This is a genomic window from Clostridia bacterium, from assembly GCA_024685775.1.
Taxonomy (GTDB): domain Bacteria; phylum Bacillota; class Clostridia; order Christensenellales; family CAG-1252; genus CAG-1252.
On record JAIKVL010000033.1, the window covers coordinates 1 to 57,671 of the forward strand.

A 57,671-nucleotide genomic window follows, 5' to 3' on the forward strand; every position below is an offset into this window, starting at 1 on the left:
GGTGTTGGTTCCGCCGGAAACCGCCGTCTTGGAATAGCCGACGATACCGCCGACGCAACCTGCGGAGCCCTTGACCGCGCCCGAGTTCGTCGGGTTCGCGGTGTAAGTCAGCGTTCCTTTCGTAAAGCCGACGATACCGCCTACGCAGGACGCGGTAATATAACCGCTCGTCGAGGTAGACGTCGTCGCGCCGTCCGAAACTCTGAGATAGATGGTGATCGAGCTTCCGGTAACCGCAGAAGCGTTCGAAGGCGCGCTAATCGAAGTCGTTCCTTCGTTCGCGCCGACGATACCGCCGACGAGATACGTTCCGCCGATCGCTCCGGTCGCGACCGTAACGTTTGCGTTAATCGTAAAGGTGGCGCCGGATTTAACCCATCCGCCAATACCGCCCGTACCCGCGCCGCCCGTGACCGCGCCCGAGTTCGTCGTCGTTCCCGAAACGCCGGTAAGATTAACGATCCACGCATTCGACGAGATACCGCCGATAATACCGCCCGTTTGGTTGGCACCCGTGATCGCGCCTGTGTTTTTCGTCGATGTGATATTTAAGGTAACAATCGCATTATTCGAACGGCTGTTATCCCCCGTTCCGCCGAGAATACCGCCCGTATACGCGCGTTTATTATCGGAATCGCCGATCGTGCCGCTGTTCGTGCAGCCCGTGATCGCGTGCGTCTTATTCGCGCTCGCATTAACCCAAGCCGAGCCCGCGATACCGCCCACGTAGCCGCTGCTACCCGTGCAATAGACCTTGCCCGAGTTCGTGCAATTCGAAATGGTGATCGCCGCGGATTGATACATCAAACCGATGATACCGCCCGCGCACCCTGCGGCTTTGACCGTCCCGCTGTTGGAACAGTTTGTAAAGGTAAAGGTTCCGCCGCCGCTTAACGTTAAGCCGACGATACCGCCCGTGTACTGCTGCGCCGAGGTGACGTTTCCGGTGTTCGTCGCGGAATAGGAAGCCGAACCGATGATATTACACGCGCCGCCTGCGATACCGCCCGCCCAGCCGTTGCCGCCGCTTTCATCGACGTTACCGCCGTTAACGACGTTCGCGCCCTGCGCGATGGCGCCCACGTTTCTGCCCGCGATACCGCCCGTCTCCTGCGCGCCGTAAACCGCGCCGGTGTTCGCGACCGCGCCGCTGTTTGCGATGCCGCCCTGCGCCCAGCCGGAAATACCGCCCGCATAACTCCTGCGGCTGTCGGACGCGCCGACTTGCCCGTTATTGCGGATCGTGTTGATCGAGTTCGCGTTGTAACCCGTGATACCGCCGACGTACTGCGCGGCGGCTTTGACCGTCCCGCTGTTCGCCGCGGTGCTGTTCGTCGCGCCGCCGTTTCCGGTGACTGTGCCCGCCGCATAGCCCGCGATACCGCCCGCGAAGCCGCCCGTCGAGGCGCTGCCGTTGACGGTTAAGCTGCCGGAACCCGTCGAAGTGACGGAGCCGCTGTTCGTTCCCGTCCCGAGGGTGATCGTGCTTGCCGCGTAGCCCGCGATACCGCCGACCGCATAGGTTCCCTGAACCGCCTTCGTGTTGGAAGGAGTCCCGCCGATCGTCCCGGAAGCGCGCCCCGCGACGCCGCCTACGAAGCCGCTCGATCCCGTTACCGTTCCGGTGTTGGCAAGGGTGCCGCTGAGGTTGCCGACCGCATAGCCGACGATACCGCCGGTATAAGAAGCCGCGATCGAATTAAAGGTGATCGTTCCCGCGGAGCTGACCGCGCCGCTGCTCGAACCGCCCGTAACGGTGCTCGACGCATATCCGACGACGCCGCCGACCGCCGCGCTTCCCGCGACCGAATTAGAGTTCGCGCCGCCCGAGACCGAAGCCGCCGCCCTGCCCGCGATACCGCCGACGTACAGAGAAGAGCCCGCCGTGATCGCGCCCGCGTTTGCGACGGTGTTATTGACTTGCCCGATCGCGTAGCCGACGACGCCGCCCGTGAAGGGGATATTCGCCGCGTTTCCGGCATAGCCGACCGCGCCGCTGTTTTTGATGTTGGAGATCGCGCCGCCGCAGAGACCCACGATGCCGCCTACGAAGCCGCCCTTGATCTCGGTCGAGCTGATCGAGAGGGTCTGACCGCTCGTCGCTTTGACCGCGCCGGTGTTATGCTCCGCTTGCGAAGCCGAGCCGCTCAAAGTTCCCGCGCAATAGCCCGCGATGCCGCCGACCATAGCGCCGACGTACTTGATATTACCGATCGTAATTTCCGCGTCGGAGCCCGAGGCGCAGACGCTCGCCGCGTTCGTCATCCCGGAGCCAAGCGAAATATTCCCGGCGCAATATCCGACGATACCGCCGACCGAGACCTTACCCAAGACGCAATAATTCGCTCCGGAAGAATTGTAAACCGTCGTGTTCGCGTTCTTACAGCCGGAGACGTCCACCGTGGAATATCCGATACAGCCGCCGACTTGATAGGAAGAGCCTTTGACCGCGCCGCCGTTCGCGTTCGTTCCCGCGACGGAAGCCGTGGTCTTTCCGACAAGCCCGCCGACGTTATACGTTCCCGCGATCTTGCCGCTGTTCGTAACCGTGCCGCTGATCGGAGTGGACGAGAGACCCGCGATACCGCCGACTTGATAAGAAGAGCCGGTGACCGCGCCGCTGTTCGTAATCGTTCCTTTAAGCGCAGTCGCTTCCGTATTTCCCACGATACCGCCTACGTTATACGTTCCTTCGACCGTTCCGCCGTTCGTGCAGTCCCAAATCGTGCGACCCGTCCCGATATAACCGAAGACGCCGCCGACGTTATTTCCGGATCCTTTGACGTTACCCGTGTTGTAATACTTACCGGAATCATGCGTGCGGCTGCTTAAATAACCGATACAACCGCCGACGTAATTCGTCCCCTCGACGGTTCCGCTGTTGCGTTTTTCCGTGCTGGTTCCGTTCATCGGGGAATCCTGCGCGTGACCGACGAGACCGCCGACGTACTGCCCGGAGGATTTGACCGATCCGTAGTTTCTCAAAACGCCGTTGACGTGGCACCAACCGGTAGACGAACCGCCCGCGATGCCGCCCGTGCGCTCGCCCGTCGTGTTATTCGTTACGGGGCCGAAGTTCGTGACTCCGCCGAGCTCCGCTTCCTTTGTGTCCCATCTGCCGACGATACCGCCGACGTAAGTCACGGTGTAGGAACCGCTCGCGACGATGGTTACTTTTCCTTTATCCGTAACCGCGGCGGTCGGCTGCGTTCCCGTGCCGTCCCAACCGTTAAAGCAATCGTTGACGTACGCCGCGTAATCATAACTGTCGCTCGGAGATTGCCCAACGCAAAGCCCCGTAATACCGCCGACGTAGGAGATATTTGCGGAAGGCGTTACCGAAATATTGCCCGAATTATAGCAGTAGTGAAGTTTTATGCCGCTGCTGTCGCCCGCGATGCCGCCGACGTAACTGCCCGTCGCGGTGACGCTTCCTTTATTAACGATATGATAGTCGGACGAACCCGCATATCCGGTGTATTTATTGATTTTACCCGCCACGCCGCCTACGTAAGTCGTTCCGGTGACCGCGCCGCTGTTCGTAATGGCGCCGTCCGTGGCGATCGCGCTGCCCGCATAGCCCACGATACCGCCCGTGTACTGCGCGCCGTAGACCGTGCCGGAGTTCGTTCCGCGGATGCCTCCGCCGGTATATCCCGCGATGCCGCCCGTGTAATTTCTCTTGTTATTCGAAGCGCCGACCGCACCGGTGTTAGAGACGTTGATCATCGTGATCCCGCCGTAAGAATACCCGACGATCCCGCCGACGTAATTGCCGCCGCCCTTGACCGCGCCGCCGCTATTCGAAATCGAAGTCGCACTGTTCCAATTCATCGGCTTCGTGCAAATTCCGACGACGCCGCCCGCAAACGTGCCTTGCGTCAAATCGCTTCTCGAAGTGGTTTGGTAGAAGACCGAACTACCGTCCGCATCCACGTAGACCGTGCCGCTCGCCGTAACCGAAGCGTAATTCGTCATCGTGTGGGGGAATTTCTCGTGAACGGAGATCCCGACGATACCGCCGACGATCGCCGTTCCGCTGACCGCGCCGTAATTTCTTCCGTTGCATTGGTGCTGTCCGAGCTTAGTGCCCGAAATGCCGCCCACGCAAAAGACGCCGCTGACCGTTCCGAAGTTATAACAGGCGGCGTCGGAGTTGACGCACTCGGTCGTTTCGATATGCCCGTAGATGCCGCCGACGAAATTGCCGGTGCCGGTGACTGCGCCCGACGAGGTCTGCGCCGTGGGTTGCGTCCCCGAACCGTTCCAACCGTTGTACAGATTACAGCTGCCTCTCGCCGTTCTGTTTTGAACGTCGCCGAAAATCCCGCCGACGTTATTCTCGCCGCTGACCGAGCCGGTATTATAGAAATTCCGAGGCCCATAGGTCGACTGATTCGTATTCGGACCGACGACGCTCCAAGATATGCCGCAAATGCCGCCGACTCCACCTGCGCCGGAGATCGCGCCGGAATTTTTGAAAGTAACCGTGATCTGAGGATCGCTTCCGATCGCGCTGCCGGTCGAGGCGATCGCCGCATTCGCTTCGCCGACGATGCCGCCCGTATATATCCCACCCGTAACTTTTGCGGTATTCGTGAAGGACGCGTTATTGACCGAACCGATGACGCCTTCCGTCTTGCCGACGATGCCGCCCGTGCAGTATCTGGAACTGACTCCGTTTGCGACCTCGCCTTCGTTTTTGAGCGTCCCGTTCAGCTTGGCGTTCGTCCAACCGACGATGCCGCCGACGAGGTTGCCCGAACCGGTGACCTTGCCTTTATTCGTAACCGTTCCGATCGTGCAGGAAGAATTATCGAAATTGCCCACGATACCGCCCGTCCAGCAATTGTCGCCGCTCTTCGAGGTGGAAGTAACCGTGGCTTCGTTCGTTATACTCGAAAGGGTATAGGCGGATGCGCTCTCGCGCGCTTCGCCGATACAACCGCCGACGAAATAAGGCGCTTTGACGGATCCTTTGATCGTGTTCGTTCCCGAGCAGGAGATCGAAGCTATGACGACCTTGCCGAAGAAACCGCCCGCATGAGAGTTCGTCGATTCGACCGCCGTGTTGACGGTGTTGGTCCCTTGAAGGGTAATCGTCGCGCCCGAAGTGTTGGCATGACCGATCAAGCCGCCCGTATAGGTAATGCCTTTGATAAAGCTCGAAACCGTTACGCTGTTCGTCCCTTTGAAAGTAACTTTCGCGCCCTTGGCTTCGCCGATGATCCCGCCGACGTTCGTCGTGGAGGGAGTGCTTGCTCCGATGCTTCCGCCGTTACATGTGAAAGATTCGATCGTTACGGTAGCGGAATTGCCTTCCGATCCGGCGAATCCGATCGCGCCGCCGAGCCCGTACCCGCCGCCGGATAAGCCCATGCCGCTGTACGTACAACTTTTGATGGAGACCGTGCAACCGCCGTTGACGTATGCCAAAATACCGCCCGTGTCGTACGCAGTGGAACCGACGCCGAACCCCGTTACGGAGCAGCTCGTGATATTGATCGTGCTGCCCGTTTGGGAATACGCCATAATGCCGCCGGTCTTATTCCCGGTGGAACTGACAATACCGCTGTTCGTGCAGCTCGTGATCGTTATGGTCTTATTTGCCGTTGTGTGATAGGCAAGAATCCCCGCGACGAGCTCGTTCCCGACAACCCCGTTTTCGTTCGAGCAGTTGGTGACTGTTTGATTCGATTCGTCCACGTCCGCCACGATGCCGGCAACGGTTTTCGTTCCCGTTATATAGCCGCCGTTTCTGCAATGGTCGATCGTCCCGCCTTTGGTCATTCCGCAAATACCGCCGACGCCCTCCGTGCCCGAAGTGCAGGTGACGGAGCCGGTGTTTTCCGCGTAATAAAGGGAAAGGGCATACCCACCCTGCACGCCGCCGACGATGCCGCCAACGTTATATTGACCGGAAGAGCCCGTTCCGGTGACAGAGCCGGTATTTTGAATGGAATAAGAGCCCTTGCCGGATTTCCCGATCAACGTACTGTAGAATCTGCCGACGATACCGCCGACGTTACAAGTCCCGGTGACGTTTCCTTCGTTCTTGATCGTGTTGCCGTTTTCACCGATCGCGCCATCCGCTCTGCCCGCGATGCCACCTACGAGCTGATTGTAGGTGGAAACCGCTCCTTTATTGATAGCCGACGCGCTTGCGCCGACCTTTCCCGTAGCATAGCCGACAATCCCGCCGAATAGAGTAGAGGAAGTCGCCTCCGCAGAAACGTTTCCTTCGTTGGTCAGCGCGCCGCTGAGGTTTCCGTTCGCCCTACCGATGATTCCGCCGGCGTAGTTCCCCTTTCCGAGGACTGTCGCATAGTTTTTCAAAGGCGCGTCCGAGCTCGGGTTTACGGGGCAAGAAGATTCGCCGATGCATCCGCCGACGTAAGAGAGACCTTGGACCAAGCTGTTGTTGGCGGTAGTTCCGTTCGTCATCCTAAGATCTTTGACGTTCGACGCTTTGATATAACCGACGATTCCGCCGACCCAATCGTGATACGTATCGGAAAAAACGTTCCCTTGATTCGTCATAACGACGCCGGTCGTGCGGTTCGAGATCTCGTTATTGCCTACGACCCAACAACCGTAAAACCCGCCGGTGAACGCACCGCTCGTACCGGATCCTCCGAAAGTGGGCGTGGTCGTGGTAAGATCGACCGCACAAATGCCCGTCGAAATGACGGATCCGTAGTTATAGGCGGAATAGCACTGCGTGGTTTGATTGCAAAACGCCGCGATGCCGCCGACGAGACCCGTCCCCGTTATGGTGCCGTAATTACAGGTGTTAGAGAACGTCCAGTAACCTCTTCTGACGCTCGAAATACCCGCGACGCAATAGCGCCCTGTAACGCTTCCGAAGTTATAAGACCAACCGCCCGCGAAGAAGACGCTTTCCGCGGACATATGCCCGACGAGCCCCGCGACGTTATCTCCCGTCGCGGTAACGCTTCCACTCGAAGTCGCAGACGAGGGTCGAGTGCCGGAGCCGTCCCAACCGTTATAGAAGAGCGTTCCCGAGCGACAAGTCGTGCTGCGCGTCTCGCCTACGATCCCACCGACTTTGTTGCGACCCTGGACGGCGCCCGTGTTATAGAAATTTCTCGAACCGGTACCCCCCGTGTTCGTATCGCCGATCGTGCTCGTGACGACGCCGAACAGTCCGCCGACGTAATCCACGCCCACGATGCTCGCGGAGTTCTTGAAATTTACGTTCAACTCGCCGTTATCCGTGTAGGCGACTCTGGCATTCATATATCCGACGAGACCGCCGACGCAGTTCGAGGTCCCGGTGACGGCGGCTTCGTTTGAGTACGTCTTTGAATCCTGCCCGAAATTCGATTTACAATAGCCGATAAGTCCGCCGACGTAATCCTTTCCGTAGACGGTGCCGGTTGCGTGCGTCACGCCGCCCGAGAGAGATCCCGACACGAGGTATCCGATAATCCCGCCCACATATTGACATTTATAGTAAGTACGAGTGCTACCCGGACTGCTTCCGACGTACGCTTGGCTACGGATATTCGTAACGGTACCACTGTCGGTAACCGTCCCGACGACGCCGCCGGTACAATCGTTCGAATCCGATTCCGCAGCAAAAACACTTGCGGAAACGAGATTCGTACCCGTTCCGCTACCCGTGATCGTTCCGCCTTGCTGAAGCCCGACGAGACCGCCGACGTGCGCGCCGTCGACGCTCCGACTCGTTCCGTGTGAAGTTGCTTTAATGTTTCCGCTTGTAACTTTTGAGCCGCCGGATATATTATGACTGTTCCATCCGCAAAGCCCGCCTACGCAATACGTCCCAAGGACGTTTGAAGCAACGGAGCAGTTGCTGATCGTCCCGTTACCGTCGGCGTCACCGATGAGACCGCCGACCCAAGCCCCATCCGATTTGACTTCCATACCCGACCCACTTACGGTACAATTCGTAAGATTACTCGTTGCGCTCGGATTAGTGGCTCCGATAAGTCCGCCTACGCCGCCTTTGTATCCATAAATCAAAAACCGATCGTTTGAGCAATTCGTCATTGTCAAGCTGGCGCCCGAGGCAACGTAACCGACGATTCCGCCCACATGACCGCCGTAAGAAGTTAGTCTTTTCTTGGCGGATTTAACAGATACATTTCTCAGCGTAACAGATCCCAAAACGTGCCCAATGACACCGCCGACCTTTGCGCTGTCGTTATCATTATTTAAACCTCTATCGTCGGAATACTGAATTGTCAAGTTGTTGATCGTCGCAGTGTTCAACCGACGGAAAAAGCCCCACTCGCTTCGATTCGTCTTAGCAAAACTATTGATCGTGATCGTGTGGGAACCGCCCTCAAAGACCGCGCCGTTATTAAGCTCCCAAATGCCCCACCATCTATTAAGCGTCAAATCATTTTGCAATTCATAATAAGCTCCGCGGAAGCGCACGTATAAACCGGTGCCATTCGCGTTATAATCCATTTCCACACCGCCGACAACGGAATTCGCTTGCGCTTGGTTGTAAATGCGATATCTTGACGTACCGCTTCCGAGACCGACCGGCATCGGACAGCCTTTCGGAATGGGAATCCCGTTTTTGGGGAAATACCAATACGTAGTGCTGTACGGGCTGGAAACGGTGGCAGTGGTGAGACCGTTGGTGGAAAGAATCGTCGGAGGATTGTAATAAAGGTAAGAAGTGTTATCGCATATGGAAAGCTTTGTATTCTCCGTCGAGACAATACAAGTCCCGTTGTGACTGGAATAGGCGGGGCCTTCCCCCGGCTCAATGAGATACTGAACGGTTGTGTTTCCGACTTTGCAGCTCCCCGTCTTGCAGAACAGATTGGTGTTGCTATCCATATAGTCGGTCTTTCCCGCAAGAGTGGAAATGTCGTAGCCGCTGACGCCGCTCGTACACGTGATGTTACCCGCGAAATAACATTCGTCGATACACATCCAATTGGAATTCTGTCCTCCGATCATCTGCCCGCAAATGCCGCCGATATAATCGCAGCTCGAACCGCCCGTTATCTTCATTGCGCTGCCGCAGCGCTGGATCGCCACCCTGCCATAGTGCGTGATATCGGTATGACCGCAAATGCCGCCCGCGTTTTTCAGGACTTTTCCCGAGGCGTTTATTTCCCCCGTGCTGTAACACTGCGTGATCGACGTATAATCGGTTTTGTTACTGTTTGAGTCGTTTATTCCCGACCACCCGACGACGCCGCCGATTCCGTCCTTTGTGTAATCGTTATCGACGGTGATCTTCATATGCGAATAGACGTTGGTCACAAAAACGTGATCTTTCATCCAACCGACCAAACCGCCGACGAATCTGTTGGAGGATTCGTTTACCTTAATCTCTCCGAAAATCGAAAGTCCTCCGATTCCCGAGCAGTAGGCATTGCCATCACCAAGTTCTGAGAGATAACCGAAAAGCCCGACCGATTCCAAAGCAAGGTTATCGATATACATTCCGGTGATCGAATAACCGCCGCCGCTGAATCTGCCCTTGAACGGATGGCTTGACGATCCGATCGGAACATCCCAATAGTGATCTTCGAGATCGAGGTTATTGGCGAGTTGAAAGCACCCGCTCGTAAAAGACGTATTGCCTATGTCTTTTCCGGCATTGATGCGATACGCCATACTCGCGAGTTGCTCCTCGGATCTAATGAGCCAAGGATCCGAATACGTTCCGCTACCGCCGCCATACTTAAACTTCCCGGAATCGACGCCGTCGCCGGACGCTCTATGCCCACTCCAATTCTCCGAAATCGCCGCTTTCGCCGTTTCGACGGTCGGACTGACGAGCTTTACGTTATCGTACAAGCCGAGGAGCACGATCGCAAAGACCGCGATCAAAAGAATCGGGACGAGGATCGCTTTGAAAAGAGAAGGCTTTTTCGCTCTATCCGCCGCGCTTACGCTTTCGCCGCGCTTCGCAGAAGATTCGCATTGCGACGGAGCCGCACCGCGAGCCTGCCGAAGGATTTTACTTGATTTCATAGTTTCGTCATTCTGCGCGAAGCGAAGAATCTCATCCGCTTTCATAGTTTCGTCATTCTGCGCGGAGCGAAGAATCTCATCCGCTTTCATAGCTTCGTCATGTTGCACCGAAGGTCCGCGTAGAGGCGAAGCTTCATAGCGAGCCTGTCGAAACATCTCATCCGCTTTCGAAAGAGAAGAGGCGCCGCGACGCTCACGATCGAGCCCCACGCGCTTTACTGCGTATTCGCCGTTTTTATTCGGTTTCGCGCATTTCATAGTCAAACTCCTTTTTTCTTTGCCGCCCGCAAGCGGCGCGTTGGTTACCGTTTTTCTTTCGCCCGTTATCGGCGGGCTGCTCTTTTACTAATTCGTCATCCTGAGCTGCGAGAGTATCGAGCGCGCCGAAGGATCTTATCCGCATTACACTTTCGTCATCCTGAGCTGCGAGAGTATCGAGCGCGCCGAAGGATCTTATCCATTTCTCGTCGCTTCTTGCCGCTTCTTGCCGCTTCGCCTTAGGGGATTCCTCGACGACGGCGCTTTTGCGCCTACTCGGAATGACGTGCCTTTTTTCATTCGTCATGTCGAGCAAAGTCGAGACATCTCATCCGCGAAACCCTGCTTTCTCAACCCGCCTTGCGGCGGTAAACAGGTAATCGGCGATTTCTCCGCTCCGCTTCGCTTCGGTCGAAATGACAATGTTGCTTTCCTGCGCAGTTTCTTTATTTGTCATCCTGCACCGAAGGTCCGCGTAGAGGCAAAGCCTCATAGCGAGCCTGTCGAAGGATCTCATCCGCGAAGCCTGTTTCTCGAAGCCTCTCACACGCGAGCGTGTGCGGGCGCATCGCCTGCAAACGCGAAAGCCGCTACAAGAGAGAACGGAAAATTCCGAGTCCTTGCGCGGTCGCTGCTTTTCATATACCGATTTCGAGGCGGGGACGCCGCCCGCATTGAGAGCCGCCGCTCTTTTTATTTTATAAAAAGGGAGCCGCATTTCTCGCCGCATTTATATAATAATATATAGCGCGCCCGATTTCAATACCCCTCGCGAAATTTCTCCGATTTTTTGCCGATTTGTAAGCATCGCTTTGCAAAAATAGCGGGGTTTGTAATAGTTTTTTAACGAAATTTTCAGAAATATTAAGAAAATTTAATCATTGAGAGGAACCGAAACACCCCCCGCGGGAAGCCGAACCCCCTTAAACCAAACGCCGAATCAAAGCGAGTAATCGGCGATTTCTCGACAAGCTCGAAATGACATTGGAACTTTGCCTGCGCAGACACTTTCTGTTCCGTCATCCCGAGGAATTCGAGGGATCGCCTTGCATTCTCCCCCCGCAAAGCCATGCTTTTTCAACCCGCCTTGCGGCGGTAAGCAGTAATCGGCGATTTCTCCGCTCCGCTTCGCTTCGGTCGAAATGACAAGATAGGCTTAGTCCGTGCTGTCATTTTCTTTTTTGTCATCCTGAGCCGCCGTCAGGCGCGCCGAAGGATCGCCTTGTACCGCCACCCGCAAAGTCCTGCTTCTCCGTCCGCCCTTCGGCGGTAAGCAGTAATCGGCGATTTCTCGACAAGCTCGAAATGACATTGGAACTTTGCCTGCGCAGACACTTTCTGTTCCGTCTTCCCGAGGAATTCGAAGGATCGCCCTGTACCGTTACCCGCAAAGCCGCGCCTTCAAAAATTGCAAGCATTATTCGCACATTACAAGAATTAGTCTTCTTCCGTAAACGTTTCGGATAAATCCTTCCAAAACGGATTATTTTCATTGATAAGAGCGACTTTTTTCTCGCGACGCCAGCCTTTCAGTTGCTTCTCCCTCGAAATGGCGGCATACGCATCGCCGCAGGATTCCGCATACACGAGTTTATGAACGGCGTAACGCTTGGTAAACCCCTCGATCGCGCCGCTTTTATGCTCCGCAATACGACGAATCAGATCATTCGTCACCCCGATATAAAGCGTTCGATTGTTTTCACTTGCCAAGATATAGACGTAATAATTCATTTTCTTCCCCACCCGCCCTGCGGCGGTAAACAGTAATCGGCGATTTCTCCGCTCCGCTTCGCTTCGGTCGAAATGACATGTAGCTTTCCTGCGCAGTTTCTTTATTTGTCATCCTGAGCCGCGAGAACATCGAGCGTGCCGAAGGATCGCCTTGTACTTTCGACCCGCAAAACCCTGCTTCTCATCCCGCTCTTTGAGCGGTAAACAGGTAATCGGCGATTTCTCGACAAGTTCGAAATGACATTAAAACTATGCCTGCGCAGACAAATTCTATTCCGTCATCCCGAGGAATTCGAGGGATCGCCTTGTACATCGACCCGCAAAGCCATGCTTCTCCGTCCGCCCTATGAGCGGTAAGCAGGTAATCGGCGATTTCTCCGCTCCGCTTCGCTTCGGTCGAAATGACAAGATAGGCTTAGTCCGTGCTGTGACTTCCTCTTTTGTCATCCTGAGCCACGAAAGTATCGAGCGTGTCGAAGGATCGCCTTGTACTCTCACCCGCGAAGCTCTGCCTCTCCGTCCGTGCTACGGGCGCTATTTGATCTTATGCGATTTTATGCAATGGTATAGGAGAAATACGTAATCAACCCATCAAACGACACCGACGCGTAGAACGTCCCCTTTTCGGAGGAGTCGTAGCCGCCGATCATATCGTAGGTCAAAAAGACGGGCGTCGAAGAGCCGTCGGAATAGTTTGCGTAAAGGACGTAGCCGGAAATATCGAGCCCTTCGCCGACCGCGAAGGTCGTCTTGCCGCCCGATGTATCCACCCAAATTCCGCTCAAAGTGATTTCCTGCATACGGACGACGACCCAGCCGAAATCGCTGAATCCTAGGTAAGAAACGCGGATAACGTAGCTATCCGGAACGTTTGGATCGAAGGCAGGGTCATCGAAAGAGTACGTTGCACCGAGAGGGATTAACGCCGCAAGCGTCTTTTCCTCCTGCCGCTTTCCGCCCTCGTAATCGAGGACGACGACGCATTTTTCGGGATCGAACGCTTCGCCGACGTCATACTCCTGCATTTTGATCGAAAGCCCCGTTATGCCGAGGACGGTGTCGTCCGCGACGTTTACGTTATATTCGAGCGACTTGCCTTTATAGCGGATCGTGATGCGCTGCGAGCCCACGACGCCCGGAGAAAAACCTTCGATCGAGACGGCGGCATTCGATAAAAGGACGCTGCCCGTCCGCGCGCCGTAACCGAATTCGAGCGTCAGCCGCGCGCCCGAGGGGATGACGAGCGCAGGCGAGGTCTTATAGGTCTTATCTTCCCATCCGGTCAAGCCCGTTATTGCCGTCAAAACGTCGGAATCATCGGGCGAAACGACGGTTACGGACTGCGTCGCCGAAAAGCCTTGATAGGTCAAAGTCAGATCCTGCAATCCGGGCGTGTTCGGGTCGTAACCCGAGACGTATTCCGCAGTCAACGGGACGCTTTTATGCGAATAACCGTAGCCGTATTCGACCATCAGCGTGTAGTCGCCGAAAGTGAGGGCGTCACCGAGGTAAAGCCGCCCGTCCGCCGCGCCGCGCCAAAGCGTCGAAAGCCCCGTGATCCGCTTCGAATCCTCGTTTGAGACGACGCGAACGGTCGCGGATTCGGAGATCCCCATATAGGAGATCGTGAATTCGACTTGCTCACCGGGCGAATCGAACGGTCCTTTGGTAACGACCATTTCTTCCGTCAGCGCCACGCGCACCGAACCCGTGTAATATCGGTACTTAACGCTTAAAAATGCCTCTTCGAGATCGGGCTTTTCGCCGACTTTATAGACGCGCTTCGGCAAAATCAGCTCCATATTTTCGATCGCGTACTGCTCGCCTTTCAGATACGCTTCTGCGTTGAAAACGAAGGTTTTTCCGCGATAAGATAGTTCCAAAGTCGTCTGGTAATTTTCCGCTCGCTCTTCGAGCCAAGAAGTCTTGATCTCGACGTATTCGTTATAAATCGAGACGTTTTCCGTCGTCAGATCGGTGTAGGTGACGAGGATGGTCCCGTTTCCCATAACGTTCTCTTTGGTCAGCGGCGCGCCCTGCTCCGCATAGAGTTTTCCCGCCGCTTCAAGGGATTTTATGACCTTCATTACCGTGTAACGGTAAACGCAGGAAATCGAGCCTCGGAAAGTCACCGTCGCTTCATATTCCCCGCTCTTCGCGCTGTCGAATCCCGAGATCATATCGGGCGTAATCGGGAAGGATCGGAAGGGCTTATCTTTATATGACAAGTCCAATATTCCACCTGTGGAAATAGCTTCGTTCGGCTCGTATTCCGTCTTCATACTGCCGACCCGTACCGAACATTCGGTTTCTTCCAACGAGACGACGAGGACGGTCGCGGGGATCGAACGATTTTTATAAGTGACCGTAACGTCCTTTTCGCCCCGCTCCTGTGTGTCGAACGGCGAAAGCATATAAGGCTTTACTTCGACGCGCGTTTTCTTCCCGGATCGCCGCGTAACGACGAGGAAAAGCCCGCCGTCATACTCTTCTCCCGCGAGGAGGACGGCGCCGCCTTCGGCGGTCACGCTCTTGATCGGGAGCGTCAAGCCGAGCGAAAGCCCCAGCGCCAAAACGACGAGAAAAGCGCAGATTATCGCGATCGCGACGATCTTTTGCTTCGCCGTCCAAGCGGCGAAGAACTCTTTGATTTTTATCAGCTTTTCCCGTATTTTCATTTCAGTCCGTTTTACTCTTTTGCTCCGATTTCTCAGCATTTTTCGTTAGTTTTCGCGCGCGCCGCGCGCCTTTTCCCGCTTCACATCAGGGGATCCTTCACTGCGTTCAGGATGACGCATTATTACCCAATTCGTCATGTTGAGCGAAGTCGAAACATCTCATTATTTCTTGCCGCTTCGCATTAGGGGATTCCTCGACGACGGCGCTTTTGCGCCTGCTCGGAATGACGCGCTTTTTTTCGTTCGTCATCCTGAGCCGCGAGAACATCGAGCGTGTCGAAGGATCTCATCCGCTTCCTCCATTTCGTCATCCTGAGCCGCCGTTAGGCGTGTCGAAGGATCTCATCCTATTCCCGTCCGCCCTGCGGCGGTAAACAGGTAATCGGCGATTTCTCCGCTCCGCTTCGCTTCGGTCGAAATGACATTGTAGTCGGAGTCTGCGCCGTCACTTTCTTTTTTTGTCATCCTGAGCCGCGAGAGTATCGAGCGAGCCGAAGGATCGCCTTGCACCGCTACCCGCGAAGCCCTGCTTAAACCTTTCCGCTTTCCTTCCGTAAGCGCCGCTATACGCGCTCGCGTACGGAATACGCGTACACCGCGCTCTTTCCCCCATACGCGATCGTTATCGCGTAATCGCCCGAATTTTCCGTCGAAAACTCGGGAGCCATATCCGCCGTTACGTTGACATGAGCCGACTCGCCCGACGCATACGACACCGAAAGGACGACGCCCGAAAGCGCGCTTCCCTTTTCGAACTCGGTCACCGAAGAACCGTCGATCTCGATCCGATCGACGACCGCTTCGCCGCCCGCTGCCGCAAAGGAAACGAGCGCATGGCAGGTTTTGCCCTTATAGGTGATCTCGACGCGTTCGACGCCGACTCTATCCACGGAGAACGGCGAAATTTCGACGCCCGCGGACGAAAGAGGAATATAGACGCGCCTGAGTCCGTAGCCGTATTCAAGCGTCAGAGGAGCCTTGGTAAGATCGGGATAGACGCCGACCGAAGAGCGGATCTCCTCGGCGTAGATCGCCGTGATCTCGGTTTTTTCGGAGACCGGATGCACCGCCACCGCAAAGGACTTTTCAAAGCCCTGATAGCGGAAAAGGACGGAGCTTTGCCCTTCTTCCGCAAAAGGCCCGCCGGAAAGCATCGAGGCTTCGAGCGGCAGGGTCTGCTCGGAATAACCGTAACCGAGCGTCAAAAGGACGCTTGCTCCCGCGATCGCTTCCGCGGTCAAAGAATCGCCCGCGAAAAGGACGGGATTGAAATCCAAAAGCAACGCATCCGTCGGTTTGTCTTTATCTTCCGCGGCGATCACGCGGATCGTTGCGGAGCAGGAAACGCCCTCGTAGGCGATCGTAATCGTCGTCTCGCCCGGCGCGGAAGAATCGAAGCCCGAGATCGCGGCGCTCGAAAGCGGAATCTCGCTCTCCAAGCGATAATTCCCGCCGTAATAGGCGATCAGCCCCGCTTGCGGGAATTCGGGCGAGCTCCCCGTCAAGACGATCGAGGGGAGATTATAGACGGCGATCGACGTTACGCGCGCGGCGTATGCGGCGGAAAGGACGTTTACGGTCGATTCGACGGTCTTCCCGAGCAGGCTGACCGTGATCGGGCGCGTCTCGTAATCTCCCGTTACGGGAGAAGAAGCGTCGAACGCGATCATCGACGATTCGAGCGGGACCGAAGCGGGTTCGAGGTATTTATAGCGGACGAAGACCATCATCCCCTCGACATCCGGTTCTTCTCCCGCAAGAATGGGCTTGAACGCGCCGCTGAGCTCGATCTCTTCGACGGCGTTTCGCTCTTCGGGATCATAGACCGTTACGGTAAAGAAGCATTCTTCTTCGCGGAAGACGACCTTTTGCCGCGTTTCGCCCACGGCGGACGTAATATACGTCAAGGTCAGCCTCGGATCGTTCAGCGGGATATTCTCCGTTTCACCGTCCTCATACGAGATCGCGAGGAAGCCGAATCCATCGAACGCGGAATCCTTCGGGACGGCTTCGGTAAACCCAACCGCCGTCGCTTGCGTTATGCTTCGCAGGACGACGTAAGAATAAGCGACGGTCTGACCCTGCGCGGTGATCTCCGCTTCGAACCGCCCGGCTTTCGAAGAATCGAACCCGACGACCTCCGCCGCGGTAACGGGGATATCCGCCGTCGTCCCGTCGTCATACGAGACCCGAATGACGCCGCCTTCGGGGAAGGCGCTCCGCTTTTCGATCTCGCGCGGAAGCAAATTCTCGACGAGGACCGCCGAGACCGATTTTTTGCCGACCGAATAATAGTAATCGCAAGAATAGGAAGAAAGCGAGACGCGGGCGCGGAAACTTCCGCCGAGAGCCGTCGAGAAATCGGAGACCATTTCCGCCGTAAGCGCGCGGAGAACGGTCCTGCCGCTCGCGTATTGGAATTTAACGTTCACGCCGCTCGTAAAAAGCGGTTCGCCGACGGAGTACTCCGACTTCGCGCCCACAAGCGAGACCGACGCGACGGAATCTTCTTTTACCGTCAGCTCGAAAGAATCGGACTCTCCCGCGTAGGTCACGCTGACGACCTGCGCCCCGAGCCGCATGGGATCGAAGCCGCCGAGCATCGAAGCCGTGATCGGGACGCCCGTTCGGGCGGCGCCGTTTATCATCGTCGCGCTGAGCGTCGCGCCTTCGGGGAAAGGTTGCCCCTTATAGACGACGCGCGGCAACGTTTCCTCATCCAAGGAGATCGCGGTCGCGACGAGCGGCCAAATGCGAAGACGCACTTTCGTTTTTTTCCCGGCGAAGGTGATCGTGATCATACAATCGCCTTGCTCGGAACTGTCGAACCCGGAAATCATATCCGCCGTAATCGGAGTTACGCCGAAATAATCGGTTTGGTACCCGACTTTCAAAGTCCCCGTCGGATCCAACTCGTCGCCGACGAAATACTCGGTCTTGAAATCATCCATAACGGAGAGATACAAAGGTCCGTCCGAAGAGCTTTTTTTACACGCGGAAAAAAGCACGCTCGAAATCAAAGCGAGCGCCGCGATCAAAAAAACAAACGTCGAAATTTTTATACTCTTCCGCATACGGTTTCCTTCGCTCAGCAAGCGCGCCAAGCACTATAAGACATTATAAAGAATAAGGTGGGGTTTTGTCAAGGCTCGGCGAAAGCCAAAAGCTACCAAACCGAATAGGTTCTCTTAATCAAAGTTGAGAAAGCATTAAAAATCGGAAAAGACGGGATAAAAGCGGCGAGCTTCGGGGTTTTCGCAAAAACGGAAAAAAGAGACGGATCAAGCCGCCTCCCGAAGGATCATTCGCCGAACCGCTTCGCAAGGCTTGCGGGATAGCGCTCGGGATAAAAATCGAAACGCGAGAGTCCTCTCTCCGCGCGTTTCCTCTCGACGGACGGAATGCGGGAAAGAAAGCTCGGGATCGTTATGACGAAAAGGAAGAGCGGGCCCCACGCCAAGGACGCGAGATAATGCCCGTAAGCCGCGCCGCGCGCCGCTTCGGGAGCGGAAACGCGATTCGAGATAAAGGCGAATTCGCCGAGGCGCAAGGTAAAATCGAAGGGATGATACAAGACGATCATACCGCGATATTCGGAAAAGGTCGAAAACGGGAAAAGGAGGACGGCGAAAAGAAGCCCGAGAGCCGTCGAAGGCAAGCACCAAACGACGCTCAGCAAAAGAAGCCCGAGTCCTTTGAAAAACCTCTGCGCTTTTCTCATTTTTCCTCCCCCGAGCGCTCGCGGGACTCCCCGCGCCGCGTTCCGTTTTATTCTATCACACCCCGCCCGATTATTCAAGCGAAAACGCGTCCCGTTTCTCTCGGAAAGATCGACGCGGGCTTGACGAATCCCACGAATTATTGTATGCTGAATCCATGAAAAAAATCGACCGAAAAAAAGTCCTGCTCTCCCTTGAAAGCCCTTTGGGAGAACCGCCCGCGAACGTTTGGGCGCGCTGCGGGAATTTCCCCGTCGAAATCGTCGCGAAGACGGGATCGACGAACGACGACTTGAAAGAAGCCGCGCGAAACGGCTCTGCGTGCCGCGCGCTGATCGCGGAAAAGCAGACGGCGGGAAAAGGCAGGCAGGAAAGAAGCTTTTTCAGCGAAGGCGGCGTCTATCTGAGCGCGATCCTTCCCCCGCTCGGCGAAGCCGCGCCTTTCGTCACGCATATCGCGGCGGTGGCGGTCGCGGAAGCTCTTCGCGCTTTGACGGGGAAAAACGCCGAGATAAAATGGGTAAACGACGTCTACATAGACGGGAAAAAAGTCTGCGGGATCTTATGCGAGAGCGTCGTTACGGAAAAAGGCAGAGCGTACGTCGCGGGGATCGGCGTCAACACGTCGGAGCCCAAAGGCGGGTTCCCCTCGGAGATCGCGGAAACGGCGGGCGCCGTTCCTTGCGACCGAAGCGCGCTCGCGGGCGAAATCCTGAAACGCCTTTTTTATCAACTTGTCTGTTTTGATCGGAAAAATCTGCAAAAATCCTACACGGAACTCTGCTTTTTACAGGGGAAAGAAGTCGTCGTCGTGCAAAACGAAAGCGAAAGACCCGCGACTGTCCTCGGACTGACGGAAGATCTCGGATTGACCGTCCGCTATTCGGACGGATCAAAAGAGGATCTCCGTTCGGGCGAAGTCCGCTTACGCCTCCGGCGCGCTGACCGTGATCTTTAATTTCGCATACGGAGGGAGCGCGGATTCCGCGATTTCGATCTCGATCTCGTAAATCCTTTCGCCGAAATCCAGCCGCGCATTCGCGTACTTCATTCCGGCGCTTTCTTCATAAAAGGTAACGTCCGCAGCGTTGAGCGCAATATAAGCGGAAACCAGATCGCTTTCCGTCATGTGCGTGATCGAGAAGCGATACGTCGTCGAATACGCCCCGACCGTCTCTTTCAAATCTTCGGGAAATCCCCCGAAATATCCGAGTAATTCTTCGAGAAAATCATTTTTCCCTTCAAAGGAAACGTAATGCGGGCAGTTTTGCAAATGACCGTTGCCGCTTTTCTTTTCGATCCCGCAGACTTCGCACCGCTCCGCGTTTTCCGAAGAAGGTCTCGCGACGACCGTTTCGTCTTCTTTCTTCGGCGCCTCGCCGTTCGGGTCGATCGGCTCTTTCCCCGCGCCTTCGTTCGCATTTTCGTTTGTCTTGTTTTCGTCCGAAAAACCAGGCGTTTCCGCATTTTCCGCGTTTGGATCGGTCGGAGGTTCGGAGGGCGCGTCTTCTTCTTTCGATCCCGTCTCGTTTTTCTCTTCCGTAGGGGTCGGTTGCGCTTCTTCGGGTGTTTCGGACGTTTCGGCGGGCGATTCTTCTTTCCCGATCGACTCCGATCCGTCGCCGCCGACCGCTCTTTCTTCCGACTCCAAAACGGAAGGTATCTCGCCGCGAAGAGAATTCCGCGCGACCTCACCGCAAGCGGCAAGCCCGAGAAGCAAAAATACAGCCGCTAGAACGGCGATCGCGAAACGGATTTTTCCTTTCATAACGATCTTATTCTACCGTTTTTCGACAAATTTCGCAACATCGCAAGCGATATTGATAAAAAAAAAGGATAGGGAATCTTTGAGACTCCCTATCCCGCTTTTCTTTTCGATTACAGCGCGCGGATGCTTTCGACCGGAGATTTCTTCGCCGCGAAGAAGACGGGAAGGAATGTCGCGAGAACGGAAATGAAGATCGAGACTCCGAAGATCAAAGCGACGTTGATCGGTCCGAAATTCAAAAGCTGCATCGAGACCGCATCGACCAGCGACCGATTCAGGAAGAAGCAGACGATAAACGATCCGACCGACGCGAGAATAAAGCAAATAAACGCGATGATGAACGCTTCCGCGTAGAAAATCTTGAAGACGTCCGATCCTCTTGCGCCGACCGCGCGCAGGATCCCGATATCTTTGCGCTTCGCGGAGATCGAAACCGCAATGAAGTTCAAAAGGAACAGCGCGGCGATCGCACCGACGACCAATCCGACGATCAGGAAAATTTTCTGCAACATTTTGATCATGGAAAGGAACATTTCGAGTTGCTCGTAGACTCTGCTCTCGACGCCGTACTTCACGTTGTCGCCCCCTTTCAGCGCAGAAGTGATCTGCGCTTGCGAATTATCCGTCGGAGAGAAAATCAGATTGTACTTCGCATCGTCCGGGCGAACGTAATCGGTTTTATACGACATACTCCAATGATAGCCGCCGTCTTGATTCATCGTGGCGTGCGCTTCCATCCAAGACTCGGAAATCGCATAATAAGCGCCGAGGTTTGCGACCGAAGAATCAAAGTAACCCGCGATTTCAAGCGTTCCCGAGGCGTTATACTTGTCGCGGAACCAAAGCGTTCGTACGAAAGAATCTACGTCGCACGCAAAAACTTTATCGATCTCATCGACGCTTTTCCCTTTTCCCGCGAGGAACGCGTCGACGGCCGCTTTGTACTCTCTGAATTCATCTTCTCCGCAACTCCGGTTTTTGAGGGAATCGATAACGTTCCACACGATATCGTTATCAAAGATGGATTCGTTAACGTTCCAATAGTATTCAACGATCAAGCCGTATACTGTTTGGAGATAATCCGTCTTGAAATCCGAAGAAACGACGGCTTCGATCGCAGCCCAATCCGCGGCGGTCGGCTCGATCGCGTTTTCCGACATATTCACATAATATTGAATTTTTTCGTAGGCAGCCGAGAAATTTTCCGTAGAATACCCGTTATTCCGAAGAATGGACGCGGCGTCGTACAAATATTTTCTGTACATAAGCTTTTGAAACCAAGTTTGAACGTATCCGACGTACGGCGCGGGATCGGTCGAATTCCAAAAAGCGTTCGTCAAATCGTCGTTGAAAAGCGCGCGCGCCTCCGGATCGAAAAGCGCATTATCTCGGCAGCGATTGAAATAGTTTGCGAGCGCGTTTTTCAACATCTCGCGATACGTTGAAAAATTCAGATATATTTTTCCGTCTTCGAAAGAGGGCTCCGCGATCACGGTTCCGTTCGGCGCATAAAAAACGATTTCGCTTTTATGATTGTTGCAAAAACGATCGGTAAAGATCGTTTCGCCTGCCCACTGTTCGAGGTCTTGATCGTTTCTTTCATTCGAAAATCGGATGCTTTTGAAATAGCGCCCGTCGAGGTTTCTCATATTACTGTTTTTCGGCATCCGATCCTTATAGGCGTCGTAAAAAGAAGCGCCGACGAAAATCACGGTATTGAAACTGTTTCTCAAATAATCTTCAAAAGAACGTTTCAAATTTTCTCGGTTTTCCTCGCTGATGGAATTCGGCGAGGTTTTCAAAACGTCGAACTTGAACGGAATCGATTCGACTGAGACGATGCCTTTGATCGTAAACTTGGAATCTTCGCCTCGGAAAACATCCCTGCCGCCCGACAAGCGGATGGTTTTCCCGATCAGATCGGAGACGGAATTCACGTTCGCGCCTTCGGTTTCCGCAAAGAGTTCGGCGAGATACTCGGGAAGCGCGATCTCGTTTTTCGCCGAAGGATATTCCCCGATCAGGCGATACCCGACGGAAGAAAGATACTCCGCGCCGCAATCGGAAAAACCGAGAGCCGTCGTAACGGAATAAAACGACCGATGGTCCGAACCGACGGAAACGGGAATATAGCTATCTCCCGAAACGAGATCCAAAGTATAGCCGGAACGCTCGTAATACGAGTAGTCCGAAAAGTCGAAAACGCCCGCGAATTTGAGCCCGTCTTTGCTCTTCGATCCGACTTCGGACGCGCCGAATAACGTCGTAACGTAGTCCGTGTCGCGATCCATGACTTCTTCATTCCCGGAAGAATCCATGCGAATTTGTTCACACATCACCTTATAGGATTTGCTCAGCGTGAGCATAGGATAATTCGCTTCTTTCAGCGCTTTGGAAATCGAATAGTTCGAATCGTACAGCATAAAGGTGGAAGCGACACCGAACATGACGAACGCCGCGACCGATAAAAGGATCGTAAAGATCAAGCGGATCGGCTTGCTTTTGAGACCGCTCGCGCCCATCTTGATCGCGTGCCCCATCGGCAGGCGCGACTTGATAAACTTCGTCTCTTTTCCGTTATACGCTTTCGTTTCTACGGCGTCGGTCTGCTTAAAGGATTCTTTCGAGCCGTCGTCATTGATCTTGCAGGCGCGCTTTACGTCTTTGAGCTCGCGCTCCCCTGCCGCGATGATCGCTTCGCCGCCTTTCTTTTTCAAAACTTCCGCGATCTTTTTAATATCCGCATCCGTGATCGCCGCGCCGTCCTTGACACGGATCGTGTCGTCCATAACGACGACGTTCTCGTCGGAATTTTCGGGTTCGATATAGGTTTTGCTGACGTCCGAAAGGATCTTTCCGTCTTTCAGTTCGATGATCCTGTCGCCGTAAAACTCCGCGAACTCCCGATCGTGAGAAACGACGATGACGAGTTTGGTTTCGGACAGCTTCTTCAAAGTGTCCAAGACCTGCTTTCCCGTGTTGGAATCGAGCGCGCCCGTCGGTTCGTCCGCCATAATGATCTCGGGCTGTTTGATAAGAGCGCGCGCGATCGCGACCCTCTGCTTCTGACCGCCGGACAAGGTGTTCGGTTTTCTCTTCCCGTACCCCTTCAAATCCACCTGCTCCAAAAGATCGGCGACCGCCTTTTTATCGTTCGGTTTGTTTTGAAGTTGCAGAGCGAGCGCGATATTCTGCTCGATCGTAAACTCGTTCAAAATGTTGTACTCTTGGAAGACGAATCCGATAAAGGTATTCCGATAGCTGTCGAAATCCGCTCCGGAGAATTCCTTACTGCTTCGCCCTTTCACGAGGATCTCGCCGCCGTCCGGCTTATCCAAGCCGCCCGCGACGTTCAAAAGCGTCGATTTACCCGAACCGCTCTTACCGAGCAAAAAGACCATTCCTTTTTCGGGGAACGTTACGGAAACGTCGTCGAGCGCGCGCACTTCGACGCCGCCCTTTCCTGCGTAGACTTTGGTCAGGTTTTTAACCTCTAACATATTTATTCTCCCTTTTTGTAATACTTTAATTATATATGATTCTATTCCTTATATCAATAGGAAAAATAAAAAAAAGGGAAGAACCCTTCCCCTTTTCGTTACTTTCTGCGTTTTCTCTGCGCTTCTTCCAGGCGCTTTTTGCTCGCGATATACTCCTCGACGGCTTTTCTTTTGATCTCGTCCTCTCTCTGCTTGATGAGTTCTTCGGGAGTGAGCTGCTCTTTCTTCAATTCCGCGTCGTCCTTCATCTTGCAAGCGCGCACGAAATTGATGATTTGGATGACGAGCAAGCAAAAGAGCGGGACGAAGACGATCAATCCGAAGCCGAGCTTACTGCGGAACGCATTGTAGACGAAGGTCATGACGACGGACGTCCGAACGTACTTCCCGATGACGTCGGTATACTCGATCGGTTTATCCGCGATCCCGTAATTCGCGTCGCCGCAGGTCGTCAGTTTCCCGTCCTCGACGCCTTCGCTTATGATCCTATGCGTAACGATCTTGCCCGAGAGCTCGCCTTTCCCGACGAAGGTAACGATATCTCCCTTTTTGAGTTCGTTTTCGGAACCCACTTTTTTAACGATAATGACGTCGCCGACGTCCAAAGTCGGGCGCATGGATCCCGAAATAACGGTATAGACCCCGTAACCGAAGAGATTCGGACGCTTCGCCGTCTTCACCTGAATGAGCGTAAAGATCACGAACCCGAGCAAAAGAAGCAGAAACACCGTTACGACGGTGCTTACGATCTTTTGGGCGACGGACGGCTTTTTTCCGTTCGTTTCTTGTTTTTTAACGCTTTCTTTTTCTTTCATAGTCGCGTAAAGAGACGGCGAACCGTCTCTTCTCAATGCTTATTTCTTTTTATCTTTCTTTTTGTCTTTCTCTTTTTTATCCCCGATCACGTCGTGAACGTTCTGCGGCGTTATGGAAAGAGGCGTGTAAGAACGCGGGATAAACGTGCGGGCGCGGCCGCCGTCCGAGGGATTCGGAGTGACTTCCGAGATCTTCGGCTCTTCTCTCTCGATCGAGTTTTCTTCAAACGAACGCGCATCTTCGGAAGGCGACGTCGGCGCAAACGGTTTCGGCGCCAAAATATCCTTCGCGGACGGCGTGTAGGGGTTGGGCGCGGCGGGCTTCTTCGATTTGGGCGAGGTCGGAGCGAAGCTGGTGGCGCCTTGCGCCTTGTTCTCCTCTTCGAGTCTCTTCAACTTCTCTTTGAATTCCGCCTTCTCTTGCGCTTTCTTCGCCTTTTCCTCTTCCTTCTTCGCTCTCGCTTCTTCTTTCTTTCTGAGCTTGAAGGCTTTTCTCTCCTCTTTCGAAGTCGCGACGTTCTCGCGATCTTCCTCGGGGGTCAGCTTCATCGCGGACACGTCCTTGTTGATGAGCTTCTCGTCCACGTTCAATTCGTCGATAAAGCTCCAATCGTCCTCCGCGGTCGGGAGCTCTTCTTCCTCTTCTTCTTGGGGCGCTTCTTCGGGTTCGGGCTCGGGCTCTTCCTCGGGAACGAAGTCGAAGACGACCTCTTCCGCGTTCTGACCGAGCTCCGTATAGCCGATATCGCCGACTTCGGGCGTAGGCGCGACCGCCTCTTCCTTCTCTTTTTCAAGCTCTTCCGGCGTAAGTTTATCGTTCAGAATCTCGTTGATCTGTTCCTTTCCGTAGGTCAGGACGTTGACGTCTTCCGCCTCCATCGCGTCGGCGCGCTCTTCTTCGGTCGCGGTCACGCTGTCGAAGTTAATGAGCTGCGCAAGCTCTTCCATATCGATAATCGCCTGCTTTTGCTGGGCTTCCATATCGGCGTAGTGCGTGCTGATGAGCTCCTGCATCGTGTGCTCTTGCTCGCGGCGCATTTCCTCGATCCTGCGGATCTCTTTTTTACGAAGCAATAACAGCGCTTCGCCTTCGATCGGAGCGATATAGGTCATCGTCTTTTCGCGTTCGAGCTGCTCGGCGAGAAGTTGCTTTTCGGTCGCCATACGCTCTTCTTCCGAGCGTTGGATCGCAAGCAGTCTTTCCTTTTCCGCGGCGAGGCGCTTCTCCATTTCCGCTTCTTCTTTGCAGAGGCGCAAACGCATGAGTCTTTCTTCCGCGCGAACGATGCGATCGTGCATCTCTTTCTTTTCGCGTTTGATGCGCTCTTGTTCTTCCTTCTGCGCGAGCTTCATCGCCTTTTCCGCTTCTTTCTCCGCGCGGATACGCTCTCTTTCTTCGGCTTTGCGGCGTTTTTCTGCGTCCTTCGCGTCCTTCTCCGCCTGCCTGAGCGCTTCGAGTTTAAGCTCGGCTTCCTCTTTGAGCTGTTGCTTCAACAAGGCTTTTTGCCGCGCGCTGTCTTCCTTGGCGGTGTTGATCTTATACTGGCGAATGACGCGATCCAAAGCCGCGTTCATCTTGCGAACGTCGTCCATTGGGACTTCGCGCTCGCCCGGAACCGTCGTGTACAAACGGCGGATCTCGTGAAGATCCATATGGAGCTGCGGGAAATCGTCCGGGACGAAATCGTCGATATTCTTGGTCAGGTATTCGTTCTCGACGTTCTTTTCTTTTTCGAGATCTTTCTCTTCCACGAGCCCGCCTTCGGCTTTCGCCGCCATCGACTCGATGATAAGAGTGTTCAAATAAATAAGGTCGCGATACTTTTCGGAAACGGAAGGCGAAAGATCGCGCGTCTCCGTAACCGTTTCGACTTCGAAACCGATCTTGTTATACGATTCGATGAACTGCCAAAGGACCAGAGCTTTTTTGAAGTTCGGGTCTTTCAAGATGACGTTCGTACGGGTGATCGGCGGGCGGACCAGCGCGCAACTGACCATTTCCTTCGCGAACGGGCTCGCAAGGAAGCTCGAAACGATGCTGTTGATCCTTTCCACGCGTTGAACCAACGTTCGGTTGTCGTCCGCGCCCATTAAGTTTTCCACCGGCATATTCGCGGTGGTGGACATTGTGTAGCTGATCGAATTATCATTTTTCAGTCCGAAATCGGAAGTAACGTTGACGACGATCTGGTCGCTGTTCGCGTTCGCCTGCTTGATCAAATTAAAGCGGCGGGTAATGAAATCCTTCGTCTTCAAAAGGAGGGTATAGATAAAACGGTTCTCGTAAATCTCGTACGACTCTTCTTTCGACGTGTTCAGGATTTTACTCGGAATGACCATTCCGTCTTTGGTAACGGAAGAAATGTAGTTCGTGTGCTGCGCAAGGTGCTTGACGGACTCGACGGAAATACTCCTCGCGAGAGAGATATCGACGATATCTTCTTCGACGACGATGAACTTACGCGGGTTACGAACGATCGTGTCGAGCGCGACGATACAATCTTCGAGGGTGTCGATCCAACTCTCGTCGAAGATCTGCTTTTGGAAGCGCTGCGACACTTGAAAACTATTCTTACCCTGCGCGATATAATCCGAATAATCGGAATAAAAGTCCTCCTGTTTGAGGAGCGTACTCAGGTAATATAGATATTCTTCGTACCTTTTCTTGTCTGCCATTCCCTATCTTTCCCTTACCGTTAGAAGAGTTTCTTCAACCTTTCGAGGTATTCCTTACATTCGGTCATGTTTTCCTCTCCGAAGTGATCGGAAAGGTATTGGATATAGTCGTCAACCTCGTCGCGGATGTAGGCAAGGTTCAAGGATTCGAATTTACGAAGGATCTTGTTACAGAGGACGTAGTCCAAGCCGTCGATCTCCGTTCCGCCGCAAGCGACGTACACGGGGACGAATTCTCTTAATTGCTTAACGATACGGTTACCGAACGCCAAGCGGAAATGCTCGATAACGTAATCATCCATCTCTTCGAATTTTCTCAGGTTCTCTTCGCTGACCTTATGCTCTTCCTGCGCTTTTGCAAACAGGGATTCGAGATACTTATAAGACAGCGGCATCATATTCGTCAAAGGCGCGTCGAAAGGCTTCGCCTTGCTGTTGATGTTGATCGGCATACCACGGTCGTAAACCTTATCGGAGATCGCGAACGTCGAGTCATCGTTGTTCGCCGTTCCGACGAACCACATGTTTTCCGGCAAACGGAAACGACCTTTTTCAACGTGCTTCGGGTCGGAAGGCCAACCGCTCGGAACGAGGTCGACGATCCATTGATCACGCGACGGCATTTCGAGAATGGACAACATTTCCGCGAAGTAGTACTCGACACGCGCGATGTTCATTTCGTCGAGGACGGTCAGATACATATCTTCGTTATAGGTCGCGTCGTACATCGCTTTCAGCGTTTCCGTTTCGTTGAACCTCTTGGTAAATTCGTTGAAGTATCCGAAGATTTCGGTTCTATCACGCCAAGACGGCTGAACGGAAGCGATCGTCGTCGGGTTGTCGATAAAGTGACCGATACATTCGGGAAGTGAGGTTTTACCGGTACCGGATATACCTTGCAGGATGATGAGCCTCGTCGTTGCAAGACTTGCGAAGAACAATCGAATGATCTTGGGTTCGTAATAAAGCTTACGCCACGGTCTGTCGGGGTTATTCGCCGCGTAATTTCGGAAGGTGTCGCAAAGCTCCGAAAGCGTAAAATCCTTTCGGAATTCGGTATGACGCTGCGAGCCTTCTTCCGCGTATTGGTTATCGACTTCCGTCAGCTTGTAGAAACGGCTCTCGCCTTCCTTTTTCGCGCTGGACGTGTCTTCGCCTTCGTTTCCTTCCAAAACGTCGTAGCCTTGATAGCCGATCTTCAAACCGAGGATGCGGTCTTTTTCTTTCGTCAATTTAACGATCTGACCTTTTAAGTTTCCGATCTCGTCCACGAGGTCTTGATTCAAAACCCTCGAACCGAAGAGTCTTTTGAAGAAACGGACGAGGAAGTAAGCGCCGACGACGACGATCGCAAGAAGAGCGAGAACGACGAGGATAATGATCACCCAAGCGCCGATCCATTGCCCGGTACTCATCTGCTTCATCGCTTGGAATTTTTCTACGACCGCAATATAGCTGTCTATCGCGAACAATTGACGGAACGCGCCGAAGAAACCGCCGTACCAATTAAAACCGGAAATACCGTGCGGTTGCGTATAGAAAAAGCCAAGAAATCCAAAGAAGAATACTTGCAAAAATTCTTTTATAAAATCAGTAAACATAGGCTTTACCCTTCCTTTCCCATTTTCGCTCGGGCGCGACGAACGCGCCTTCGCTCTTTCGTTTCACGCGCCGAAACTTACGCTTTTGTCTCTTCTCCTTTTTGATCGGAAGCGCCGCCATCTCCCGCAGCGGGGCTGAGCCCCTGACTCTTCAAATACTCTTCGATCGCCTTGCGCTTGATCGCTTCTTCGTCGATCGATGCGAGAGCCGCCTGCTTCGCGCTTTCCGCCGCCGCCGCTTTCGCCTTCTTCATCTTGTTTTCGACGACGATCTGCGCGACCAAATAAATATTATAGATCAGCAACAATCCGAGAGGAATGATGATGACGTAGATGAAATGGTATCCGTCGCGGATCCAAGTCAACGCCGAACCGAGTCCGTTGATATGGAACGCATAAACGGCGAGGATATCGCCCGCGAGCTTATCCGCTTCGTCCGGGAGCGGGTTGGCGTCGCCCTGCGTCCTGTACTTCTTGACGCCGTCGACGTCTTTGACTTCGATAATTCTGTGCGTTACGAGAATGACTTGACGGCTGTTGTCTTCAAGCATCTTGAACGTCACGATGTCGCCGACTTTCAGATCGTTCCCGCCTTTTTTCGGGCTCGTCGCGAAAACGAGCGCGCCTTCGGGGAAACTGTCCTTTTTATCCCCGTCCATTGATCCCGTCAAAACGGGAAGTAACTTCAACCCGACGGGAGAGACCTTGTCGCCCGATTGCGGGTTCAGCATAACGACCAAACAAATGACGATCGCGAGGACGACGAAAGCGATCTGCACGGCGAGAACAACCGCGTTCGCGATCCTTTTGCCTTTGCTCATCGGTTTCTTTTCCCTTTCGTCGATTTTTTTCGCCGCAGATTCGACTGCGGGAGCCGCCTCGACCGTTTCCGCATTTTCTTCGACCGCTTCGGTGACGGGCGTCGCCGCGGTTTCTTCCGTTTCGGTTTCGTTACTCAATTTCTTGTCTTTTTCCATTTCAGTTTGTTCTCCTCTTAGCTTTGGGTGACGAATTCGACCGCAAGTTTGACTTGCCCGCCGAGAATACCTCTTTCGCTGTCTACCGTGCTGGACGCGTCGCCGATACACTGCGGATCCTCGCCTTCCAGCCAAATAATGATCGTGTACTTAATGATCTCGCCGGGGTTTAAGGGGAAGAGTTCGCTGTTCAGGACGTAGCCGCCGCCTTGGAAAGGCTTCGCAAGCCAGACGCCGTCTTCCGCGATCGTTCCTTCCTCAAACGTGAATCCGTTGAAAACGTCGATCGTCTGCGGTTTGTAATTCTTCCCGGGGACGACTTCTTCCGGAATCACGTTTCCTCCTTCGTCGAGAAGGTTTTTGCCTCTTTGATCGGTCTGCGGCGCGGAGTAGACCGAGATCGTTCCGTAGTTCTCGTCCGTCAGATCGGAATCCTTGATGACGAGGACGCGGATCGCTTTATCCATATTCCGCATCGCGCGTTCGATCGAGATCATTTCCCGATAGCCGACCGCGCCGGTTCCGCTGTTTTTCAAATAGAACGACGTCGCGATAAAGAAATCCTGCGTGCCTTCGCCCTTGTAGGGACCGTTCGACTCGTAAATATCTTTAATCTTTCCGTCGATATAGTTGCACAAAGTACTGTTGTCCATATTCTTCGGCGCGGCGACGTCCAAAACGCTGGTCGGGTTCGTAAACTCGAAGTCCTTGGAAAGAGAGAGCCACGAAGTACCCGTCTGCGAAACGGTAACGCGGAAGTTGTTGTTATCCACGAAACGCATAATCGCGTACGTTATGCCCGCGAGAAGGGTGACGATAAGCAAGAAGAGCAGAAGAATGATAATGACCGCTCTTCTGCGCGCTTGCCGACGGACGCGTTTGTTTTTGATAACGTACTCGTTCTCCGCCGCCAATTGCTCCTGAATCAGTTGATCGGGAGTTTTTTCAACGTCACTCTTTGTTTTCGCCATTGTTCTTTACCTTAGGCACCGGCTTTATGTTCGTCAGCGCCAAATTGATAATTCTCATCGGGCGCGCGACCGCATCGCCCTGTATGACCTTTACGCCGTGATCGAGAAGGATCCTCGCCTCCTCTTTATGCTCGCAGTTGATGGACGTCGTTACGATATTCTGAACGTCCGCATACCCCGTTATCATATCGAGGTGAGAAAGCCGCTTGGAGCTGTCGCCGCTGTAATAGCGGGCGTCCAAACGGAGATAATCGAATTCGTACTCGGTCAAGACGCGCATACTCGCGCTTTCCGCGTTGTCGATCATAATGAGCGCGCCTTGCGTTTTCAAAGTGTTGATCGCGCTGATGCCGACGTAGCCGACCGCTTCGAGCATCGCGCAGTCGAACGCGAGAATCAGGTTCTTATGCTCGGTCTGCATTTTGTCGACGAGCTTCGTCAAGGTTTCCTGTTTCAGCAAAAGACGGCAACTGATCTTGACCGCGAAACGAATATCCGGGTTCTCGTTGCAATCCTTTACGACGTTGTCGAGCGCGATATAATTCAATTCCTCGATACGGGAGCTGCCCTCCGCGATCGCGAAATACTCCTGCGGGATCATCTTGCCGAGGAATTTATCGTTCAGGACCTGATACACGTTCAGATACTGGACGACGCCTTCCTCATTGATCGCCGCGTCGTAAAAGAAGACGATCGGAGTCGCGAGCGCCACGCCCGCATTCAGGGTCTTGGCTTTGCTTCTTTGCAGTTCGAGAAGGTCGCGCGCGGTGAGACCGTCGTCCGGCTTATACCCCTTCGGGACGCCCCAAGCGTCCGTCGCGCCCATCTGCTCGCGAAGATGCTCGGTCAATTCGCCGTAAACGTCGGCGTACTCTTCCCCTTCGCGTTTTACGAACGGTTTATCCTCTTCGCCTTTGAAGACGGCGTTTTTGATATACGGGTATTTCTCCGCGAACGGAACGTACGCATAGCGCTTGTTGCGTTCGAGCCCGTTTTCCTTCATCAACTCCGTGATGAGTTTGACGGCTGCGTCGCGCTCCTTTTCGTTCTCGATCTTCAAAAGGAGCTTCGTGCCTTCGTAACCGATCTGATCCGAAGCGTCCTTATGCTTATACTTCCGCGTCGGATATTTTTTCGGATCGAGCGCAAGATAGAGCCTGACGATCTCCGCGACGATCGTAATACGCGCGATCAGCTTTTTGCCCGACTTGAAATTGTCGTTCTTGACCGTCATTTCGGATTTGACCGTCTTGTAGGACAAAAGCTCGTTTTTGATCTTGCTGTATAAGATCTTGATCGTGTTCGGGCACTGGTGGATCTTGTTTTCGAGCGTCAGAGGAAGGACGCTTAACGGCTGCGCTTCTTCTTGGACGATTTGGATCTCCTGCTCCGGCTCTTCGGAAAGACCCGCGGCTTTTCTTTCTTCCGCGCGCTTTTCCTTGATGAGGTTTTGCTCGTCCTTCTCTTCGAGAGAAAGATATTTGCCTTTCGTGTCCAGAACCGCGTCGCTTCTTCTCGGGAAGTTCGGGAGATAATCCACCGTTTCCGGATTTTCAAGGCGGCTTATATTGAATTTGCCCATCATCAGGGCGAGAAGCTCGATCACGATCGCGAATTCGTCGTCGTTACGGACGCGAAGCAACATTCTCGCGTCGTCGAAATCGACTTCGGAACGATCCGCCTGCTTATAGCGATCCACGTCGAATTCCACGGGATCGAGCGCGAAATAGATGCGGGTGAAACCGGCGACGGACAAACGCGCCAAAACCTGCTTCCCGCGACGGAAAACCTCGGTCGCCGTCTGCATTTCCGCCTTGACGCCATCATACGCCAAGATCTCGTTTTTGAGCTTGTTGTAATACCTGCGCTCGCGCGTGTCGGCGAGGGCGAGTTTATTTTCGAGGCTGCGCTTCAAAACGGCTTTGCCGTCTTCGTTCAAAAGCTCGCCTCGCTCGTTATACTTCGGCTCCGCTTTCTTCGCCTCTTCCTTTTCCTGCTCTTGCTTTTCGAGGTACTCCGTTCCATCTTCGGCTAAGGTCTCGGCGTTATCCGCGATCTGATCCAAGAGCTCTTGCCTTTCTTCGAAGTTGCCGCCGTAGACGAAGTCGTCCATCGCGCCTTCCGCCATGAAGGCTTGCATATAGTCGTCGTCCATAACGAAGGCCTCGCCTTCACCGTTTCCTTCCGCGGGAGTCGAAGACGTTTCCTGCGACGCCTCGTTCGACGATTCCGCAGACTCGGACTCAGTCGGTTCTTCCTGCGCGCTCATCGCGGGCGCGACGGCAAAAACGACGTCCGAAGGCTCGGCGGACATAATCCCGTCGTCCATCGCCTGCACTTCGGCGAGAAGCGCGGCTTCTTCTTCGGGATCGAGCGGCGCATCCTGCGACGTCGCGGATTCTTCCGCGGCTTCGGATCCGTCAACCGAACTTTCCGCTTCTTCGGGAGCGGGCTCTTCCGTCTCGGTTTGCGGCTCGGTGGGACTTTCCGGCGCCGTCTCTTCGGCGGAGGCTTCGGATCCGAGATCTTCCGATGCGGGATCGGGGTTCTCGGTCGGTTCCGTTTCTTCTTCGGGGACGAAGGGCGTTACGGCAGTCGCGTCTTCACTGACGGGACGAAAAGAATTCGCCCGCTTGGGCGCTTCCGTTTCTTCGGTTAACGCTTTTTGATTCTCGGCGTCGAATTCTTCTCCGTACAAAACGGAGGAATCCTCTTTACGCTTCTTCTTATCAGTCCGCCATTTGAATGCCAAAGCAACCTCCCGACCAGTGTCAACAACCCAAAAGAATCGCAAAACACCGATTACTTATCGGAGATGCGCTCTTTCGTTTATTTTTATTCGCTTCGAGATCGGGAAATTCTACTCACTTTTCATTGAAAACCGCGCAAATATTCGCATTTTTCAAAATTTGAAGCAAGGCATACCCTCTCCCGTTTAATCATTATACCATACATTCCTTTTCGATACGGAATTATTAAGAATTCTTAATGTTGCTAATTCCTGTAAAAATCCAGCTTTTTCGGGACATTTCGACTTATGTTAGAGCAAATTTACAAGAATGTATAAATGCGGTTACAAAATGACGGAAAAACTCACCCCTATTGAATTTTCTTCTTTTATTTGGTATAATATTTTTCACAAAGGAGGTACGTTTATGGACAATCCCATCGGAGAAAAAGAAGCGCTCGCCGCCGAAGCGGAAACGAAAAACGCGGAAGTTGTCGCAGATCCGATCGAAGAGCCGACCCCGCAAAATCTTCTTTCCGAAAACGCGCTTTGCGCCGTTAAAAAGGGACCGAAAAAAGCAAGTTACGTCTTTTTCGTGCTTGCCGTTTTGACCTTTATTCCGTTCATTTTTCTGACGATGCCGTTCTTGGGCGCCTTCTTTGACAGCTCGCCCGAGGACCTCGGCGAAGCGCTCGGAAAAGTCTTCGGGCTGCTCTTCGTGATCATCTTTATGGCCATCACGGGGATCCCGAATTTCATCTTTTCTTTGCTCTCCACGATCTTTTTCGGGACGGCGATCGGAAAGACGGATCCCAAGCGCAAGGTGAAAACCATCGTCTTTTTCGCGATCTCGCTCGCGCTTTTGATCGCCGTCGTTACGATCGCGCTGATCAGTTTCATCGTCATAAAAAGGAACTGAACCGGTCGATCCTTCCAAACACAGCATAAAAAAATCGCTCGCAATATGCGAGCGATTTTTCTTTGTTAAACGTTTTCCGATCAAAGCATCTCGATGATCGCCATTTCCGCGGCGTCGCCTTTTCTTTGACCGAGCCTAAGGATGCGGGTATATCCGCCGCCTTGGGTCTGTTTGTCGTTGCGCTCTTTATACTTCGGAGCGTACTCGTTGAAGATCTTCTCGATCAAAGGATGATTGATGTCCTTCGTCCTCGCAGCGTACTTGCTCTTGCTCTCTTTCTCGCCCTTCTTCTCTTGAATATCGTAAAGCTCAGCCATCAAACGACGCCTTGCCGCGAGCTTTTTCGGACCGTCGTTCGTAAATTTGACGGACACTTTCTCGTCTTTGAGGTTGACTTTTTCTTTGACAACTTCAACGGTGTCTTGATAGGTGTTGATAGCGAGAGTGAGAAGTTTTTCAGCCATACGACTTACCTCTTTGGCGCGGTCGAAGGTGATCTCGATCTTTCCGTACCACAAAAGGTCGGAAACTTCGTTCTTCAACATCGCCATACGTTGGTCTGTCGGTCTTCCTAATTTTCTTTGATTCATATCAAGCCTCCCAATTATTCCTCGTTACTGCGGAGAGAAAGCCCCAATTCCGCAAGTTTGAATTTGACTTCTTCCAGCGATTTTTGTCCCAAGTTACGCACTTTGAGCATATCCCCTTCCGACTTCTCGACGAGATCGCCGACAGTGTGGATACCCGCTCTCTTCAAGCAGTTGTAAGAACGGACGGAGAGATCGAGCTCTTCGATCGTCTTTTCAAGGTGCGTATCGCGGGGATCGGGCTCGTCCGGTTCGAGGATCGGACCCATCTCTTCCACGCTCTCGCAAAGATTGATGAAGAGTTTCGCGTGATCGTCGAGGATCTTCGCCGCGAGAGACAGAGTTTCCTTCGCGGGAGTCGTCCCATTCGTCTTGACGTTCAAAACGAGCCTGTCGTAGTTGATATCTTGACCCACACGAGCGTCCTCAACGGTGTAACTCGCCGAAAGAACGGGGGTAAAGATGCTGTCCACGGGGATGTAGCCGATCGGTGCGGAAGCGTCTTTGTTCTTATCCGCGCCGACGTAACCTCTGCCGCTCATAACGGTGATCTCCATATCGAGCTCGCCGCCTTCGTTGATCGTGCAGATGTGGTGATCTTGGTTCACCACGGAAACCGCCATGCCGCAATCGATATCCTTACCGAGGACGGGACCGGGCTTGTTGGTTTTGATCGTAACGACGACTTTTTGATTGTCTTCGAGAGCGGTGTTCGCCTTGAAAGCCAAACCTTTGATGTTAAGGATGATATCCACGACGTCCTCAACGATATTGGGGATCGTGGAAAATTCGTGCATAACGCCGGCAATTTTGATGCCGACCGCCGCGACGCCCGGAAGATCGGATAACAGCATCCTGCGAAGAGCGTTTCCGAGAGTGGTGCCGAGACCTTTTTCAAGCGGCTCCACGGTAACGACCGCGATCGACCCGTCTTGATTCTCCGATGCGTTGATTTGCGGTGTTTTGATTTTTATCATAATATTCCTCCTTTATTACTTGGAGTACAACTCGACGATCATGTGCTCCTTGATTCTGAGGTCGATATCCTCGCGCTTCGGCATTTGCAGGACTTTACCGGTAAGGGTGGTCTTGTCAAATTCGAGCCACTGGGGAAGAGCGGACTTCGCGCCCACTTCTTTGACCGCCTCGAATAATTTCTTGCCCTGCTTATTCTCTTTCACGGCGATAACGTCGCCCGGAGAGACCAAATAAGAAGGAATATTAACGTTTTTGCCGTTCACGGAAATGTGGCCGTGATTGACGATTTGTCTGGCTTGCGCTCTGCTGCCGCCGATTCCGAGACGGAAGACGACGTTGTCCAGTCTGCGCTCGATGAGGATAAGCATGTTTTCACCCGTGATACCCTTCATGCGCTCCGCTTTCTCGTGGTACATACGGAATTGCTTTTCCATAATGCCGTACGCTCTCTTGGTCTTCTGCTTTTCGCGAAGCTGCAAAGCGTAAGCGGACACTTTTCTTCTGCCGGTTTTGACGGGACCCGGGGGATTGATGCGCCCTTTCTCCAAGGGGCAAAGCTTCCTGCCTTGCGTTCCGTCGCTGCTGATATTATAACATCTGTCGCCTTTGAGGTATAATTTTTCACCCTCTCTTCTGCACAAGCGACAATCGGGACCTGTGTACTTAGCCATATCTTTTCTACCTCCTATAACCTTCTGCGCTTAGGCGGACGGCATCCGTTGTGCGGAATGGGCGAAACGTCTTGAATCGAAGTAACCGCGATCTCCGCGTTTTGAAGCGCGCGAATTGCGGATTCTCTGCCCTGACCGGGGCCTTTTACGAAGACGTCGACGCTCTTCAAGCCGTGCTCTTTCGCCGCTCTCGCCGCGTCTTCCATAACCATTTGCGCCGCATACGGCGTGCTCTTCTTCGAACCGCGAAGACCGAGCTTACCCGCGCTGGACGCGCTGATCGCGTTGCCTTGGATATCGGTTATGGTAATGATCGTGTTGTTAAAGGAACATTGGATATGCGCCTGTCCCCTGTCAACGCGCGTAATGTCCTTACGCTTTTTGGTTGCACTTTTCTTTACTGCCATTGTTGCGTCCTCCCTTATTTCTTAGAACGGCCGACGGTACGTCTCGGGCCTTTGCGGGTACGAGCGTTCCTCTTGCTGCTTTGTCCTCTTACGGGCAAACCCTTTCTATGACGGACGCCGCGGTAGCAACCGATTTCGCGAAGTCTTTTGATATTCATATCGATTTCACGTTTGAGATCGCCTTCCACGCGCAAATTCTTTTCGATGTACTCTCTGAGTACGGCAACGTCGCTCTCTGCCAAATCTTTTACCCTTATGTCGGGACTGATTCCCGTCTCTGCCAAAATTTTGCGCGAAGTGGCAAGACCTATACCGAAAATATACGTCAAACCGATTTCGAGCCTTTTTTCTCTTGGCAAATCTACACCGGATATACGAGCCATTAAAATACCTCCATTTAATCTTTGATGTTTATCTTGTTACCCGACCGAGAGGACGAAATGTGATTTGGAATGAATTCGTCCAGCCGCTCCCCGACCGAATAAAGGATTTACTTAACCTTGAACCTGCTTGTGGCTCTTGCTCTTGGAGCAAATAACCATAACCTTTCCGTGACGCCTAATGATCTTGCATTTGTCGCACATGGGTTTAACCGACGGTCTAACTTTCATACTATCCTCCCTGTTAGTTCTTATCTCTCCAAACGATGCGACCCTTGGTCAGATCGTAGGGACTGATTTCGACTTTTACCGAATCGCCTTCGATGATCTTGATGCTTTTGATCCGCATCTTTCCCGACGGATAGGCGATGATCTGCGCGCCGCTCTTTTCAAGTTCTACTCTGTAAGATTGATACGGCAACACCTCAATTACTTTGCCTTGGACCTCAATAACGTCTTCCTTTGACAAAATGACCTCCTTATTTGCCCGAGTACAGCCTCAGCGCGCTCTTGATCTCGCTGTCGAACACTTGTTTTTCCGACAACAATTTTTCCTGTATCGTATCGTTAACTTCGCCGATCGGTTCGAGATGCTTGACGTTCTTTCGTTTGGGAGCCGACAGGGATTTTTCGCTTCCGTTCGCGACGTAGGCGTATCCTTTATCGTCTAACCTTACTATTATATAACACTTTCCGCGATCTCGTCCAGCCTTTGAATAAACAATACTGCCGACGAAAACTTCTTTTTGCATATTTTTTTCCTTAAAGCGTCAGAATCTCGACGCCGTCTTCCCAAATCACCACGGTATTCTCGTAATGCGCGGAAGGCGAGCGGTCTTTCGTCCTGACCGTCCAGCCGTCGCGTTCGGTATAGACGTCGAACCTTCCGAGGTTGATCATCGGCTCGACCGCCAGCGTAAGTCCGCTGTGCAATCGAAGCCCGCGACCTTTCACCCCATAGTTGGGAACGGAAGGATCTTCGTGCATTTCGCGCCCGATCCCGTGCCCGGTGAGCGCTCGAACGACGGAGTAACCTCTGCTTTCAACGTACTCCTGAATCGCGCCGGAAATATCTCCGAGGCGAGAGGACGCGTTGATCCCTTCGATCCCTTTGAAAAAGGCTTTTTCGGCGGTTTCCACGAGATCTCTTTTCTCGCGACTGACCTTTCCGATCATAAACGTCCGCGCGCCGTCGCCGTGATATCCGTCGATATACGCGCACAGGTCGACGCCGACGATCTGACCTTCTTCGATATACGTCTTTTTCGAGGGGATCCCGTGCACGACGACGTCGTCGACCGACACGCACGCACTGGCGGGATAACCTTCATAACCGAGGCAGGAAGGGATCGCTCCCTGACTCTCGATGTACTCTTTGACCCACGAATCGACGTCCGCGGTCGTGACGCCTTCTTTGATCCTGTCACCGACGTAAAGAAGGGTATCGCGAACGACGCGGCAAGCTTTCCGCATCACGTCGACTTCTTCTTTTGTCTTAACGAAAATCATTTCAGCACCTTCATAATGTCCGCGTAGACCGCTTCGATCCCCTGCGCGCCGTCAATATTTTTCAAAAGATCTTTTTTCGCGTAGTAATCGATCAGGGGCGCGGTTTCCGCGTGATACACGGCAAGCCTGTTTTTGACGGTCTCTTCTTTGTCGTCCTCGCGTTGGTACAGCTCTCCGCCGCACTTCTCGCAGGTCGTCCTGCCGTTCAGGAATGCGACGTTGTACGTTTCGCCGCAACGGCACATTCTTCTTCCCGCGACGCGCTTTACGATCGCTTCGTCATCCACGACGAGGTTGACGACGACGTCGATCGAGGTGATCGCTTCGAGCGCCTCTGCTTGCGAGATCGTTCTCGGGAATCCGTCCAAAATGAAACCGGCTTTGCAGTCTTCTTGCGAAAGGCGATCCGCCACGATCTTGATGACGACGTCATCGGGAACGAGCGCGCCTTTATCGATATAACTCTTCGCAAGAAGCCCGAGCGGGGTGCCGCCTTTGATATTCGCGCGGAAGATGTCTCCCGTGGAAATATGCGGCACGCCGAGCTCTGTTTTTACGCGCGTCGCGTGGGTGCCTTTTCCGCTCCCCGGCGCGCCTAAGAAAATCACTTTCATATTACTTCAAGAAGCCCTTGTAGTGCTTCATCATCAACTGATTCTGCAACTGCGTATCGAATTCCATCGCAACGCTGACGACGATCAGAAGACCCGTCGCGCTGAACGCGTTCGCAAGACCGTTGGATTGACCGAGGGCAGCGAAGACGACGCTCGGGACGAGAGCGATGATCGCGAGGAAGATCGCGCCGAACAGGGTGATCCTGTTGTTGATCCTCTTCAAAAATTCGCTCGTCGGTCTGCCCGGACGGATGCCCGGGATGAACCCGCCGTTTTGTTGGATGTTGCGGCTGATGTCTTCCGGATTGAACTGGATCTGCGAATAGAAGAACGAGAAGAACAAGATCAGCAAGCACATGACCGCGATATAGATCGGAGTTCCGATGCCGAGCCACTTCGCCCACCAAAGGTAGAACTTGCTCGTCGGCCAGAAGCTCGCGATCATTTGCGGGAACATCAGGAAGGACGAAGCGAAGATGATCGGCATAACGCCGCTCGCGTTGACCTTCATCGGGATGTGGGTAGATTGACCGCCGTACATCTTATTTCCCTTGATCTGCTTCGCGTATTGGATCGTGATCTTTCTCTCCGCGAGATCCACGAAGATGATGAAGACGAAGACGAACAAGACGACGAGCAGGAACGCGATAATGAGCCACACGTTTTTCGCGACGTTGCCGTCACCGATATTCTTGAAAGCGGTAACGAGGGATTGCGCCGCGGAAGCGAGGATACCGACGAAGATGATCAGCGACGTTCCGTTTCCGATCCCGTACTCGGTGATGCGGTCGCCGATCCACATAACGAGGCAGCTGCCGCCGACGAGCATAACGATGACCAAAGCCATCGAAAATTTCTGGGATCCGAAGGTCGCGTCGAACATATCCGCGCCCCAAGCGAGGCAGATACCCACGCCTTGGATGATCGCGAGAACGATCGCCATGTAACGCGTGATTTGCGTAAGTTTTTTTCTTCCGTCCTCACCCTGCTTCGAAAGTCTGTCGAGAGGCGGGATGACGAGCGTCAGAAGTTGCATGATAATGAAAGCGTTGATAAATGGGAGAATACCGAGCGCAAACAGAGTGCCGTTTGCGAGCGATCCGCCGGTGATGGTGGACATAACGCTGAAAAAGTCGTTGCTCGCAAGGTTCTGGAAGCTTGTTGACGCGATGCCCGGGACGGGAATGAAGCACCCGATCCTGAACACCAACAGCATCAAAAGCGTCAGGAGCATTTTCTTTCGTATTTCCTTCTCACGGAAGGCATTTATCAGCGTATTTAACATTACAGCACCTCGACTTTGCCGCCGGCTTTCTCGATCGCTTCTTTCGCGGTCTCGGTGAAGTACGCCGCTTGAACGGTAAGCGCTTTGGTCAGCTCGCCGCCGCCGAGGACTTTGAGTCCGTAGGGCTGCGCCTTAGAGAGGATCCCGGTCGCGAGGAGGACTTCCTCGTTAATGACCGCACCCGCCTCGAAGCATTCGAGATCCCAAAGGTTAACGATGTTGTATTCTTTCTTAAAGATGTTCGTGAAGCCGCGCTTCGGAAGGCGCCTCGTCAAAGGCATTTGACCGCCTTCGAATCCGGGACGTACGCCGCCGCCGCTTCTCGCCCATTGACCTTTATGGCCCTTGCCCGAAGTCTTTCCGAGACCGGAACCGATACCTCTGCCGAGTCTTTTCGCGGAAGTTTTTGAATTCGGAGCGGGCGCTATGGTGTGCAATTTCATTTTTCTACCTCCTCAATCGGCGTTCTCTACTTTTACGAGGTGAGAAACGACCTTAATCATTCCGCGCGTGGTAGCGGTGTCTTCGAGAACGTTGGAGCTACCGACTTTACGAAGACCGAGCGCGGCTACGTTTGCCTTTTGCTTTTCGAGCGCGCCAATGGTGCTCTTAACGAGAGTAACTTTGATCTTAGCCATTATTCTTGCGCCTCCTTACCGAGAATTTCCTCAACGGTCTTGCCGCGAAGCGCCGAGATCTGCTCGACGGTCATAAGACGGGAAAGTCCGTCCATCGTCGCCTTCGCGCAGTTGATCGGGTTGTTCGTTCCGATCGCCTTCGTGCGGATGTCTTGGATACCCGCCATTTCGAGAACGGCACGAACCGGACCGCCCGCGATAACGCCGGTACCGACTTCGGCGGGCATCAGGAGAACTTGACCGCGACCGAACACGCCGGTGATTTGGTGCGGGATCGTCGTTCCGACGATAGGCACTTTGATCAGGCTGTTCTTCGCAGCGGTCGTCGCCTTCTCGATCGCGTCCGTCGCTTCGGTGGCTTTACCCATTCCGAGTCCGACTTGACCGTTCTTGTCGCCGACGACGATGAGCGCCGCTTGACGCATCGTTCTACCGCCTTTAACGACCTTCGTGACGCGGTTCATCGCGATCGTCACTTTGTCGAATCCGTCTTTTACTTCTCTGTCTTTATTGAATTTATCATCACGTCTTGCCATAACTATCTCCTTAGAACTGCAAACCGGCTTCTCTCGCGCCGTCCGCAAGGGCTTCCAAACGGCCCATGTAAAGGTAGCCGCTTCTATCGAACACGCAAGTCGAGACTCCTTTTTCGACCGCGCGCTGACCGAGGATCGTGCCGACGTATTTCGCTTGCTCGCTCTTGGTCATATCTTTCACCGCTTCGGCGATCGCCTTTTCGACGGTGGACGCGGCGGCGATGGTCACGCCGGCGACGTCATCGATAAGTTGCGCGTAGATGTGTTTGCTGCTTCTGAAAACCGAAAGGCGGGGGCGCTCCGCCGAGCCGCTGATCTTATTTCTGATGCGCTTATGCCTTTTGATTCTTTCGGAATTTTTATCGATCTTGGTTATCATATCAATTCACTCCTTTATTTACCCGCGGTCTTACCGACTTTCTTTACGATGACCTCGTCTTTATAACGGATACCGTAAATGTGATAGGGATCGGGTCTCTTGATGTCGCGAAGGTTCGCCGCGAACTGTCCGACAAGCTCTTTATCGATACCGGTAACGGTGAGTTCAAGACCGTTTTCCGCTTTCGCTTTGATGCCTTCGGGGATCTCGACGGGAACGTTGTGAGAGAAACCGACGTTAAACACGACTTTGTTTCCTTCCACAGCAACTTTGTAACCGACGCCGTTTACCACGAGCGTTTTGCTGAATCCCTTGGTGACGCCGACGACCATATTGTTGATAAGGACGCGCGTAAGACCATGGATTGCTTTGCTTTCTTTTTCGTCGTTCGTACGGGCGACGTGAACGCGATTGCCTTCCATCGTGATGACCGAGGAAGCGGGAAGCGCGCGCGTCAAGGTTCCGAGGGGACCTTTGACCGTAACGACGTTATTCTCCCCGAGCGTAACGGTAACGCCCGCGGGGATCTCAACGGGAAGTCTTCCGATTCTTGACATCTTTCTACCTCCCTTACCAGACGTAAGCCATCACTTCGCCGCCGACGTTTGCGGTGCGAGCGTTCTTATCCGTCATGATGCCCTTCGAAGTCGAGATGATCGCGATGCCGAGACCGTTCAGAACTTTCGGAAGGTCTTCGCAGTTCGCGTACACCCTGAGGCCCGGCTTGCTGATGCGCTTCAAACCGTTGATAACGCTTCTGCCCGCGCCGTACTTCAAAGTAATGTTCAAATAGCTGTTAACGCCGTCTTCGACTTTCTCGACGGCTTCGATATATCCCTCTTCGAGCAAGATGTCCGCGATCGCGGCTTTCACCTTGGAGGTCGGGATTTTAACGTCGGAATGCTTCGCGGTAAGGGCGTTCCTTATCCTCGTGAGCATATCCGCAATAGGATCGGTCACTACCATTTCTATCTCCTCCTTAATTACCAACTGGACTTCTTAATGCCGGGTATTTGGCCTTTGTAAGCAAGCTCTCTGAAACAAACCCTGCAAATTCCGTACTTTTTCAAGACGGCGTGCGGTCTGCCGCAAATCGAACATCTCGTGTATTCGCGGGTCGAGAACTTTTGAGGTGCTTTTTGCTTATTTTTAAGCGCCATTCTTGCCATACTCTTTACCTCCGTTAGTTACGAGCAAAAGGCATACCGAGCAAATCCAAAAGCTCTTTTGCCTCCTCGTCCGTCTTTGCCGTGGTCACCACGCAGATGTCAAGGCCTCTCGTCTTTTCCACTTGATCGTAGGAGATCTCCGGGAAGATAAGTTGCTCTTTCAGTCCCATCGCGTAATTGCCCCTTCCGTCGAAAGACTTGGTGGAAACGCCTTTGAAGTCTCTGACGCGGGGAAGGACGATGCTGATCAACTTGTCGAGGAAGTCATACATCTTGCCCGAGCGAAGGGTAACTTTCGCTCCGATGCTTTGACCTTCTCTGACTTTGAAGTTCGCAACGCTCTTTTTCGCTTTGGTAACGACGGGTTTTTGACCGCTGATGAGTTTAAGCTCTTCGACGGCGAGCTGGAAGCTCTTGCCGTTGTCTTTCTCATCGCCGAGACCCATGTTCAAAACGATCTTTTCAAGCTTCGGAACTTCGTTCACGTTCTTGTAGTTGAACTTGCTCATCAGAGCGGGAACGACTTTCTCGGCATAATAGGTTTTAAGCCTGTATTCTCTTTTGGTATCAGCCGCGCTTGCAGCTTGATTTTTCTTCTCTGCCACTTTCTGTACCTCCGTTTACGCTTCCGCCTTGGGAGCCGCTTTCTTGGTCGCCTTCTTGGTGGCGGTCGCAGTTACGGTCTGTTCGGTGGTTTCCACAGCCTCGGTTTCTTTGGTCGCTTTCTTGGCGGTGGCTTTCTTAGCGGTCGCTTTCTTCGGAGCCGCTTTCGTGTCGATCACGGCGCCGCATTTTTTGCATTTTCTGACGTTCTTGCCGTCAACCTTCTCGTGAGCGACTTTGGTCGCTTTGCCGCAAGAGGGGCAAACGAGCATAACGTTGGAAGCGTCGATCGCGGCGGGTTGCTCGACTTTGCCGCCCGGTTGCTGCGCGCTTCTTGCCTTAACGTGCTTGGTGACCATATTGAGGCCTTCGAGCACAACTTTATTATCCGCGGGGTACGCCTTGATAACGGCTGCTTTCTTGCCCTTATCTTTGCCGGTAAGTACCACTACGCTATCACCTTTCTTAATCTCCATACTGTCCTCCTTAAAGCACTTCGGGTGCAAGAGAGATGATCTTCATATAGTCTTTATCTCTCAACTCTCTCGCGATCGGCCCAAAGATACGGGTTCCGCGCGGTTGCTTTTGGTTGTCGATGATGACTGCCGCGTTCTCGTCGAACTTGATATGGGAGCCGTCTTTTCTGCCGATGCCGCGAACGGATCTTACGATGACCGCCTTGACGACGTCGCCTTTCTTGACCGTGCCGCCCGGAGTTGCGGTCTTAACGGACGCGACGATAACGTCGCCGATATTACCGAACTTTCTGAACGAGCCGCCCAGCACTTTGATACACATGATTTCTTTGGCGCCGGTGTTATCCGCGACGACCAATCTGGTTTGAGGTTGTATCATATTCGCTGCTCCTCCTTACTTCGCCTTGCTGATGATCTCGACGAGACGCCAGCGCTTTTCTTTGCTCAAAGGACGGGTCTCGGTGATCTCGACGGTGTCGCCGACGTGCGCGGCGTTCTCTTCGTCGTGCACTTTGTATTTATTGGTGATACGAACCGTCTTCTTATAGAGGGGATGCTTATATTTGACTTCCACCGCAACGACGATGGTCTTTTCCATCTTGTCGCTGACGACGATGCCCACCCTGCTCTTTCTCAAATTTCTTTCCATAGCATTTTCCATTGCGTTCTACCTCCTACTTCGCCGAAGCCTCGCCTTTGAGCTGCAATTCTCTCTGACGAAGTATGGTGTTTACTCTTGCGATATCGCGCTTCACGTTCTTCAACGCGCTGTTGTTGGTAAGTTGTCCGGCAGCGTGTTGAAAACGAAGATTGAAAAGTTGCGACTTCAACTTCGCGAGCTCTTTATCGAGTTCGCCCGTGCTCATTTCAAAATATTGCTTAGCTTTCATTATTCTTCACCGCCTTCCGCTGCGACGGGGATCTCCTTCACAACGATTTTAGACTTAACGGGTAATTTGTGGGAAGCAAGTCTCAACGCCTCTTTTGCGACTTCGAGGTCGATACCCGCCATTTCAAACATAACTCTGCCCGGCTTAACGACCGCAACCCAGTATTCCGGGGAACCCTTACCGCTACCCATGCGCGTTTCGGCGGGTTTCTTCGTTACGGGTTTGTGGGGGAAGATGTCGATCCAGACCTTTCCGCCCCTCTTGGTGAAACGAGTCATCGCGATACGAGCCGCCTCGATTTGGTTCGAGGTAACCCATCCGCATTCGTCCGCCACCAAAGCGATCTCGCCGTAAGCGATAACATTGCCTTTATTTGCTTTTCCTTTCATACGGCCGCGAGAAACTTTTCTACGCTTGACCCTCTTCGGCATTAACATTACGCTTCACCTCCTTCACTCTGAGCAGGCTGCGCTTTCTTCACAAGCACTTCGCCTTTGTAAATCCACACTTTGACGCCGATACGCCCGTAAGTCGTGTGCGCCTCCGCGAAACCGTAATCGATATCCGCGCGCAACGTTTGAAGGGGGATCGAGCCTTCGTGATACTGCTCGGTACGCGCGATCTCCGCGCCGTCCAATCTGCCGGAAACCATCGTCTTGATACCCTTCGCGCCGGCTTTATTCGCTCTGGACATCGCAAGCTTCATCGCTCTGCGGAAGCTGATTCTCTTTTCGAGTTGATTCGCGATATCTTCCGCGACGAGTTGCGCGTCCGCATCCGCCACTTTGACGGGGATGAACTCGATCAACACGGTCGGATAGTTGTGTCCGTTCTTCTTCGCGATCTTGATGACCTGCGCGCGAATCTTTTCCGTTCCGACGCCTTTTTGTCCGATCAAGAGACCGGGGCGGGCGGTAAAGACCTTGACTTTGAGATACTTGTCGCATCTCTCGATGTCCACGCGGGAGATTCTGGGTCTGTCGTCAAGCTTTTTGACGAACTTTTCGCCTTCTTGCTGAACGGGTTCTTCGCTGGTCGTTTTGAGCTCGGGCTTGTAAACGTCCTTGATGAAGTGACGGATCTGATTGTCTTCAAGGAGATAGCTGCCGAAATCTTTCTTACCGGCAAACCATTGGGCTTCCCATTCTTTATTGATTCCTATTCTAAGTCCGTTAGGATTAACTTTCTGTCCCATTGTTTACCTCCTCAGTTGTTCGCGCTGTCAAGGATCACGGTGATGTGGCTCGTGCGCTTTAAGATGCGGTATGCGCGGCCTTTCGCACGCGGCATGATTCTCTTTAACGTGGGGCCTTGATCCGCAAACGCTTCCGCTACGAACAAGTCGCTCTTGCTGATGTTCTTGTACTCGGCGTTCGCCGCGGCGGAGTCGAGGACTTTGAGGACCACGGGAGCGGCGGACTTGTTGGTATTCTTCAAGATAGCCGCGGCTTCGGTGTAATTCTTGCCTCTGATGATGTCGAGTACGATTCTTACTTTATAAGGGGAGATCCTTATATATTTGGCAGTTGCCTTGGGACGCTTGTCCGCGTTCTCAATGCGCGCTGCGCTCTTTTCTTTCATACGAGTTGCCATATTTCCTCCTACTTGGAAGCAGCGCTCTTGCTGCCGGGGTGTCCTTTGAACGTTCTGGTGGGCACGAACTCACCGAGTTTGCAACCGACCATATCTTCGGTGATATAGACGGGTACGTGCTTTCTGCCGTCATGAACCGCGATCGTGTGACCGATCATATCGGGGAATATCGTGCTCGCCCTCGACCACGTCTTGATCGCTTTCTTTTCGTTCGCGTCGTTCATGGCTTGGATTCTTTTCAACAACCTTTCTTCAACGTAAGGTCCTTTTTTAACTGATCTGCTCATATTCCCTCCTATTAGTTCACGCGCTTAATGATGAACTTGTCAGACGCGTTCTTCTTCTTGCGAGTCTTGTAACCGAGCGCGGGTTTACCCCAAGGCGTAACAGGACTTGCCATACCGACCGGGCTCTTGCCCTCGCCGCCGCCGTGCGGGTGATCGCAGGGGTTCATAACCACACCGCGAACCGTCGGACGGGTTCCCATATGTCTTTTCCTACCCGCTTTACCGAGGGAGACGATCTCGTTATCTTTGTTGCCGAGTTCGCCGACCGTCGCGCGGCAGTTCAGCGGAACGTATCTCATTTCGCCGCTGGGCATCTTGATGATCGCGCCTTTGCTTTCTTTCGCCATAAGCTGCGCGCTGATGCCCGCCGAACGAGCGATCACGCCGCCGCGGCCCGCGTGCATCTCGATGTTGTGGATAAACGTACCGACCGGGATCGAGGAAAGCGGCAAGCTGTTTCCGAGTTTGATATCGACGTCCGCGCCGCTGACGACCGTGTCGCCGACTTTCAAACCGTCCGGAGCGAGGATATATCTCTTTTCGCCGTCCTCATATTGGAGAAGCGCGATGTTGACCGTGCGGTTCGGATCGTATTGAACGCCGATCACTTTCGCGGGAACGTTGTCCTTATTTCTCTTGAAGTCGATCACTCTGTACTTTTGTCTGTTCCCACCGCCGATGTGTCTGACCGTGATTCTTCCGGTCGCGTTTCTACCGCCGCTCTTTTTCTTGTTTTCAAGCAAGGATTTTTCGGGGGATTGAACGCCTTGGAGCTCGTCGAACGCCGAAACGCTCATTCCGCGGCGACCCGCCGTTGTGGGGTTATATCTCTTGATAGCCATCTCTGTGTCCTCCCTATTACGTCAAACTGTCGAAGAACTCGATGCTCTTACTCGACTCGGTAAGTTGCACGATCGCTTTCTTGTAGTCCGGTCTCTTGCCTTCCGTCGCGCCGCGTCTCTTGATCTTGCCTTGCACGTTAACGGTGTTGACTTTCGCGACCTCGACGCCGAACACTTCTTCAACCGCTCTCTTGATATCCACCTTGGTCGCGTTCTTCGCAACTTTGAAGGTGTATCTCTTCATTTGAATGCCGCTGAAACTTTTTTCGGATAAGATCGGCTTGATTATAATATCGTAATTGTTCATACCTTTCCTCCTACGCCTCTAACTGATTCTTTTCGATCTGCTCCGCGGCTTCCTTCGTGAAAAGGCATTTCGCGTTCGCGACGACGTCGAGCACGCTGATGAGATTCGCGTTCACCGTCGTTACGTTCGGGATGTTGCGGGAAGCGACGACCGCTCCGTCGTCATGATCGCCGAGCACGATAAGGGTGCTCTTATCCATATTGAAATTTTTAAGCACGGAAGCGATCTCTTTGGTCTTCGCGTTTTCGAGAGCGAGCGAATCGACGACGACGGCTTCCTCGTTTTGGAATTTATAGGAGAGCGCGCTCTTCAACGCTTCTCTTCTCATAACCTTATTGACTTTCTGGGAGAAGTCGCGGGGCTTCGGAGCGAAGACTACGCCGCCTTTGACCCATTGCGGAGCGCGGGTGCTACCCTGACGAGCGTTACCGGTTCCCTTTTGTCTCCAAGGTTTCCTGCCGCCGCCGCGGACTTCCGTCCTCGTCAAGGTGCTCTTCGTGCCTTGGCGCATATTGTTTCTTTGCGCGACGACGCATTGATGAATGATGGCTTCGTTGTACTCTCTCGCGAAGACTTCGTCCGAGAGATCCATGCTGCCCACTTCTTTTGCCTGTTTATCGTAAATCTTAACCAACATAACTTTCTTCTCCTTACGCCTTCACGGAGTTCCTCAAAACGAGGAGACCACCCTTGGGTCCGGGCACGCCGCCCTTCACGAGGATCAGATTACGCTCGGCGTCCACCTTGACGACTTCAAGGTTTTGCACGGTGACGTTCTCATGACCGTATTGACCCGCCATATGCTTGTTCTTGAACACGCGGCTCGGGTCGGAGTTCGCAGCCATGGAACCGACCGAACGGTGGATCGGACCGGTACCGTGGGACATGGATCCGACGCGCTGCGCGTTCCATCTCTTGATAACGCCCGAGAAACCGTGACCTTTGGAAACGCCGCTGACGTCCACCTTGTCGCCGACTTCGAACTGCGCCGCCGTAAGGACGGTCTTGCCGACCTCGGCTCCCGCGATATCGAGTTTGAGTTCTTTCAGGTAACGCGCGTTCTTCACGCCCGCCTTTTGGAACACGCCCTTTTGCGGCTTGTTGAGTTTTTCGGACTCACCGAACGCGACTTGAAGCGCTTCGTAGCCGTCTTTCTCGACTGTCTTGATATGCACGACGGGACATGGGCCTGCTTCGATGACCGTCACGGGAATGACTTGCCCATCCTGTGCAAACACTTGGCTCATACCAAGTTTCTTTCCGACGATTGCTTTACTCATAGATAAAGTTCACCTCCAAATTATTTCCGAATTAAAGTTTGATTTTGATATCCACGCCCGCCGGCACGTCGACGTTCATCAAGCATTGAACGACTTTCGCCGAAGGATTGTAAATATCGATAAGACGCTTATGCGTCCTCATCTCGAATTGCTCGCGCGAATCCTTATATTTGTGCGTCGCACGAAGGATCGTTACGATTTCACGCTCGGTCGGAAGGGGGATCGGTCCCGAGATCTTCGCGCCGCATTTCGTGATCGCGTCGACGATTTTGGTCGCGACACCGTCAACGAGTTCGTGATCGTAGCTTTTAAGTTTGATTCTGATCGTTTGTCCTGCCATTTGTTACTTCCTCCTGTTATTTCTAACTCGATATTCCGCGCTGCCGTGTGTTTCTTGCTCCCTGTAAATTTAAGGCAGCTCTCGCTGCCGATCTATTTACGAGTTAGCGCCCGATCGACTCGAACTGGTCCGCGCGAACTAGCCCCGGATTGGGAAACCTCGCGCATCATCCGTAACGGAGCGTCACTTGGCAATGCTTGTTTATTATATAAAAGCCCAAACTTCTTGTCAAATAAAGTTTTATTAAATTTTCTTAATGTTTGATTTTCGGGTGTTTTTTCCTCGAAAAACGGGGTTTTCCACCCCGCTCGGCGCCGCCGCGCGCCCCTTTCTCGCCGAAATCCCCCGCAAAGTCGCCGCGTTTCTCTCCCGGTTTCGCCCCGACGACGCGGCTTATATAATATAGTCACGCGCGCGGGTATTGACATAAACAGACGGAATATGCTATATTTATACTTACGCGGCGCGAACGCGCGCTCCGCCGCGTCCACAGGAGGGCAACGGATGAAATTCCCCGTAAAAAGACTTATCAAAAATGCGAAACGGAGAAAGACCTTGATCGGGATTGCGATCGCTGCGGCGGTCATTGCGCTGATCGTCGGCGTTGCCGTTTTTATGGACGCAAGTTCCGTCACTTTGATCAACACGAACGCCAAAGCCGGTAGCATCATCGGCGGCGGCAGGATCAGCAGCGGCAGCAACGCGACGATGCGTGCGGTCGCCTTCGACGGATACGTCTTTACGGAGTGGACGAATAAAGACGGTTCGGTCGCAAGCCGCGAGCCGAGCTACAAAATGCAGATCCCCGCGTCCGACATTACTCTTTACGCGAATTGGAAACTCATCGACTGGTCTTTGGAGCTCAATCTGAACAGCAACGACAACACGACCGAATACCCTAAGACCTTTACCGTCGAATCCGAAACCATCTTTTTGAATCCGCCGACGCGAACCGGCTACACCTTCCTCGGTTGGTATCTCGACGAAAATTTTCTGAAACCCTACAAATACGATTACATCCCCCAAGGCACGGCGGAAGAGATCACGCTTTACGCAAAATGGGCGCCGTCTTACAAGATCACCTACGATCTCGACGTCCGAGTTTCGAACGATCCCGATAATCCCACGACCTACACCGAGTTCAATTCCGTCCTTCTCGAAAGCCCCGTTTGGTACGAGCTGAACGACCGCGGACAATCGACGGGCGGCAGCTATAAGTTCCTCGGTTGGTACGACGAAGGCAACAATCGCGTTACGGAGATTCCCAAAGAATGGAAGCGCGACGTTACCCTTCACGCGCGCTGGGATATGACAGACCCCGTTTATTACAACATCTACACGAAAGGCAACTACATCTACGTCGACCTCGGGCATTACCCCAACCATATCCTCGAAGACCCCGCGACCTTATATTTCCTCAAAGAAGCAATCCGAACCGGCGCGATCGAGCCCGACCCCGAAACGCATCTTTTCAGCTATCAAAACACGCTGTACGCGCAAGCGACCGCGTCACCCTATCAAAGCGGAACGTATTTCAGCGACGACACCTACGTTAAAAAAGGCGAATCCTTCTTCTTCATCGTGGAGCCGATCCGTTGGCGCGTCCTCTCGGGCGATCCGAACGACCCGAATTCCGTCGTCACCCTTCTTTCGGAAGACATCTTGACCGCCTCCCCGTTCCAGACCTCGCTGCAAGTCCGCTCCTATGCGGGCGTCCCCGTCTACGCGAACAACTGGGAAAAGAGTATGCTGCGCGAGTTTCTGAACGGAACCTTCTACGCCGAAGCGTTCAAAGAAGGCGAAGCGAAATTCATTCAAACGACGCAAGTGGATATCGGTAGGGGCGTTTCTCACTTCGACACCTTCGCAAACGGCAAAAAGTGCGACGATAAGGTTTACCTTTTGAGCTACAAAGATCTCGCGAATTCGAAATATCATTGGGATCACTGGACGAAGACCGAAGATTCCCGCAAAGTCGCGAAAGCGACCGATTACGCCAAAGCGATGGGCGTTTACAGCAGCCTGAACGGCGGGAAAGAGCGCGACGCTTGCCACTGGTGGCTTCGCACGCCGGGCGACTTTGAGGACACCGCGTCTTTGACGACGGCGCTCGGAACGGTCGGCACTTATAACGTAAAAACGTCTTGCATCGGAGTCCGCCCCGCGATCACCGTCAAACTCGGCTGATCCTCTCGGACCTCGAAGCGATAAGAACATGAAACGTTGCGCCCGACTTACGGCTTTTTGACGTTTTTCGCGATCATTACGGCGACCGCCCTTTCTTCCGAAAACGCGGAAGAGTCGGTCGCCCGTTCTTTTGTTATCGCGCGTACGAAGAGAAAAACGCCCGCCGAACCTCGTAACGGCGGACGTCAATCAAACGAAATCGAAAATCAACAAGGAGAGACTCATTATGCGGGAATTTAAGCTCAAAAGTTTTGACGAAACGGAAATCTATTGCACTATCTGGGACGACGTGCACGCGCCGAAAGGCGTCGTCCAACTCCTTCACGGGATGAGCGAGTACGGCGGGCATTACGCGGGATTCGCCGAGTATCTGAATTCCCGCGGCTATATCGTCTTCGCGGACGATCACCGCGCGCACGGAAGAACGGAAACGGAAAAAGAGCGCGGCAGGCATAAGGGCAACATTTTCCGCGACACGTTGAAGGACGAACTCTTCTTCCGCGAGTGGCTCAAAGAGCAATACGACCTTCCGATCTTTTTGGCGGGGCATTCCTACGGCAGTTTTCTCTGTCAGGCGTTCGCCGAATCCGAGACGGACGTCCCCGCGATCGCGATCTTCGGGACGGGACACATGCGCACGCTTTGCACGATCGGCAAGATCCTGACGATCCCCCTCTTCCTCGTGGCGAGGAATTGGCGACCTAAATTCGTAAACTTCCTTTCGGACAACCTGTTTCGCTTCAAGGGAGACAAAGGTAAAGCGCAATGGATCAACGACACCGCGGCGGTCCGCGAAGCCTTTATCCGCGGCGAATACACCCACACCGACATGAGCGTCGCTTTCGACTACTATATGATGAGTGAAGCAATCAAACTATATAAGAAAAAGAATCTCGCTAAGCTGAACCCGAAAACTCCGATCGGCATTTTCTGCGGCACGCAGGACGTCGTCGGACTTTGCACGAGAGGCGCGAAAAAGCTCGACCGCACCTATAAAGAATGCGGCGTGCCGAGCGAACTCCGCTTCTACGAAGGCTCCCGCCACGAGATCGTCTACGGTAAAAACGCCGATCGGGCGAGAGCGGATATCGCGGACTTTTTCGATCGCGTCCTCGAAGGCTCTTCGCAAAGCGGCGCGGAGGAAAACTGACGCTCTCCGCAATGCGCTCCCAAAAACCGCGGTCTTCCCCACCCCCGCGAAACGTTTGCGTCGTGGCGGGGCGCGTGCTATAATAAAATAACTCTTTTCGGAGGATATAAAAATGGTAACCTATATTTTGCTCGCCCTCGGCGGCGTCAGTTTGATTTTCTTTTTACTTTTCCGCGATCAGGACGGCGGAATCCTTCCGCTCGCGCTGAAAACCGTGACCAGCCTGCTCTTCGTCGGAACGGCGATCGCGGCTGCCGTCGGGAATTACAACTTGACAGGGACGGAATCCTTCGGCAAGATCGCGTTTATGGGGCTCGTTCTTATGGGACTCGTCTGCGGTTTGGTCGGCGACATCGCGCTCGACCTCAAAATCACCTATTTCGAAACCAGCGTTCGTCACAGCGATCTGTACACCTTTATGGGGATCAGTTCGTTCGGGATCGGGCACATCTTCTACGTTATCGCGATCGCAACGCTTTTCGGTTTCTCGCCTTGGGCGATTTTGATCGCCGCCGCCGCGACCGCCGCGGTCTTCGGGATCGGAAAATTCCTCTTTAAGATCAATTTCGGAAAGTTCTTTATCCTCTGCGTGATCTACGCGTTCCTTTTGACGCTCTTCCTCTCTTCCGCGATCGTGGGCGGGATTTTGAGCGGATTCGGTCTGTCCGTGATCCTTTTGATCGTCGGCGCGTCGCTTTTCCTCGGCTCCAACCTGCTCCTCGCTTTCATTTATTTCGACGGGAACGACAGCCGCATTATGATCATCCTCGACAACGTCCTTTACTACGGCGGGCAGTTCGCGATCGCGCTCAGCCTTTTCTACCTCGGAACGTTGCTTTGATCTTTTCCAAATCGCAATACGACAAAAAAAGCGATCCGTTCGGATCGCTTTTTTCTATGCTTGCAGATTCTCCTATTTCCCGATGACCGCTTGCGCGATCTTGACCGTTTCGAGCGCGTCTTTCCCGTAATAGTCCGCGCCGACTTCCGCGGCGTACTCCTTCGTCAGGACCGCGCCGCCGACCGCGACTTTCGCGGTGGACCCCGCCGCCTTCAACGCTTCGATCGTCCGTTTCATCGAAGGAACGGTCGTCGTCATAAGCGCGGAAAGCCCCACAAGGGGCGCTTTCGTCTTTTTCCAAGCTTCCACGACCGTTTCCTCGGGGACGTCCTTCCCGAGATCCAAAACTTTGAACCCGTAGCTTTGCAGAAGCATCTTGACGATATTCTTTCCGATATCGTGGATATCGCCTCGGACGGTTGCGAGGATCACGTCGGGCAGAGCCTCGCCGTCCTCTTCCTTTTTCATTACTTCCATTCCGCGTTTAACGACTTCCGCCGCCGCGATCAATCGAGGCAGGAACACCTCTCCTTTCTCGAATTTCGCGCCGATCTCGTTCAGCGCGGGGATAAATTCTTCGTTTATGACGTCGAGCGGCGCGCGCGTTTTCAGCGCTTCTTCGACCGCGCTCTCGATCCCGCCAACGACGCCGCAAAAGATCATTCCGCGGATCCCTTCCGCGCCGTCCTTATCGAACGTAAAATAGGACGAGGTATCGAGCGAAATGAGTTTGCCCGAAAGCGGTTCCGCATACTCTTGAACGAGCGGATTCAAAATCGGAGCGGAAAGCCCCGCTCTCAGACAGCGCGACAAAAACGCCGCGTTGATCTTCAATCTGTCCGGCATTCCGAAACTGACGTTACTGACGCCGAGCACCGTCTTTACGCCGAGCTCTTTCGTCACCTTTTCCACGGCGAGCGCAGTCTCTTCGGCTTGCGTCTCGTCCGTCGCGATCGTCATGACCAAACAGTCGATCAAAATATCCTTCTTGGGAATCCCGCGCTCCGTCAAAGCGGAGACAAGCTCTTTCGCGAACGCGAAACGCTCTTCGTGCGTCTTCGGCATCGTCTCGCCGAGACACAGCCCGACGAGCGCCGCGCCGTACTTCTTCGCGATCGGCGCGATCCTTTCCACGCTCTCTTTTTTGAGGTTTACGGAATTGATGATGGGCTTACCCGCGTAGATACGGCAAGCGGCTTCGAGCGCCTCTTTCGACGAGGAATCGAGTTGGAGCGGAAGATCGATCGTCCCTTGCAGTTCCTTGACGACTTTCGTCAAAACCGTCTTTTCGTCGATCTCGGGAAGCCCGACGTTTACGTCCAGAATGTCCGCGCCGGCGCGTTCTTGGTCGATCGCTTCGCGCAGGAGATAATCCATATCCCCTTCGATCAAAGCGGCTTTGAGTTTCTTTTTTCCGGTCGGGTTCAACCTTTCGCCGATGATCTTGACTCCCTCGTCCAAAATGACGGTCTTCGTGGCGCTCGTGGCGGCGGTGACCTCTTTCACCTCTCTCCGAACGGGCGTCATACCTTGCAGGATTTGTTTCAGCGCGGAAATATGCTCGGGGGTCGTTCCGCAGCACCCGCCGAGGATGGACGCGCCCGCCTTCGCGATCTCTTTCATCGCGGCGGCAAAAGAAGTCGGCGTGTCGTCGTACACGGTTTTTCCGTCCACGACTTTCGGAAGCCCCGCGTTCGGCTGGACGATGACGGGACAGGTCGCGTACTTGCAAACCTTTTCGACCATCGGAAGCATATCCTTCGCGCCGAGAGAGCAGTTGATCCCGACCGCGTCCGCGTGAAGCGCGGAAAGCGTGATCGTGGCGGTGACGGGATCCGTCCCGAGGAAGGTTCTTCCGTCCTCCATATAGGTCATCGTAACGTAAACGGGGAGCGAGGTATTCTCTTTTGCGGCAAGGAGCGCGCATTTCGCTTCCAAAAGATCGCTCATCGTCTCGATGAGGATCAAGTCCGCGCCCGCTTCTTCGCCCCAAATCACGATCTTTTTATAGTTTTCGTAGGCTTCGTCGAAGCCGAGCGTCCCGTTCGGTTCGAGAAGCGCGCCGTGAGAAGAGACGTCAAGCGCGACCTTTTTCGCGCCCGATTCCTTCGCGATCTTCACGCCGCTCTTGATGACCGCCTCGACGTCCGCGCCTTTCATTTTGAAAGGATTCGCGCCGAAGGTATTGGCGGTGACGACGTCCGCGCCCGCTTGAACGTAGGCTTTGTGGATCTCGGAAACGATCTCGGGATGCGTCAGATTATAAAGCTCGGGGAATGCGCCGGCTTTCAGCCCGCGCGCCTGCAACATCGTCCCCATTGCGCCGTCGAACAATAAAAACTCTTTCATATCATTCCCCCGCATCCGCTTTTTTCTCAAACACGCCGACGATCCCGACGACGCTTTTTCTCGGAAGCAACAGTCCGCCTTCCGTCACGGAAAGCCCGATCTTTTTCGCCGCGTTCAAAGCGCGGGCGACGCTCTCGTTAAAAAGAAGCGATAAGTCTCCGTAGCCGGGGCAAAAGCGGAAATTCGTCCTCAACCCTTTTGCCGCAAAGGCGTCTCTTTCCTTTTGAAGTTCTTCATCCGCCGCGAGTTCGGCGTACACGCTTGCGATCGCATTCAAAGCGACGCTCTCCGACGGGCGCGAATACGAGAGTTCTTTGATCCTTTTATCCGCGAGCGCGCCGAGCGTAAACGCGTTCAGAAGCGCGAAAGACGCGCCGTCCAAATGCTTTTTTATGCTGTCACCCGTCAAGCAAACGTCCGTTCCTTCGAGGCAAACGCCCTCGCTCGAAAAGAGAACGGGGAACGCCGCGAAAAGAGAACGCGGACAAAAGCACGAGACGTTCTCGTCGTACACCCTTTCCAAAAGGCTCTCGGAAGACGGGTCCGACTGCTTCGCGCCGAGAGAAAGGCAGGCGGCTTTCAGGACGCGCGCTTCCTCCATCATTTCAAGTAGCCGAGCGCTTTCAGTCTCTCCACGAGACCGCGCGCGACTTCGGGACGATTCATCGTGTAAAAGTGGATATCGTCCACGCCCATATCGAAAAGCTCCGCGACTTGCTTCGCCGCGTAATCGAGACCGGCGGACAACAGCCCCTCTTTATCGAACTCGTAACGATTCAAAATGCGGATGATCTCCCCGGGAAGCGAAACGGCGCACATATAGATCATTCGATTGACCTGCGCTTTGCTCATAATCGGCATAATGCCCGCGCAAACGGGCGATTCGATCCCCGCTTTGTCCACGCGGTCGAAAAACTCTTTGAAGCGCCGATTGTCAAAGCAGAGCTGCGACACGAAATAGGACGCGCCGAGCTCTTCTTTTTTCTTCATATATTTGATATCTTCGTCCAAACACGGGGAAGAAGGATGTCCCTCGGGATAG

The 57,671-nt window shown here is 53.6% G+C and carries 54 protein-coding genes (1 of these 54 running past the window's edge); 5 read left to right on the plus strand and 49 right to left on the minus strand.

Annotated features, from left to right (window positions below; translation table 11 throughout):
* The 6 genes from K5753_06125 to K5753_06150 all read right to left on the minus strand — a co-directional run.
* Positions 1 to 10,248, minus strand: a 10,248-nt coding sequence (locus tag K5753_06125) for a hypothetical protein (protein ID MCR4726772.1), incomplete at its 3' end; no start/stop codon positions are given.
* Entirely contained in the window at positions 10,226 to 10,393 is a 168-nt protein-coding gene (locus tag K5753_06130; protein ID MCR4726773.1) for a hypothetical protein, read from the minus strand. The genes K5753_06125 and K5753_06130, both read right to left, overlap by 23 nt.
* Before the next feature lie 1,292 nt (positions 10,394 to 11,685).
* Positions 11,686 to 11,979 (minus strand): GIY-YIG nuclease family protein, encoded by a 294-nt coding sequence (locus K5753_06135; GenBank protein ID MCR4726774.1) that lies wholly within the window; start codon positions 11,977 to 11,979, stop codon positions 11,686 to 11,688.
* Positions 11,980 to 12,533: 554 nt separating this feature from the next.
* Positions 12,534 to 14,657: a bacterial Ig-like domain-containing protein gene (locus K5753_06140; protein MCR4726775.1), complete on the minus strand. Its 2,124-nt coding sequence runs from the start codon at positions 14,655 to 14,657 to the stop codon at positions 12,534 to 12,536.
* 563 nt (positions 14,658 to 15,220) lie between these two features.
* Positions 15,221 to 17,731 carry a bacterial Ig-like domain-containing protein gene (locus tag K5753_06145; GenBank protein ID MCR4726776.1) on the minus strand — a complete coding sequence of 837 codons (2,511 nt, stop codon included), beginning with the start codon at positions 17,729 to 17,731 and terminating at the stop codon, positions 15,221 to 15,223.
* A 227-nt stretch (positions 17,732 to 17,958) separates the two neighbouring features.
* On the minus strand, positions 17,959 to 18,378 hold the full coding sequence (locus K5753_06150; GenBank protein ID MCR4726777.1) for a hypothetical protein: 420 nt from the start codon (positions 18,376 to 18,378) through the stop codon (positions 17,959 to 17,961).
* A gap of 155 nt (positions 18,379 to 18,533) precedes the next feature.
* Here K5753_06150 and K5753_06155 point away from each other — a divergent pair, with 155 nt between their 5' ends.
* Entirely contained in the window at positions 18,534 to 19,334 is an 801-nt protein-coding gene (locus K5753_06155) for a biotin--[acetyl-CoA-carboxylase] ligase (protein ID MCR4726778.1), read from the plus strand.
* Here K5753_06155 and K5753_06160 read toward each other — a convergent pair.
* The 8 genes from K5753_06160 to K5753_06195 all read right to left on the minus strand — a co-directional run bounded on the left by K5753_06160 (position 19,302) and on the right by K5753_06195 (position 33,436).
* Positions 19,302 to 20,144 carry a hypothetical protein gene (locus tag K5753_06160; GenBank protein ID MCR4726779.1) on the minus strand — a complete coding sequence of 281 codons (843 nt, stop codon included), beginning with the start codon at positions 20,142 to 20,144 and terminating at the stop codon, positions 19,302 to 19,304. The genes K5753_06155 and K5753_06160 overlap by 33 nt on opposite strands.
* A 110-nt stretch (positions 20,145 to 20,254) precedes the next feature.
* Positions 20,255 to 23,644 carry an ATP-binding cassette domain-containing protein gene (locus K5753_06165; GenBank protein ID MCR4726780.1) on the minus strand — a complete coding sequence of 1,130 codons (3,390 nt, stop codon included), beginning with the start codon at positions 23,642 to 23,644 and terminating at the stop codon, positions 20,255 to 20,257.
* Between the two features lie 98 nt (positions 23,645 to 23,742).
* Positions 23,743 to 24,459 carry a signal peptidase I gene (locus K5753_06170; protein MCR4726781.1) on the minus strand — a complete coding sequence of 239 codons (717 nt, stop codon included), beginning with the start codon at positions 24,457 to 24,459 and terminating at the stop codon, positions 23,743 to 23,745.
* Between the two features lie 39 nt (positions 24,460 to 24,498).
* The gene (locus K5753_06175; GenBank protein MCR4726782.1) at positions 24,499 to 27,135 is read right to left on the minus strand and encodes a hypothetical protein; all 2,637 of its coding nucleotides are present in this window, start codon (positions 27,133 to 27,135) and stop codon (positions 24,499 to 24,501) included.
* Positions 27,136 to 27,155: 20 nt separating this feature from the next.
* Positions 27,156 to 28,736 (minus strand): hypothetical protein, encoded by a 1,581-nt coding sequence (locus K5753_06180; GenBank protein MCR4726783.1) that lies wholly within the window; start codon positions 28,734 to 28,736, stop codon positions 27,156 to 27,158.
* Between the two features lie 77 nt (positions 28,737 to 28,813).
* Complete coding sequence (locus K5753_06185; protein ID MCR4726784.1) at positions 28,814 to 29,713, minus strand: signal peptidase I; 900 nt, start codon at positions 29,711 to 29,713, stop codon at positions 28,814 to 28,816.
* A 17-nt stretch (positions 29,714 to 29,730) separates the two neighbouring features.
* Positions 29,731 to 30,684: a hypothetical protein gene (locus K5753_06190; GenBank protein ID MCR4726785.1), complete on the minus strand. Its 954-nt coding sequence runs from the start codon at positions 30,682 to 30,684 to the stop codon at positions 29,731 to 29,733.
* The gene (locus K5753_06195) at positions 30,665 to 33,436 is read right to left on the minus strand and encodes an EAL domain-containing protein (GenBank protein MCR4726786.1); all 2,772 of its coding nucleotides are present in this window, start codon (positions 33,434 to 33,436) and stop codon (positions 30,665 to 30,667) included. The genes K5753_06190 and K5753_06195 overlap by 20 nt, the downstream gene beginning before the upstream one ends.
* Positions 33,437 to 33,839: 403 nt before the next feature.
* On the opposite strand from K5753_06195, the gene K5753_06200 reads away from it, so the two are divergent.
* Positions 33,840 to 34,331 (plus strand): hypothetical protein, encoded by a 492-nt coding sequence (locus K5753_06200; GenBank protein MCR4726787.1) that lies wholly within the window; start codon positions 33,840 to 33,842, stop codon positions 34,329 to 34,331.
* Between the two features lie 80 nt (positions 34,332 to 34,411).
* Here K5753_06200 and K5753_06205 read toward each other — a convergent pair whose 3' ends face one another.
* The 32 genes from K5753_06205 to rpsJ all read right to left on the minus strand — a co-directional run bounded on the left by K5753_06205 (position 34,412) and on the right by rpsJ (position 50,102).
* Entirely contained in the window at positions 34,412 to 34,921 is a 510-nt protein-coding gene (locus K5753_06205; GenBank protein ID MCR4726788.1) for a 50S ribosomal protein L17, read from the minus strand.
* Between the two features lie 14 nt (positions 34,922 to 34,935).
* Positions 34,936 to 35,895, minus strand: coding sequence for a DNA-directed RNA polymerase subunit alpha (locus K5753_06210; GenBank protein MCR4726789.1), 960 nt, complete (start codon positions 35,893 to 35,895; stop codon positions 34,936 to 34,938).
* A 15-nt stretch (positions 35,896 to 35,910) separates the two neighbouring features.
* A complete protein-coding gene (gene rpsD, locus K5753_06215; protein ID MCR4726790.1) occupies positions 35,911 to 36,567 on the minus strand; it encodes a 30S ribosomal protein S4 in 657 nt (218 codons plus the stop codon).
* 14 nt (positions 36,568 to 36,581) lie between these two features.
* Positions 36,582 to 36,974: a 30S ribosomal protein S11 gene (rpsK, locus tag K5753_06220; protein MCR4726791.1), complete on the minus strand. Its 393-nt coding sequence runs from the start codon at positions 36,972 to 36,974 to the stop codon at positions 36,582 to 36,584.
* Positions 36,975 to 36,988: 14 nt separating this feature from the next.
* A complete protein-coding gene (rpsM, locus tag K5753_06225; protein MCR4726792.1) occupies positions 36,989 to 37,357 on the minus strand; it encodes a 30S ribosomal protein S13 in 369 nt (122 codons plus the stop codon).
* Positions 37,358 to 37,468: 111 nt separating this feature from the next.
* Positions 37,469 to 37,585, minus strand: a complete 117-nt coding sequence (gene rpmJ / locus K5753_06230; GenBank protein MCR4726793.1) for a 50S ribosomal protein L36 — start codon at positions 37,583 to 37,585, stop codon at positions 37,469 to 37,471.
* Between the two features lie 13 nt (positions 37,586 to 37,598).
* Positions 37,599 to 37,823 (minus strand): translation initiation factor IF-1, encoded by a 225-nt coding sequence (gene infA, locus K5753_06235; GenBank protein MCR4726794.1) that lies wholly within the window; start codon positions 37,821 to 37,823, stop codon positions 37,599 to 37,601.
* A 10-nt stretch (positions 37,824 to 37,833) separates the two neighbouring features.
* Positions 37,834 to 38,106: a KOW domain-containing RNA-binding protein gene (locus K5753_06240; protein ID MCR4726795.1), complete on the minus strand. Its 273-nt coding sequence runs from the start codon at positions 38,104 to 38,106 to the stop codon at positions 37,834 to 37,836.
* Positions 38,107 to 38,116: 10 nt separating this feature from the next.
* Entirely contained in the window at positions 38,117 to 38,863 is a 747-nt protein-coding gene (gene map, locus K5753_06245) for a type I methionyl aminopeptidase (GenBank protein ID MCR4726796.1), read from the minus strand.
* Positions 38,860 to 39,477, minus strand: coding sequence for an adenylate kinase (locus tag K5753_06250; GenBank protein MCR4726797.1), 618 nt, complete (start codon positions 39,475 to 39,477; stop codon positions 38,860 to 38,862). Before K5753_06250 ends, map begins: the two co-directional genes overlap by 4 nt.
* A gap of 1 nt (position 39,478) precedes the next feature.
* Positions 39,479 to 40,762: a preprotein translocase subunit SecY gene (gene secY, locus K5753_06255; protein MCR4726798.1), complete on the minus strand. Its 1,284-nt coding sequence runs from the start codon at positions 40,760 to 40,762 to the stop codon at positions 39,479 to 39,481.
* A complete protein-coding gene (rplO, locus tag K5753_06260; GenBank protein MCR4726799.1) occupies positions 40,762 to 41,205 on the minus strand; it encodes a 50S ribosomal protein L15 in 444 nt (147 codons plus the stop codon). Before rplO ends, secY begins: the two co-directional genes overlap by 1 nt.
* A 12-nt stretch (positions 41,206 to 41,217) precedes the next feature.
* Positions 41,218 to 41,400 carry a 50S ribosomal protein L30 gene (gene rpmD / locus K5753_06265; GenBank protein ID MCR4726800.1) on the minus strand — a complete coding sequence of 61 codons (183 nt, stop codon included), beginning with the start codon at positions 41,398 to 41,400 and terminating at the stop codon, positions 41,218 to 41,220.
* Positions 41,400 to 41,936 (minus strand): 30S ribosomal protein S5, encoded by a 537-nt coding sequence (gene rpsE / locus K5753_06270; GenBank protein ID MCR4726801.1) that lies wholly within the window; start codon positions 41,934 to 41,936, stop codon positions 41,400 to 41,402. Before rpsE ends, rpmD begins: the two co-directional genes overlap by 1 nt.
* A gap of 10 nt (positions 41,937 to 41,946) precedes the next feature.
* Positions 41,947 to 42,315 carry a 50S ribosomal protein L18 gene (rplR, locus tag K5753_06275; protein MCR4726802.1) on the minus strand — a complete coding sequence of 123 codons (369 nt, stop codon included), beginning with the start codon at positions 42,313 to 42,315 and terminating at the stop codon, positions 41,947 to 41,949.
* Positions 42,316 to 42,329: 14 nt separating this feature from the next.
* The gene (rplF, locus tag K5753_06280; GenBank protein MCR4726803.1) at positions 42,330 to 42,872 is read right to left on the minus strand and encodes a 50S ribosomal protein L6; all 543 of its coding nucleotides are present in this window, start codon (positions 42,870 to 42,872) and stop codon (positions 42,330 to 42,332) included.
* A 13-nt stretch (positions 42,873 to 42,885) separates the two neighbouring features.
* The gene (rpsH, locus tag K5753_06285; GenBank protein MCR4726804.1) at positions 42,886 to 43,281 is read right to left on the minus strand and encodes a 30S ribosomal protein S8; all 396 of its coding nucleotides are present in this window, start codon (positions 43,279 to 43,281) and stop codon (positions 42,886 to 42,888) included.
* A 17-nt stretch (positions 43,282 to 43,298) separates the two neighbouring features.
* Positions 43,299 to 43,484, minus strand: a complete 186-nt coding sequence (locus K5753_06290; GenBank protein MCR4726805.1) for a type Z 30S ribosomal protein S14 — start codon at positions 43,482 to 43,484, stop codon at positions 43,299 to 43,301.
* Positions 43,485 to 43,498: 14 nt separating this feature from the next.
* A complete protein-coding gene (gene rplE, locus K5753_06295) occupies positions 43,499 to 43,993 on the minus strand; it encodes a 50S ribosomal protein L5 (GenBank protein MCR4726806.1) in 495 nt (164 codons plus the stop codon).
* Between the two features lie 111 nt (positions 43,994 to 44,104).
* Positions 44,105 to 44,563 carry a 50S ribosomal protein L24 gene (gene rplX / locus K5753_06300; protein ID MCR4726807.1) on the minus strand — a complete coding sequence of 153 codons (459 nt, stop codon included), beginning with the start codon at positions 44,561 to 44,563 and terminating at the stop codon, positions 44,105 to 44,107.
* Between the two features lie 10 nt (positions 44,564 to 44,573).
* Entirely contained in the window at positions 44,574 to 44,942 is a 369-nt protein-coding gene (rplN, locus tag K5753_06305; GenBank protein MCR4726808.1) for a 50S ribosomal protein L14, read from the minus strand.
* Positions 44,943 to 44,957: 15 nt separating this feature from the next.
* Positions 44,958 to 45,212 carry a 30S ribosomal protein S17 gene (gene rpsQ / locus K5753_06310; protein MCR4726809.1) on the minus strand — a complete coding sequence of 85 codons (255 nt, stop codon included), beginning with the start codon at positions 45,210 to 45,212 and terminating at the stop codon, positions 44,958 to 44,960.
* A gap of 25 nt (positions 45,213 to 45,237) precedes the next feature.
* Positions 45,238 to 45,453: a 50S ribosomal protein L29 gene (gene rpmC / locus K5753_06315; protein ID MCR4726810.1), complete on the minus strand. Its 216-nt coding sequence runs from the start codon at positions 45,451 to 45,453 to the stop codon at positions 45,238 to 45,240.
* A complete protein-coding gene (gene rplP / locus K5753_06320) occupies positions 45,453 to 45,890 on the minus strand; it encodes a 50S ribosomal protein L16 (protein MCR4726811.1) in 438 nt (145 codons plus the stop codon). Before rplP ends, rpmC begins: the two co-directional genes overlap by 1 nt.
* The gene (gene rpsC, locus K5753_06325; GenBank protein ID MCR4726812.1) at positions 45,890 to 46,648 is read right to left on the minus strand and encodes a 30S ribosomal protein S3; all 759 of its coding nucleotides are present in this window, start codon (positions 46,646 to 46,648) and stop codon (positions 45,890 to 45,892) included. The genes rplP and rpsC overlap by 1 nt, the downstream gene beginning before the upstream one ends.
* Before the next feature lie 11 nt (positions 46,649 to 46,659).
* Positions 46,660 to 47,046 carry a 50S ribosomal protein L22 gene (gene rplV, locus K5753_06330; protein MCR4726813.1) on the minus strand — a complete coding sequence of 129 codons (387 nt, stop codon included), beginning with the start codon at positions 47,044 to 47,046 and terminating at the stop codon, positions 46,660 to 46,662.
* 8 nt (positions 47,047 to 47,054) lie between these two features.
* Complete coding sequence (gene rpsS / locus K5753_06335; protein ID MCR4726814.1) at positions 47,055 to 47,333, minus strand: 30S ribosomal protein S19; 279 nt, start codon at positions 47,331 to 47,333, stop codon at positions 47,055 to 47,057.
* 11 nt (positions 47,334 to 47,344) lie between these two features.
* A complete protein-coding gene (gene rplB / locus K5753_06340; protein MCR4726815.1) occupies positions 47,345 to 48,175 on the minus strand; it encodes a 50S ribosomal protein L2 in 831 nt (276 codons plus the stop codon).
* A 16-nt stretch (positions 48,176 to 48,191) separates the two neighbouring features.
* Complete coding sequence (rplW, locus tag K5753_06345; GenBank protein MCR4726816.1) at positions 48,192 to 48,482, minus strand: 50S ribosomal protein L23; 291 nt, start codon at positions 48,480 to 48,482, stop codon at positions 48,192 to 48,194.
* 10 nt (positions 48,483 to 48,492) lie between these two features.
* The gene (gene rplD / locus K5753_06350) at positions 48,493 to 49,119 is read right to left on the minus strand and encodes a 50S ribosomal protein L4 (protein ID MCR4726817.1); all 627 of its coding nucleotides are present in this window, start codon (positions 49,117 to 49,119) and stop codon (positions 48,493 to 48,495) included.
* A 13-nt stretch (positions 49,120 to 49,132) separates the two neighbouring features.
* Complete coding sequence (rplC, locus tag K5753_06355; protein ID MCR4726818.1) at positions 49,133 to 49,762, minus strand: 50S ribosomal protein L3; 630 nt, start codon at positions 49,760 to 49,762, stop codon at positions 49,133 to 49,135.
* 31 nt (positions 49,763 to 49,793) lie between these two features.
* Entirely contained in the window at positions 49,794 to 50,102 is a 309-nt protein-coding gene (rpsJ, locus tag K5753_06360; GenBank protein MCR4726819.1) for a 30S ribosomal protein S10, read from the minus strand.
* 504 nt (positions 50,103 to 50,606) lie between these two features.
* Here rpsJ and K5753_06365 point away from each other — a divergent pair.
* From K5753_06365 to K5753_06375, 3 genes are all read left to right on the plus strand, one after another.
* On the plus strand, positions 50,607 to 52,289 hold the full coding sequence (locus K5753_06365; protein MCR4726820.1) for a DUF6273 domain-containing protein: 1,683 nt from the start codon (positions 50,607 to 50,609) through the stop codon (positions 52,287 to 52,289).
* Positions 52,290 to 52,515: 226 nt separating this feature from the next.
* On the plus strand, positions 52,516 to 53,439 hold the full coding sequence (locus K5753_06370; protein MCR4726821.1) for an alpha/beta hydrolase: 924 nt from the start codon (positions 52,516 to 52,518) through the stop codon (positions 53,437 to 53,439).
* A gap of 112 nt (positions 53,440 to 53,551) precedes the next feature.
* Entirely contained in the window at positions 53,552 to 54,280 is a 729-nt protein-coding gene (locus tag K5753_06375) for a lysoplasmalogenase (protein MCR4726822.1), read from the plus strand.
* 72 nt (positions 54,281 to 54,352) lie between these two features.
* Here the strand turns inward: K5753_06375 and K5753_06380 are convergent, their stop codons facing one another.
* The 3 genes in view from K5753_06380 to K5753_06390 are tightly spaced (each overlapping or abutting the next) and all read right to left on the minus strand, a layout consistent with a single transcriptional unit that may run on beyond the window.
* Positions 54,353 to 56,644: a homocysteine S-methyltransferase family protein gene (locus K5753_06380; GenBank protein MCR4726823.1), complete on the minus strand. Its 2,292-nt coding sequence runs from the start codon at positions 56,642 to 56,644 to the stop codon at positions 54,353 to 54,355.
* Positions 56,631 to 57,233, minus strand: a complete 603-nt coding sequence (locus tag K5753_06385) for a hypothetical protein (GenBank protein ID MCR4726824.1) — start codon at positions 57,231 to 57,233, stop codon at positions 56,631 to 56,633. Before K5753_06385 ends, K5753_06380 begins: the two co-directional genes overlap by 14 nt.
* On the minus strand, positions 57,230 to 57,671 hold the 3' portion of the coding sequence (locus K5753_06390; GenBank protein ID MCR4726825.1) for a methylenetetrahydrofolate reductase. The gene runs 425 nt beyond the window's last position; the window shows 442 of its 867 coding nt (coding positions 426–867); its start codon lies off the right edge, out of view — the gene reads right to left on this strand; the stop codon is at positions 57,230 to 57,232. The genes K5753_06385 and K5753_06390 overlap by 4 nt, the downstream gene beginning before the upstream one ends.

Bases quoted from the DNA above. Each gene is read 5' to 3' on its own strand.
- K5753_06130 (MCR4726773.1), bottom strand. From the start codon at position 10,393: ATGCGGATAAGATCCTTCGGCGCGCTCGATACTCTCGCAGCTCAGGAT.
- K5753_06135 (MCR4726774.1), bottom strand. From the start codon at position 11,979: ATGAATTATTACGTCTATATCTTGGCAAGTGAAAACAATCGAACGCTT.
- K5753_06140 (MCR4726775.1), bottom strand. From the start codon at position 14,657: ATGAAAATACGGGAAAAGCTGATAAAAATCAAAGAGTTCTTCGCCGCT.
- K5753_06145 (MCR4726776.1), bottom strand. From the start codon at position 17,731: ATGCGGAAGAGTATAAAAATTTCGACGTTTGTTTTTTTGATCGCGGCG.
- K5753_06150 (MCR4726777.1), bottom strand. From the start codon at position 18,378: ATGAGAAAAGCGCAGAGGTTTTTCAAAGGACTCGGGCTTCTTTTGCTG.
- K5753_06155 (MCR4726778.1), top strand. From the start codon at position 18,534: ATGAAAAAAATCGACCGAAAAAAAGTCCTGCTCTCCCTTGAAAGCCCT.
- K5753_06160 (MCR4726779.1), bottom strand. From the start codon at position 20,144: ATGAAAGGAAAAATCCGTTTCGCGATCGCCGTTCTAGCGGCTGTATTT.
- K5753_06165 (MCR4726780.1), bottom strand. From the start codon at position 23,644: ATGTTAGAGGTTAAAAACCTGACCAAAGTCTACGCAGGAAAGGGCGGC.
- K5753_06170 (MCR4726781.1), bottom strand. From the start codon at position 24,459: ATGAAAGAAAAAGAAAGCGTTAAAAAACAAGAAACGAACGGAAAAAAG.
- K5753_06175 (MCR4726782.1), bottom strand. From the start codon at position 27,135: ATGGCAGACAAGAAAAGGTACGAAGAATATCTATATTACCTGAGTACG.
- K5753_06180 (MCR4726783.1), bottom strand. From the start codon at position 28,736: ATGTTTACTGATTTTATAAAAGAATTTTTGCAAGTATTCTTCTTTGGA.
- K5753_06185 (MCR4726784.1), bottom strand. From the start codon at position 29,713: ATGGAAAAAGACAAGAAATTGAGTAACGAAACCGAAACGGAAGAAACC.
- K5753_06190 (MCR4726785.1), bottom strand. From the start codon at position 30,684: ATGGCGAAAACAAAGAGTGACGTTGAAAAAACTCCCGATCAACTGATT.
- K5753_06200 (MCR4726787.1), top strand. From the start codon at position 33,840: ATGGACAATCCCATCGGAGAAAAAGAAGCGCTCGCCGCCGAAGCGGAA.
- K5753_06205 (MCR4726788.1), bottom strand. From the start codon at position 34,921: ATGAATCAAAGAAAATTAGGAAGACCGACAGACCAACGTATGGCGATG.
- K5753_06210 (MCR4726789.1), bottom strand. From the start codon at position 35,895: ATGATAAAAATCAAAACACCGCAAATCAACGCATCGGAGAATCAAGAC.
- rpsD (MCR4726790.1), bottom strand. From the start codon at position 36,567: ATGGCTAAGTACACAGGTCCCGATTGTCGCTTGTGCAGAAGAGAGGGT.
- rpsK (MCR4726791.1), bottom strand. From the start codon at position 36,974: ATGGCAGTAAAGAAAAGTGCAACCAAAAAGCGTAAGGACATTACGCGC.
- rpsM (MCR4726792.1), bottom strand. From the start codon at position 37,357: ATGGCTCGTATATCCGGTGTAGATTTGCCAAGAGAAAAAAGGCTCGAA.
- rpmJ (MCR4726793.1), bottom strand. From the start codon at position 37,585: ATGAAAGTTAGACCGTCGGTTAAACCCATGTGCGACAAATGCAAGATC.
- K5753_06240 (MCR4726795.1), bottom strand. From the start codon at position 38,106: ATGCAAAAAGAAGTTTTCGTCGGCAGTATTGTTTATTCAAAGGCTGGA.
- map (MCR4726796.1), bottom strand. From the start codon at position 38,863: ATGATTTTCGTTAAGACAAAAGAAGAAGTCGACGTGATGCGGAAAGCT.
- K5753_06250 (MCR4726797.1), bottom strand. From the start codon at position 39,477: ATGAAAGTGATTTTCTTAGGCGCGCCGGGGAGCGGAAAAGGCACCCAC.
- secY (MCR4726798.1), bottom strand. From the start codon at position 40,762: ATGTTAAATACGCTGATAAATGCCTTCCGTGAGAAGGAAATACGAAAG.
- rplO (MCR4726799.1), bottom strand. From the start codon at position 41,205: ATGAAATTGCACACCATAGCGCCCGCTCCGAATTCAAAAACTTCCGCG.
- rpmD (MCR4726800.1), bottom strand. From the start codon at position 41,400: ATGGCTAAGATCAAAGTTACTCTCGTTAAGAGCACCATTGGCGCGCTC.
- rpsE (MCR4726801.1), bottom strand. From the start codon at position 41,936: ATGGCAAGACGTGATGATAAATTCAATAAAGACAGAGAAGTAAAAGAC.
- rplR (MCR4726802.1), bottom strand. From the start codon at position 42,315: ATGATAACCAAGATCGATAAAAATTCCGAAAGAATCAAAAGGCATAAG.
- rplF (MCR4726803.1), bottom strand. From the start codon at position 42,872: ATGTCAAGAATCGGAAGACTTCCCGTTGAGATCCCCGCGGGCGTTACC.
- rpsH (MCR4726804.1), bottom strand. From the start codon at position 43,281: ATGGTAGTGACCGATCCTATTGCGGATATGCTCACGAGGATAAGGAAC.
- K5753_06290 (MCR4726805.1), bottom strand. From the start codon at position 43,484: ATGGCAAGAATGGCGCTTAAAAATAAGCAAAAAGCACCTCAAAAGTTC.
- rplE (MCR4726806.1), bottom strand. From the start codon at position 43,993: ATGAGCAAGTTCAACTACAAGAACGTGAACGAAGTTCCGAAGCTTGAA.
- rplX (MCR4726807.1), bottom strand. From the start codon at position 44,563: ATGGAGATTAAGAAAGGTGATAGCGTAGTGGTACTTACCGGCAAAGAT.
- rplN (MCR4726808.1), bottom strand. From the start codon at position 44,942: ATGATACAACCTCAAACCAGATTGGTCGTCGCGGATAACACCGGCGCC.
- rpsQ (MCR4726809.1), bottom strand. From the start codon at position 45,212: ATGGAAAGAAATTTGAGAAAGAGCAGGGTGGGCATCGTCGTCAGCGAC.
- rpmC (MCR4726810.1), bottom strand. From the start codon at position 45,453: ATGAAAGCTAAGCAATATTTTGAAATGAGCACGGGCGAACTCGATAAA.
- rplP (MCR4726811.1), bottom strand. From the start codon at position 45,890: ATGTTAATGCCGAAGAGGGTCAAGCGTAGAAAAGTTTCTCGCGGCCGT.
- rpsC (MCR4726812.1), bottom strand. From the start codon at position 46,648: ATGGGACAGAAAGTTAATCCTAACGGACTTAGAATAGGAATCAATAAA.
- rplV (MCR4726813.1), bottom strand. From the start codon at position 47,046: ATGGCAACTCGTATGAAAGAAAAGAGCGCAGCGCGCATTGAGAACGCG.
- rpsS (MCR4726814.1), bottom strand. From the start codon at position 47,333: ATGAGCAGATCAGTTAAAAAAGGACCTTACGTTGAAGAAAGGTTGTTG.
- rplB (MCR4726815.1), bottom strand. From the start codon at position 48,175: ATGGCTATCAAGAGATATAACCCCACAACGGCGGGTCGCCGCGGAATG.
- rplW (MCR4726816.1), bottom strand. From the start codon at position 48,482: ATGAACAATTACGATATTATAATCAAGCCGATCTTATCCGAAAAAAGT.
- rplD (MCR4726817.1), bottom strand. From the start codon at position 49,119: ATGTTGGTTAAGATTTACGATAAACAGGCAAAAGAAGTGGGCAGCATG.
- rplC (MCR4726818.1), bottom strand. From the start codon at position 49,762: ATGAGTAAAGCAATCGTCGGAAAGAAACTTGGTATGAGCCAAGTGTTT.
- rpsJ (MCR4726819.1), bottom strand. From the start codon at position 50,102: ATGGCAGGACAAACGATCAGAATCAAACTTAAAAGCTACGATCACGAA.
- K5753_06365 (MCR4726820.1), top strand. From the start codon at position 50,607: ATGAAATTCCCCGTAAAAAGACTTATCAAAAATGCGAAACGGAGAAAG.
- K5753_06370 (MCR4726821.1), top strand. From the start codon at position 52,516: ATGCGGGAATTTAAGCTCAAAAGTTTTGACGAAACGGAAATCTATTGC.
- K5753_06375 (MCR4726822.1), top strand. From the start codon at position 53,552: ATGGTAACCTATATTTTGCTCGCCCTCGGCGGCGTCAGTTTGATTTTC.
- K5753_06380 (MCR4726823.1), bottom strand. From the start codon at position 56,644: ATGCGGGGGAATGATATGAAAGAGTTTTTATTGTTCGACGGCGCAATG.
- K5753_06385 (MCR4726824.1), bottom strand. From the start codon at position 57,233: ATGATGGAGGAAGCGCGCGTCCTGAAAGCCGCCTGCCTTTCTCTCGGC.